Origin of the sequence: Delftia sp. S65 (assembly GCF_016516495.1) — a bacterium.
GTDB classification, from domain to species: Bacteria; Pseudomonadota; Gammaproteobacteria; order Burkholderiales; family Burkholderiaceae_C; genus Comamonas; species Comamonas acidovorans.
The window spans coordinates 55534-113204 of record NZ_JACVUR010000005.1 but is presented as its reverse complement, the minus strand read 5'-3'; the positions used below and the strand labels follow the sequence as shown (position 1 = coordinate 113204).

The following is a 57671-nucleotide window of genomic DNA, read 5'->3' as shown; positions in this document are numbered from 1 at the left end:
GGGCGCGGGCGGCTCCAGCACGAAATCCTGCTCCTGTGCAGGCACGGCGGCAGTGGTGGCCTGGGGGGTGTTGCTCATCGGTTGCTCCTGGGTCCTTGAGTCATTTGAAGCGCTGCTCCATGTCCACGATCATTCGCTCCAGCCACTCCTGGCTGGGCGGATCGATCACCTCCACCAGCTGCGCGGGCGCCTGCACGCCCTGCCCGGCCCAGCGCTCGGGCCCGTGCGTGTCGCCGCCGGTGCGAAAGCCGTATTCCTGCGCCAATGCGCGCAGCTGCGGATCGGATTCGAGCAGCTGGCCCACGCGATCGCCCGCAGGCGTGTAGGGCACGAGCACATGCTTGGAATACAGCGTGGGCTGCGGGTAGAGCATCACCATCTCGCCGCTCCTGCGCTGCGGGTGGCGCAGCAGGAACTCCACCAGTTGCGATTCATAGGCCACCAGCAGCGGCGCCTTGCCCATGCCCAGGGCCAGGTAGTCCTCGAAGGGGCCGGCCGACGAGCTTTCCTGGAAGCCCTGGCGCAAAAACAGCGGCGCCACCTGCGGCATCACGCGCTCCAGGTCGGCCGGGCTTTGCACCACCTGCTGGCCGTTGAGCACATAGCTGGCCAGCGCCAGGTACATGGCCGCGCTGTTGGAGCTGCGCACATCGGTGCTGGCGGGCAGCACGGCCTTGCCGGTGGCAAAGGCGCCGGAGGCCTTCAGGTCACGCCAGCGCGTGCCCTTGCCGGCCATGGCCAGCAGGGCGGGAAGATCGGTCACGTAAAAGAATTCGCCCTGCTTTTGCGCAACGCCGTTGGCGATCAGGATCTCGGCAATGGGCCGCCAGCTGGCGAACACGATGGGCGTGTAGAACGGCGTGTAGACCGTGCCGGCCCTGGCCGCCGCCTTGAGCTGGGCCGCAGCCGGCGCCCCCGAGGGAAAGCCGAAGTCGTACTGCTTGGGGTCGTAGCTGTTGGCAATGCTGCGCGAGCCGGCCTTTTGCACCGTCACCGTCACGCCGTGGCGCGCCAGCACGTCGCGCACGCGCTCGTCCTGGAAGAAGGCTTCCTTCTCGGAGCCGATCAGGCCGCGTGCCGTCACGGACTGCTGCTGCGTCAGCTGCGCCTGACGGTCCTGCACCAGGGCCGTGCGCGAGTACCAGATGCCGCCGCCCACGGCCGCCAGCAGCAGCGCCGCCAGCCCCGCCGCCAAAGCACGGCGGGCGTTCATTGAGAGGCTCCGCCCTGGATGACGGCAAGATGAAATTCGGTCATGAACGCGCGGGCCGTTGTCATGTTCTGTTCAAAAAAACTTCTTATACGGAAGTTTTGTGACACAACGACGACACGCGGCCCGGCCCGCGCCGCGACTACCTCAGCGCGAGTTGCTCAGTGAAGCTGCGCCCACCGGGCGTTTCGCGGTGCTGCTGGGTGCGGTGCTCCACCAGCTGGTCCCACGTCTGCATCTGGCGCTCTTGCGTCTTGCGCAGCGCGCCGGTGACCTGCTTGCCGGCTGTCTCGATCAGCGTGGTGATGGTGCGGCTGTCCTGCACCTTGGTCAGGTCATAGTTGCCCGACTGCAAATCCAGCATGCTGCGGTTGCGCGCCTTTTTGGATTCGGCGTTCAGGGACTCGGTCACCACCTGGGCGATCGACTCGCCCTCCCTGCCGCGGGACTGCCGGGTGGTCTTCTGGCCCACCTGGTACTCGGCGCGGCCGATTTCGGTCACGGCGCCGAATTCGTTGGTGTTCTCGAAGTCACCGCTGAAGCTGGCCTGGAAATCGGCCAGGCCGCTTTGCAGGGACTGCACGGAACGCTCCAGCCCGGAGAGCGCGACGATCGCGCCCGGCGCGGCCGGCGCCTGCGCGTTGTGCAGCTGACTGAAGGCACTCTTGAACATGTCCACCAGCGCCGCATCCGCACGGCCGCGCTGCGCGGCGGCATCAAAGCGCTTCAGATGCTGGTCCAGCGCGGACTGGCGCTGTGAAGCGCTGGCGCCCACGGGGGCATCGGACTCCAGGTTGACGGCCAGCTCGCCCGCCGCGCCCTTCATCGCCACCGATCGGCCATCGGCGCCCACATGCAGGCTGAACGAGGACAGGGGCTGCGAAGGCTTGGGGTTCTTGATGTCCAGGTCCAGGCCGGACAGCACGCTGCGGTCGAAGTCCATCAGCTTGCCCAGTTCCAGCTGGGGCTTGCCCGGCTTTCCCAGGCCTTCCAGCGCTTCGTCCAGCCCGTCGGCCAGTTGGGCAATGGCCGCGCTCTCGGCTTGGCTCAAGGTGCCGGAACTCTTGACCTCGACCCGCAGCCCGCTGCTGCTGCCCGCTTCGCTGCCGTCGTTCGTGGCAATCCGCAGCTCCACGGTCTGGCCCGATTGCGTGCGGATCTTCAGGCTCACGGTGGCAGCGCCCACGGACACATCGCTCAGTGCGGACTTGTCCAGGGCCTGCGCATCCGCGCTGCCTGCGACGGAGTCGGCCGCCGTGGGCGCCTGGTACTCCGCAACCGTCTGTTGGTAGTCCGACGGCGTGGCCGCAAAGCGCGACAGCAGGGCGCCGCCCAGGCCGCGCCAGCGGTCGGCCAGGCTGGCCGACGGGCCCAGGCCCAGGTTGCGCGCCATCAGGGTGCTGATGTCGTCCCTGTCTTGCGAGGCCCAGGCCCGGGTCAGCCTGAACTGCCCCAGTTCCACGGGCTGCGGTTTGGCATAGATGACGCTGGACCCTGGGGACTGGCCCAGCGTGACCTGCGTGCCCGGGTCGGCGGGTGCAGCAGCTGCCGTGGTCGCTGACGACCTCACGGACACCGTGGGCCGCATGCCCGCTGCGCTGGCGGCAAAGCTGGCGCCGGTGGATGAAATGCTGGTCATGGATTGATCGTCTTCCTTCGGTCTTGTCTTGACTGAATGGCGGCCCCAGGCCTTTGCAGGCAGGGGATTTTCTCTGTTCATGGACCATCGGCAGATTTCCGATTTTCTTTACCCCCGTGCACCAATATGGTGTGAAAACCTTGTATTCATTGAAATCCGGCCAATACAGGGAATGTTTGGCTGTTGGCGCAAAAAAGACGCCATTGCTCTACTGGACGCAGCGACCGGCGGCAAGCGGCATCCTCTCAGTGACGCCGCCCTCTTTGACCTGAGTCAAGACTATGGAGTGAACTGCATCGATATAACGAAACGGCATCGCCAAAATCGGTCGCTGCAGTGCAACATAGATAGAATGAAAAAGACCAGGAGACGATATTGGCATACAAACCTTTGATTTGCATGCATCAAAACAAGCTATCAAAAGCTTCGTAGTCACAGGAAATACAAACATTCGCCGTGGCGCATATGTCGGCAATGCCGCGCCATGCCCCGTGATTCCTGACGAAGCCGCCCCCAAGCGGCCTGTTTCCCGGCAGACCTTCTGATCTGGAGCATTCGAGATGACGCTATTGGCTGGCAAAAAGGGCCTGATCGTCGGCATCGCCAACCGCGACAGCATTGCCTGGGCCTGTGCCCGGGCCATGCATGCGGCGGGCGCCGAGATCGGCGCGACCTGGCAGAACGACAAGGCCCGTGTGCATGTGGAGCCCCTGCTCGACGAGATCGGTGCCGAGCTGCGCATGCCGCTGGACGTGGGCGACGACGAGCAGATGCGCGCACTGTTCGATGCCGCCGCCGTGCGCTGGGGCCGGCTGGACTTCGTGCTGCACGCCGTGGCCTACGCCCCGCGCAAGGACCTGCAGGGCCGCGTGGTGGACAGCTCCCGCGAGGGCTTTGCGCTGGCCATGGACATCTCCTGCCACTCCTTCATCCGCATGGCCCACCTGGCCGAGCCGCTGATGGCCGCCAGCGGCGGCAGCCTCATGACGCTGAGCTACCTGGGCGCCAGCGAGGTCATGCCGCACTACGGAATCATGGGCCCGGTCAAGGCCGCGCTGGAGTCCACCACGCGCTATCTGGCGGCCGAACTGGGCCCCTCGCGCATCCGCGTCAATGCCGTCTCGCCCGGGCCCATCGCCACGCGCGCGGCCTCGGGCATTGCCGCGTTCGATGAACTCGTGGCCGACAGCGTGCGCCGCTCGCCCATTGCCGGCGAGCTGCGGCCCGACGACGTGGGGCCGCTGTGCGCCTTCCTGGCCTCGGACGGGGCGCGCGCCATCACGGGCTGCACGCTGTATGTCGATGGCGGCCACCACATCCTCAACTAGCGGCTGCCGCACCGGCGCCCCGCAGCACTGCAGATGACCCTCCCATTCCCCCGAACCGCCGCCGCAGCGCTGGCAGCCGCACTGGCCGCCGCCCTGGCAGGATGTGCCTCCCTGGCGCCGCCGCACGAGCCGCCGCCCCTGCCCACGCCCGAGGCCTGGCCTGCCCATCTGCAGGCGGGCGCCCAGGGTGTCGCCGCCGCCGGCCTGCCCTGGCGCGACTACTTCACCGACCCCGTGCTGCGCCAGCTGATCGCCACCGCGCTGGAGCACAACCGCGACCTGCGCGTGGCCGCGCTGCGCGCCGAAGAGGCGCGCGCGGCCTTCCAGATCCAGCGCTCCGAGCTGTTCCCGGCCATTGGCGTGGGCGGCCAGGCCGCGCGGGCGCGCGTGCCTGGCGACCTCAACCTCTCGGGCCGCTCCGTGGTCAGCGGCGAGTACCGCGCCGAGGTCGGCTTCAGCAGCTGGGAGCTGGACCTGTGGGGCCGCGTGCGCAGCCTCAAGGACGCGGCCCTGCAGACCTGGCTGGCCAGCGATGCGGGCCGCCACGCCGTGCAGACCGCGCTGATCGCCCAGGTGGCCGATGGCTACCTGGGCCTGCGCGAGCTGGACGAGCGCGTGGCCATTGCGCGCGAGACGCTGGCCACGCGCCAGGAATCCTTTCGCATCTTCACGCGCCGCGAGGCCGTGGGCGCCAGCTCGCGCCTGCAGCTGGCCCAGGTCCAGACCCTGCTGACCCAGGCCCAGGCCCTGCTGGCCCAGCTGGAGCTGGCACGCGCGCAGCAGCTGCACGCACTGGCCCAGCTGGTCGGCGCCCACCCGGGCCCGCTGCCCGCCGCCGCACCCTTTGACGACGCCCTGGTGCTGGCCGAGCTGCGGCCGGGCCTGCCCTCGGAACTGCTCACGGCGCGGCCCGACATTGCCGCGGCCGAGCACCAGCTGCGCGCGGCCCGGGCCCAGATCGGCGCGGCGCGCGCCGCCTTCTTCCCGCGCATTGCGCTCACGGCCCGCTGGGGCACGGCCAGCGCCGAACTCGACGGCCTGTTCGACGGCGGCAGCCGCGCCTGGGCCTTCGTGCCCACGGTGTCCCTACCCATCTTCGACGGCGGCCGGCGCCGCGCCAACCTGGAGCTGGGCGAGATCCGCAGCGACATGGCCGTGGCCCAGTACGAGAAAGCCATCCAGACCGCCTTCCGCGAGGTGGCCGACGGCCTGGCCGCGCGCCGCTGGCTGTCCGAACAGATCACCGTGCAGCGCACCGCCGTGCAGGCCCAGGCCGAGCGCGCGCGGCTGGCGCAGCTGCGCTACGACAACGGCTCGGCCGCCTACCTGGAGGTGCTGGACGCCCAGCGCGACCTGCTGGCCGCACGCCAGCAACTGGTGCAGGCGCGGCGCGCCCTGCTGTCCAGCCAGGTGGGCCTGTATGCCGCCCTGGGCGGCGGCAGCGGGGCGGAACCTGCCGCGCTGCCCGCCACCCTGCCGGCCACGCCTGCCGATCCCCCGAATTCCTGAAGCCTCCGGACCCGCCCATGGACAAGAACACCTCTCTGAAGAACAAGATCGTGCCGATCGCCGCCGTGGCGGTCCTGGCCCTCGTGGCCTGGTGGGCCTGGAAGACCTTCACGCCCAAGGGCCCTGGCGAGGGCTTCGTCGGCAGCAACGGCCGGGTCGAGGCCACCGAGATCGACATCTCCACCAAGCTGCCCGGCCGCGTGGAGGAAATCCTGGTGCGCGAGGGCGACTTCGTGCAGGCCGGCCAGCCCGTGGCGCGCATGCAGATCGACACCCTGCGCGCCCAGCGCCAGGAAGCCGACGCCATGCGCCAGCAGGCCGAGCACAGCGTGGCCGCGGCCGAGGCCCAGGTCACCCTGCGCCGCAGCGACCTGGCCGCCGCCCAGGCCCTGATCGTGCAGCGCGAGACCGAGGTGGACGCCGCGCAGCGCCGCTTCAAGCGCTCGGAAACGCTGGCGCGCGAGGGCGCCTCCTCGGTGCAGGAGCTCGATGACGACCGCGCCCGCGTGCGCGGCAGCGAGGCGGCGCTGGCCGCCACGCGCGCCCAGGCCGCCGCTGCCCAGGCCGCCGTGAAGGCAGCCGAGGCCCAGGTGGTGGGCGTGCGCTCCCAGGTGCAGGCGGCCACGGCCACGGTGGCGCGCGTGCAGGCCGACATCGACGACGGCGTGCTCAAGGCCCCGCGCGACGGCCGCGTGCAGCTGCGCGTGGCCCAGCCCGGCGAAGTGCTGGGCGCAGGCGGGCGCGTGCTCAACCTGCTGGACCTGTCCGATGTCTACATGACCTTCTTCGTGCCGGAAACTGCAGCCGGGCGCATCGCACTGGGCAGCGAGGTGCGCCTGGTGCTGGACGCCGCGCCCGAGTACGTGATCCCGGCCCGCGTCTCCTTCGTCGCCAGCCAGGCCCAGTTCACGCCCAAGACCGTGGAGACCGCCAGCGAGCGCCAGAAGCTGATGTTCCGCGTGCGCGCCCAGATCCCGCCGGAGCTGCTGCGCCGCCATCTGGAACAGGTCAAGACCGGCGTGCCCGGCATGGCCTGGCTGCGCACCGATGCCAGCCATGAGTGGCCCGCCAACCTGGCCATCAAGCTGCCAGCCCAGCCCGCGCAATGAGCGAGAGCACGACGCCCCATGCCAGCGGCTGGGTCGTGCGCCTGAAGGGCGTGCACCAGCGCTATGGCCAGGTCCAGGCGCTGGCGGGCATCGACCTGGACATTCCCGAAGGCCGCATGGTCGGCCTGATCGGGCCGGACGGCGTGGGCAAGTCCAGCCTCATGGCGCTGATCTCCGGGGCGCGCAAGATCCAGGAAGGCAGCGTCGAGGTGCTGGGCGGCGACATGGCCCAGCGCCGCCACCGCGAGGCCGTCTGCCCGCGCGTGGCCTACATGCCGCAGGGCCTGGGGCGCAACCTCTATCCCACGCTGTCGGTGGAGGAGAACTTGCAGTTCTTCGCGCGCCTGTTCGGCCATGACGCGGCCGAGCGGCGCCGCCGCATCGACGATCTCACCCAGGCCACGGGCCTGCGCAAATTCCTGGAGCGGCCGGCCGGCAAGCTGTCGGGCGGCATGAAGCAGAAGCTGGGCCTGTGCTGCGCGCTGATCCACGACCCCGACCTGCTCATTCTTGACGAGCCCACCACGGGCGTGGACCCGCTGGCGCGCGCCCAGTTCTGGGACCTGATCGCGCGCATCCGCCGCCAGCGCCCCGGCATGAGCGTGCTGGTGGCCACGGCCTACATGGACGAGGCCCAGCGCTTCGACTGGCTGGTGGCCATGGACGAGGGCCGCGTGCTGGCCACGGGCACGCCGGCCGAGCTGCTGCAGCGCACGGACAGCCGCTCGCTGGAAGAGGCCTTCATCGCCCTGCTGCCCGAAGAGAAAAAGCGCGGCCATGCGCCCGTGACCATCGCCCCCCTGCCCGAGGGCGGCGAGGACGACATCGCCATCGAGGCCAGGGACCTGACCATGCGCTTTGGCGACTTCGTCGCCGTGGACCATGTGTCGTTCCGCATCCGCCGCGGCGAGATCTTCGGCTTCCTGGGCTCCAACGGCTGCGGCAAGAGCACCACCATGAAGATGCTGACCGGCCTGCTGCCGGCCAGCGAGGGCCAGGCCTGGCTGTTCGGCCAGCCCGTGGACCCGCGCGACATCGACACGCGCCGCCGCGTGGGCTACATGACCCAGGCGTTCTCGCTGTATGGCGAGCTGACCGTGCACCAGAACCTGGTGCTGCATGCGCGCCTGTTCGGCGTGCCCGAGGCGGACATTCCCGCGCGCGTGGCCGAGATGCTGCAGCGCTTTGACCTGCAGGCCGCGCAGCACAGCCTGCCGGCCGCCCTGCCGCTGGGCATGCGCCAGCGCCTGTCGCTGGCCGTGGCCATGGTGCACAAGCCCGAGCTGCTCATCCTGGACGAGCCCACCTCGGGCGTGGACCCCGTGGCGCGCGACGGCTTCTGGCGCCTGCTGGTGGAGCTGTCGCGGCGCGACCGCGTGACCATCTTCATCTCCACCCACTTCATGAACGAGGCCGAGCGCTGCGACCGCATGTCCATGATGCATGCGGGCAAGGTGCTGGACAGCGACACGCCCGCGCGCCTGGTGGCCAAGCGCGGCGCGGCCACGCTGGAGGAAGCCTTCATCGGCTACCTGGTCGAGGCCGGTGGCGGCGAGGCCCCGGCCGAGGAACAGCAGGCCGCACCAGCCACCCCCGCTGCCGTGGAAACGCACACTGCGCGCCGCCGCCATTTCAGCGCCCAGCGCATGCTCAGCTATGTCTGGCGCGAAGCGCTGGAGCTGCAGCGCGACCCGGTGCGCGCCACGCTGGCCCTGGTGGGCTCGCTGATCCTGATGTTCGTGATGGGCTACGGCATCAGCCTGGACGTGGAGGACCTGCGCTTTGCCGTGCTGGACCGCGACCAGACCACCATCAGCCGCAGCTATGCGATGAGCCTGTCGGGCTCGCGCTACTTCATCGAGCAGCCGCCGCTGACCGACTACGACGCACTGGACCGCCGCATGCGCAGCGGCGAGCTGACCCTGGCCATCGAGATCCCGCCGGGCTTTGCGCGCGACGTGCTGCGCGGCGGCTCCGTGCAGGTGGGCGCCTGGTTCGACGGCGCCATGCCCACGCGCGCCGAGACCGTGCGCGGCTACCTGCAGGGCATCCACCAGCACTGGCTGACCGAGCAGGCGCGCGAGCGCCTGGGCGTGGCGCCGGCCGGCCTCATCGACATCCAGACGCGCTTTCGCTACAACCCCGACGTGCGCAGCCTGCCGGCCATGGTGCCGGCCGTCATGCCCCTGCTGCTGCTGCTTTTGCCCGCCATGCTGACGGCGCTGGCCGTGGTGCGCGAGAAGGAAAGCGGCTCCATCACCAACCTCTACGTCACGCCGGTCACGCGCACCGAATTCCTGCTGGGCAAGCAACTGCCCTATGTGGTGCTGGCCATGCTGAACTTCCTGCTGATGTGCCTGATGGCCGTCACCCTGTTCGGCGTTCCCGTGACGGGCAGCTTTGCCACGCTGGCCCTGGCGGCGCTGATCTTCAGCGGCGCCTCCACGGGCTTCGGCCTGCTGGCCTCCACGCTGACGCGCAGCCAGATCGCCTCGATGTTCCTGGTGCTGATCGGCACGCTGATCCCCACCACGCAGTTCGCGGGCCTGGTCGATCCCGTGTCCTCGCTGGAGGGGGCGGGCCGCATCATCGGCGAGGTCTATCCGGCCAGCCACATGATCGCCATCAGCCGCGGCGTGTTCAGCAAGGCGCTGGGATTTCGGGAACTGGCCGGCTCGTTCGGGCCGCTGCTGCTGTCCGTGCCGGTGATCCTGGGCCTGGCCATTGCACTGACCAGAAAGCAGGAGAGCTGACATGCGCACCCGCCTTTTCTCCAACATCTACCGGCTGGGCGTCAAGGAGCTGTGGAGCCTGTGGCGCGACCCCGTGCTGCTGGTGCTCATCGCCTATGTGTTCACGGTCTCCATCTACACGGCGGCCACGGCCATGCCCGAGAGCCTGCACAACGCGCCCATCGCCATCGTGGACGAGGACGGCTCGCCGCTGTCGCAGCGCATTGCGGGCGCCTTCTATCCGCCGCAGTTCGCGCCGCCGGCCATGATCGATCGCACGCAGATGGACCCGGGCATGGACTCTGGCACCTACACCTTCGTGCTCAACATCCCGCCCAACTTCCAGCGCGACGTGCTGGCGGGCCGCGCCCCCGAGCTGCAGCTGAACGTGGATGCCACGCGCATGAGCCAGGCCTTCACGGGCAACAGCTATGTGCAGCAGATCGTCACGGCCGAGGTCAGCGAGTTCGTGCGGCGCTTTCGGGGCGCCACTGCCCTGCCGGTGGACCTGGTGGTGCGCGCGCGCTTCAATCCCGCGCTGGACAAGGTCTGGTTCGGCGGGCTGATGCAGATCATCAACAACGTGACCATGCTGTCCATCATCCTCACGGGCGCGGCCCTGATCCGCGAGCGCGAGCACGGCACGGTGGAGCACCTGCTGGTCATGCCGGTGACACCGACCGAGATCATGCTGGCCAAGATATGGTCCATGGGACTGGTCGTGCTGGTCACCGCCTTTGCCTCGCTCAACCTCGTGGTGCGCGGCGCCCTGGGCGTTCCCATCGAAGGCTCGCTGCCGCTGTTCCTGGCGGGGGCCGCGCTGTGCCTGTTCGCCACAACGTCGCTGGGGATCTTCCTTGCCACGCTGGCGCGCAACATGCCACAGTTCGGCATGCTGCTGGTGCTCGTGCTGCTGCCGCTGCAGCTGCTGTCGGGCGCCATGACGCCGCGCGAAAGCATGCCTGAGCTGGTGCAGAACATCATGCTGGCCGCGCCGACCACCCACTTTGTCGAGCTGTCGCAGGCCATCCTCTACCGCGGAGCGGGGCTGGACGTGGTCTGGAAGCCTTTCCTCGCGCTGGCCGCGATCGGCTCCGTGCTGTTCGCCCTCACGCTCACCCGTTTTCGCAAGACCATCAGCCAGATGGCCTGATTTCGTTCCCGCCGCCAAGGCATCTTTCCATCTCAACCAGCAAGGAGTTTCATATGAGCGCACAGACCATTCCCCTCCATCTGCTCAAGGCACAGCTTGAACTGCAGCTGCACCTGAGCCGGCTGCTGCAGGAAAGCGGCCAACAGTGGCTGGAGCATGCCGCACGCAACGGCCCCGAGCGCATCGCCGAGACCGGCAGCGAGATCGAGGGCGTGCAGCAGACCAGCAGCTGGCAGGAGCTGGCCACCCTGCCCGCCCAGGCCTTCTGGCGCCACGCCCACCTGCGCATGGGCCATGCCCAGGCCCTGGCCCAGACCGCCATGGCCAGCCAGATGACCCTGGCCCAGGGCGTGCAGCAGGCCGTGCACGACTGGCAGCAACAGGTGGCAGCCACGCTGGGCAACAGCACCCAGGGCGCAGCCGACACCGCCGTGCCGTGGAGCGACCTGCTCGCCCGCTGGACCTCGGCCGTGCAGTCCGTGGCCCAGCCCGCCCATGCGGCGCAGCAGCCCATTGCGGCAGCCGCTGCCGAAACGGCCCGCGACACCACAGCCCAGGGCTGACGGCTCCCAAGGAAGCCGCCACGCGGTCCCGCAGGTTCGGGGCCGCATGGGCGCGGGGCGGCCATCCGCACCCAGCCACAAGCAATCACACGCAATCTAAGAGCAGGGCATGACATGCCGGTAAAGGAGTGGGCCAGATGAACGAGAACCTGCAGAGCCACGGCACCGTGGACGTGGGAGGGATGTGGGGCGATCCGATGAAGCTGTCGCAGGCAGCCGCGCAATACGCCACCGATGCCTGGCAGCGCTCGCTGCTGTATGCCGACATCCGGCGCCAGCGTGGCAACCAGTACCGCGAGCATCTGGCCGAGGAAGTGCCCAATGTGCTGAGCTTCCGGGCCGAGATCGTGATGTCGGGCCTGGACCTGCCGCGCCCCGTCAACTACGGCCTGGCACGCATCGCGCCCATGGAGGGCACGGTCATCGACCCGGCCAAGCGCCCCTTCATCGTCGTCGATCCGCGCGCGGGCCACGGCCCCGGCATCGGCGGCTTCAAGCCCGACAGCGAGATCGGCGCCGCGCTCAAGGCCGGCCATCCCTGCTACTTCGTGGGCTTCCTGCCCGACCCCGTGCCCGGCCAGACCGTCGAGGACGTGATGCGCGCCGAGGCCCAATTCGTGCGCAAGGTCGCCGAGCTGCACCCCGAGAGCCGGGGCAAGCCCGCCGTCATCGGCAACTGCCAGGCCGGCTGGCAGATCCTCATGACGGCCGCCGTCTGGCCCGAGCTGTTCGGCCCCATCATCGTGGCCGGTGCGCCGCTGTCGTACTGGGCCGGCGACAACCCCATGCGCTACGGCGGCGGCCTCATGGGCGGCAGCTGGATGACGGCGCTGACCAGCGACCTGGGCGCGGGCCGCTTCGACGGCGCATGGCTGGTGCAGAACTTCGAGAACCTCAACCCGGCCAACACGCTGTGGGAAAAGCAGTACCAGGTCTATGCCGACGTGGACACCGAGGGGCCGCGCTACCTGGGCTTCGAGAAGTACTGGGGCGGCTATGTCTTCCTGGAAGGCCGCGAGATGCAGTACATCGTGGACAACCTGTTCATCGGCAACCGGCTGGCCACGGCCGAGCTGACGACCTCGGACGGCGTGCGCATCGACCTGCGCAACATCCGCTCGCCCATCGTGGTGTTCTGCTCGCATGGCGACAACATCACGCCGCCGGGCCAGGCCCTGGGCTGGATCACCGACCTGTACCGCGACGACGAGGACATCGCCGCCCACGACCAGACCATCGTCTTCGCCACGCATGACAGCATCGGCCACCTGGGCATCTTTGTCTCGGGCGCCGTGGGCCGCAAGGAGCACCGCGAGTTCGCGGCGCACATCGACATCATCGACCTGCTGCCCGCCGGCATCTACCGCGCCGAGATCGCCGACCGCCCGGCCGGTGTGCCGGCACAGGACCTGACCGACGACGCCTACCTGATGAAGATCCGCCGCAGCGACCTGGCCGAGGTGCGCTCCATCGTCCGGCCCGACCCCGAAAGCGAGCGCCATTTCGCCGCTGCCGCGCGCGTCTCCGAAATCAACCTGGCCCTGTACCGCAACACCGTGCAGCCCTGGGTGCAGGCGCTGTCCACGCCGCTGTCTGCGCGCTGGCTGCAGGCCATGCACCCGCTGCGCGTGGGCTATGAATGCTGGTCGGACTCGCACCCGCTGGCGCCCGTCGTGGCCCAGGCCGCCGAGCATGCGCGCGAGGACCGCCACCCCGTCGAGCCCGACAACCCCTTCCTGAAGGCGCAGCAGGCCATGTCGCAGGCCGTGGTGCATCTGCTCGACACCTACCGCGACCAGCGCGATGCCATGCAGGCGCGGCTGTTCCACGCCATCTATGGCTCGCCCCTGGTCCAGGCCCTGGCCGGCCAGAGCCGCCAGGACGACGGCCCGCCGCGCCCGCACCCCGGCGAATCGCCCGAGCACTGCCAGTACATGCGCCAGGAGCTGGCGCGGCTGCACGAAAGCGTGGCCCAGGGCGGGCTGTACGAGGCCGTCATCCGCGCCCTGTTCCACGTGCTGCGCGCACGCGGCGAGGCCGATGAGCGCCACTTCCGCCACGCCTGGCGGCTGCTGCAGGACCACCTGGGCGGCTTGCCGCCCGACATGGCGCAGTTCCGCCGCATCGTGCGCCGCCAGGCCCTGCTGATGCAGCGCGAGCCCGACGCCGCCATGGCCGCCATCCCCCGGTTGCTGGCCGCCTCGCCCGCCGCCGACATCCGCTGGGGCATGACCACGGTGGACGAACTGGCCAACCAGGGCGGCAACCTCAGCGATGCCGAGCACCAGCGCCTGCTGCAGGCCATGGGGCATTTCGTGCAGGCGCTGGAGGCCGCCGAGTCCAGACAGGCGAAAGAGCAGACCGAGCGGCACCCGGCCATCGCGCCAGCCTCGGTGGCCGAGCCTGAACCCGCACCTTTGACGGCACCTTTGACGGCGCCTCTGACCGCTCCTGTTGCGGCTCCTGTGGCCGCTCCTGCTGCAGCTCCTGAACCGGCACCCGAGCCCGCACCTGTTCCCGACTCCGCGCCTGCCGCCAAGCGCCCCGCACGCGCCCAGGCCAGCCGCGCACACCCCAGCCCCCGGAAAAAGCGATGAACCTCTCCCCCGATTCCGATGCGGCCCTGCCGCCCGAAGACCTGGCCCTGCTGCGCAACCACAGCTTTGACGAACTGGACGTGGGCGACAGCGCCAGCCTGGAACGCACGCTGAGCACCCAGGACCTGCGCCTGTTCGCCGCCCTGTCGGGCGCGGCCGTGGCCGACGGCGCCGGTGCCGGTGCCGGCACGGTTGCCGGCGCCGACGATGACGACACGGCCCTGATCGCCCATGGCATGTGGGGCAGCATGCTGCTGGCCTCGGTGCTGGGCACGCGCCTGCCCGGCCCGGGCACCACCCTGGTTGGCCAGACGCTGCGCTTTCTGGCGCCGCTGGCCGCAGGCGACCGGCTGACCGTGCGCGTGGAGGTGCTGGCCAAGCAGGCCGAGCAGCGCCAGGTCACGCTGGCCGTGGCCTGCACCAACCAGCATGGCGCCGCCGTGATCGAGGGCCAGGCCACCGTGCATGCGCCTGCGCGCCACATCGAGCGCCAGCGCACCAGCCTGCCCGAGATCCGCCTGGAGGCCGGTGGACGCGACGGCCTGCAGCGCCTGCTGGCCCATGTGGCCGGCCTGCCGCCCATCCGCGTGGCCGTGGTCCATCCCTGCGACGAGCCCAGCCTCTCGGCCGCGCTGGACGCGCGCCGCGAAGGTCTGATCGACCCCGTGCTGGTGGCCCCGCGTGCGCGGCTGGAGGCCGTGGCGGCCGAGCACGGGCTGGACCTGGGCGGCCTGCGCATCGAGGACGTGCCGCACAGCCACGCCGCCGCCACGCGCGGCGCCGAGCTGGCCGCCTGCGGCGAGGTCGAGGCCATCATGAAAGGCAGCCTGCACACGGACGAACTCATGGCCGAGGTGGTGGCCGCCGCCGCCGGCCTGCGCACCAAGCGCCGCGTCAGCCATTGCTTCGTGCTGCAGACGCCGCACTACCCGCGCCCCTTCATCGTCACCGACGCGGCCATCAACCTCGCGCCCGACCTGCAGCAAAAGGCCGACATCGTGCGCAACGCCATCGCCCTGGCCCATGCCATCGGCGTGCCCGAGCCCAAGGTCGCCATCCTGGCCGCCGTGGAGACCGTGAGCCCGCACATGCCGGCCACGCTGGACGCCGCAGCGCTGTGCAAGATGGCCGACCGGGGCCAGATCGAAGGCGGCGTGCTCGACGGGCCGCTGGCCTTCGACAACGCCGTGTCCATGGCCGCCGCGCGCACCAAGGGCATCGATTCGCCCGTGGCGGGCCAGGCCGACATCCTGGTCGTGCCCGACCTGGAAAGCGGCAACATGCTGGCCAAGCAGCTCATGTACATGGGCGAGGCGGCCAGCGCCGGCATCGTCATGGGCGCCAAGGTGCCCGTGATCCTGACCAGCCGCGCCGACAGCCGCGCCTCGCGCATCGCCTCCTGCGCCATCGCCCTGCTGCTGGCCCACCGCTACCGGAACTCCCCGCCATGATCCCTGCCCACACCGCCTCCCCTGCCGCCCACGAACTGGTCGTGGTGCTCAACTGCGGCTCGTCCAGCATCAAGTTCGCCGTCTTCGACGGTGCCCAGCGCCCGCTGCCGCGCAAGCCGCTGTGGAACGGCAAGGTCCAGGGCATAGGCGGGCCCGCGCCCGACTTCGGCGAGAGCGGCGTGCCGCCCTTTGCCATTGCCCTGGATGCCGCCCACCCCTACCGCGCCGCGCTGCAGCTGATCCGCGAGCGCATCACCGCGCGCCTGGCGCAGCTGGACGGCGCCCGCGTGGCCGCCGTCGCCCACCGCGTGGTGCACGGCGGCAGCCGCTACTTCGAGCCCGTGCGCGTCGATGCCGGCGTGCTGGCCGACCTCAAGGCCTTCATCCCGCTGGCGCCGCTGCACCAGCCCTTTGCGCTGGAGGCCATGGACATCCTGCTGCGCGAGCGGCCCGAACTGGTGCAGGTGGCCTGCTTCGACACCGCCTTCCACCACACGCTGCCCAAGGTCGAGCAACTGCTGCCCCTGCCGCATGCGGCCTGGGAGCGCGGGCTGCGCCGCTACGGCTTCCACGGCCTGTCCTACGAATACATGGCCACCGCCCTGCCCGAGCGCCATGGCGACCTGGCGCGCGGGCGCACCCTGGTGGCCCACCTGGGCAGCGGCGCCAGCCTGTGCGCCATGCAGGGCCTGCAAAGCGTGGCCACGACCATGGGGTTCTCTGCGCTGGACGGCCTGATGATGGGCACGCGCACCGGCGCGCTGGACCCTGGTGCCGTGATCTACCTGATGGAAATCGAAAAGCTCAGCCTGCAGGAAGTGGGCCGCATCCTGTACCACGAGTCCGGCCTGCTGGGCGTCTCGGGCACCTCGTCCGAGCCGCGCGTGCTGCTGCCGCTGGAGTCAGGCGCCGATGCCCAGGCCGAGCGTGCGCGCGATGCGCTGGCCCTGTACGTGCGGCGCATCGTGCGCGAGATCGGCGCCCTGGTCGCCGTGCTGGGCGGCCTGGACCTGCTGGTGTTCACCGCAGGCGTGGGCGAGCACAGCGCCGAGATACGGCGGCGCGTGTGCGAGGGCCTGGGCTTTCTGGGCCTGCGGCTGGACGCCGAGGCCAATGCGCGCGATGCGGCCGTGATCTCGGCCACCGGCAGCGCCGTCACCGTGGGCGTGGAGCCCACCAACGAGGAATGGGTGGCAGCGCGCCATGCGCTGCGCTGGCTGCCGGGCTAGGAACGATCGTCCTGCGCACCGCCTTCGCGCAGCCGCGCGAACTCGCGGTGCTCGTAGGCAATGCATTCCTCCATGAGGTGGCGGTACACCGCCTCCATCATGTCGGGCTGGCCGCCCTCGGCGGCCGTGCGCTCGCGCACGCGGCGCACGATGGCCTCGATGCGGCCCTCGTCGCGCACCTGGGCCGCATCGGCCTTGATGCGCGCGGCCTGCTGCATGTAGCCCATGCGCGTGACCAGCAGCGGCACCAGCACATCGTCCAGCGCATCCACATTGCGGCGCACATCCAGCATGTCGGTGCAGTGCTGCACCAGGTCGATGGCCTGCTTGGCGCGGTCCGTGCTCATTCCAGTCCTTCCTCCACCAGCTCGGCCGCGCGCATCAGTGCGCGCGCCTTGTGCTCGGTCTCTTTCCATTCCATCTCGGGCACGGAATCGGCCACCACGCCGGCGGCGGCCTGCACGTAGAGCGTGCCGTCCTTGATCACGCCCGTGCGGATGGCAATGGCCAGGTCCATGTCGCCCGCAAAGCTCAGGTAGCCGCAGGCGCCGCCGTAGATGCCGCGCTTGGTGGGCTCCAGCTGGTCGATGACCTCCATGGCATGCACCTTGGGCGCGCCCGTCAGCGTGCCGGCCGGGAAGGTGGCCTTGAACACGTCCATGTTGTCCATGCCGTCGCGCAGGATGCCCTCCACGTTGCTGACGATGTGCATCACGTGGCTGTAGCGTTCCACGGCAAAGGCCTCGGTCACCTTCACGCTGCCCGTCTTGGCGATGCGGCCGATGTCGTTGCGCGCCAGGTCGATCAGCATCACGTGCTCGGCGCGTTCCTTGGGGTCGGCCACCAGTTCCTTTTCGGTGGCCTTGTCGGCCTCGGGCGTGGCGCCGCGCGGGCGCGTGCCGGCCAGCGGACGGATGGTGACCTTCTGGCCCTCGTCCGTGTTCTCCTGGCGCACCAGGATCTCGGGGCTGGCACCCACCACATGGAAATCGCCCAGGTGGTAGTAGTACATGTAGGGGCTGGGATTGAGCGATCGCAGCGCGCGGTACAGGCTCAAGGGGCTGGCCGTGAAGCGCTTGTGGATGCGCTGGCCCACCTGCACCTGCATGAAGTCGCCCGCGGCGATCAGCTCCTTGGCCTTCTCCACGGCCGCCAGGTAGTCCTCCTTGGCAAAGCTGCGCTGGGCCGGGTGGCTCTCGCCGGCCTTGATCTGCGGCGCGCTGACCGAGTAGCGCAGCAAATCCTTCAGCTGGCGCAGCCGCTTCTTGGCGCGCGTATAGGCCTCGCTCTCGCCGGGGTTGGCATAGACGATCAGGTACAGCTTGCCCGACAGGTTGTCGATCACCGCCACTTCCTCGCACTGCAGCAGCAGGATGTCGGGGCAGTTGAGCGTATCGGGCGGGCAGGAATCTTCCAGCTTCTTCTCGATGTAGCGCACGGCGTCGTAGCCGAAGTAGCCGGCCAGCCCGCCGCAAAAACGCGGCAGCCCCGGGCGCAGCGCCACCTTGAAGCGCTTTTGGTAGGCAGCGATGAAGTCCAGCGGATTGCCCTTGGCCGTCTCCACCACCTGGCCATCGGTCACCACCTCGGTGCATGCGGCCTCGCCGAAGCCGCTGGCGCGCAGCAGCGTGCGTGCAGGCAGGCCGATGAAGCTGTAGCGCCCGAAGCGCTCGCCGCCCACCACGGACTCCAGCAAAAAGCTGTGCTTGCCGTCACCGCCCGCATGGGCCAGCTTGAGGTAGAGGGACAGGGGGGTTTCGAGATCCGCAAACGCCTCGACCATCAGAGGGATGCGGTTGTAGCCCTGCGCAGCAAGGCTCTTGAATTCGAGTTCGGTGATCACGGGGGAAGGCTCCGGATTGCGTGGCGCTGGCAGACCTGGTGTGGGTGCGGGCTGCGTATGGATTGCGCCGATTCATTCGATTGGCCCGTAGGGCCTCGGGTGCACGCCGGGTCGCGCCCCGGGTGCTTCAGCTGTTCAGTTGGACAGGCTTGCGCCAGGGCCAGGCTCCCCGGTCTCCACAACCTGCAATGAACATGCGATGAATGAACATAGCGGGCAAGTGTAGCGCAGACGCGGCTGGGTACAAGTGCGGACCGGCGCCTTGCGGGGGCGCCGCAGGGGCCTGCCATGGCCACAATTGACACCCTGGTCAGCCTGACCAACAATGGCAGCACAACCTGACCAGAAAGGTCGACCATGCCGTCCCATTTCTCCGCCCGCACCGACGCTGCCTTGCCCGAGGGCGAACGCGACCCGCTGAACCGCGCCCTGCGGGACCTGAGCCATCAGGTCGGATCGGCCATGCCGCGCAACACCACGCCCATGCCGATCTCGGTCTTCAAGGCGCAGTACGGCGCGGTGCTCAAACAGGCCGATCACGACGGGGTGGCCCTCATCTCCCAGGGCCGCAAGCGCTACGTGATCGTCAGCGAGGAGCACATGGTGGCCCTGTCCGCCAACGAACGCGCCCCCCGCACGGTGGCCGACATCTGCCGGTCCCTGCCACTGCCGCGCCAAGCCGTGGATCTGTCCGCTGCGCAAATGTCCGGGGCGCGCGGCGATATCGACGTACCCGCCCGGCGCGCGCGATGAGCCGCTACCTGCTGGGCCCCCGCTGCCTGCTGTGGATGGCGAACCAGGAGCCCGCGACCCTGGAGTGGTTCTCCACCATCCGGCCTCTGGACTGCATCGTCAGCGACCTGTCCATGGCCATCGCCAAGGCGGCCGTGGCCGAGGCATTCCATGACCTGCGTGACCGCAACGAATGGTTCTCCCTGCTCGATGCGCTGTATGCCAACCTGCGCGCCGAAGGCGCCTCCATGCTGACCAGCGTGGACAACAAGGTGCTGGAGCGCTTCATCGAATGGCGCAACTTCGCGCCGCTGGACAGCCAGGGCCCGCGGGGCACGGCGCCCCTGGCGCAGGACCTGCGGCTGCTCATCGCCACGGCCGACCTGCTCAAGGTCTGCTACACCGAACCCGCCAACCTCTACCTGACGCAGGCCGCCGCCCGGGGCGTCACCGTGCACGCGCTGTGATGGACTTCGACGTACCGCCCCTGTCCAGCGCGGTGCGCCAGGGCCTGCGCCGGCGCCGGGTCATCCTGAGCCTGTCGGGCGGCGGCTATCGCGGCCTGTTCAGCGCCCATGTGCTGGAGCGCATCCACCGCGAATTCGGCAACGGCGACCTGCTGGAGAAAGTGGACCTGTTCGCCGGCACCTCCATCGGCGCCATCATCGCCACCGCCCTGGCCAGCGGCTGCCAGCCCGCGCGCATCAAGCAACTGCTGCTGGACCACGGCCCCGCCATCTTTCCCTCCAAATGGCTGCCCGGCCTGCGCCAGGCCATGGGCAAGGCGCTCTATGACAGCGCCCCGCTGCGCGCAGCGATCAAGGAGGCCATGCCGCAAGCGGAGCAGTCCGCCCTGGGGCAACTGCAGGTGCCGCTGCTGCTGCCCGCCGTGAACTGGAATTCATCGCAGCTGCACGTGCTGGCCAGCGGCGCCCTGCCCGATAGGGACCGGCTGGGCCTGACGCTGATGGACGCCATGCTGGCCTCATCGGCCGCCCCCACCTACTTTCCCGCGCACGCCGCAGCAGGCCATGTCTTCGTGGACGGCGGACTCGCCGCCAACGCGCCCGACCTGCTGGCCCTGCAGGCCGCCCGCCAGCTCTGGGGGCCGGCCGCCGACATCGTGATGATCAGCATAGGCACCGCCAACCCCCAGCAGGGCCAGGACCCCGTGGCCATGCCCCGGCGCGGGCTGACCCTGGTCAAGCCCCTGCTGGACCTGGTCATGGCCGCCCAGGAGGTCCAGGCCGTCAAGGCGGCCCGCCAGGAACTGGGCACCAGCAGCTACCTGCGCCTGAACTTCACGCAGCCCGCAGCCCAGCAAAAGCGCCTGGGCCTGGACATCGCCAACGCCGACAGCACCCGGCTGCTGCAGGCCCTGGGCGACGAATGCATCGCCGCCCTCATGGACCAGGAAAAGACGCTGCTGAAGAACGTCCTGGGCTGAAACGCCCAAGGCTTCTCGCCCACCCGGCCGAGCGCAGCGAAGGCCCGGGCCAACTCCCCGTATGTCAGCGCCTGCGCCGTGGTGGTTGCGGGGTTGCAGTCCTGCCGCAGGACAGGACTGCTTCGTCATCTGACTCGCCGTGATTGTTTGAACGTAGCGCGCAGCGCGAAGTGAGTTTCACGGCGAACCCCGCAACCGCCACGGCGCAGGTTGCCCCGCAGCGCAGCGAAGGGGACGCGGACATTCGGGCGCTTTTCTTTGCTCACTTTCTTGTAGCGAGACAAGAAAGTGAGTCGGCTGCCGGGCCGAAACCCGGCCTCGAAAAGAAACGCCCCGACAGGGGCTTGCAAAGAGAACCAGCGGTGCAACGCACAGACAAGGTGGACGGGACGTTAAGAACACGTGCAAAGCCGTGCGGACGCCCTTGCGGGTAGCCCCATCCCGTCCATAACCGCAGGAACGTGGGCATACACCCACGACAAGAAAGCGGACCGAGCAGGATGATAGCCACCCTCCATCGGCCCGCGAAAACCCTGTTGCCACCCCCACCCGATCCCCACAACATGTCGCCCGGACGTAACAAACCGCAACCGGGCCACAGCCCGCCCCCCGCAGGAGACACCATGACCGCCTTGCCCCGCTGGATGAAGACAGCCGCCCTGGCCATGGCGCTGGCGATGCCGCTGGCCGCCACTGCCCAGGAGCCTGCGCGCACCGTCGCGGGCGTGGCCTATCCCGCCCAGGCCGGGGTGGGCGGCCAGACGCTGCAGCTCAATGGCGCGGGCATTCGCTACAAGGCCATCTTCAAGGTCTACACGGCGGGCCTGTACCTGGAAAAGCCGGCCGCCAGCCTGCAGGAGATCGCGGCCCTGCCCGGCCCCAAGCGCGTGAGCGTGACCATGCTGCGCGAGATCGATTCGGCCGAGCTGGGCAAGCTGTTCGCGCGCGGCATCGAGGACAACATGGAGCGCGCGCGCTTCTCGCGCCTGGTGCCCGGCGTGCTGCGCATGAGCGACATCTTCACGCAGCACAAGAAGCTGCTGCCGGGCGAGAACTTCTCGGTGGACTGGGTGCCGGGCCAGGGTGCCCAGGTCTTCGTCAAGGGACAGGCCCAGGGCGCGCCCTTCCAGGAGCCCGAGTTCTTCCAGGCGCTGCTGGGCATCTGGCTGGGCCCGCACCCGGCCGACGAGCAGCTCAAGAAGGCATTGCTGGGCGGTTGAACGGCTGCGCGGGCTCCTGCACCGGCCCGGCAAAGCGCGCCTGGATCTCCAGCCCCGTGGCACCGGGCAGGGCCGTGAGCGTCCAGCCATGGGCGCGCGCAATCTCCAGGCAGATGGGCAGGCCCAGGCCCGCACCCAGGTCGCGCCGCTCGCTGCTGCGCCAAAAGCGCTCGAAGATGCGCGGCAGGTCCTCGGGCGGCACGCCACGGCCCTGGTCCAGCACCGAAAAGCCCAGGCCGCAGGCCTTCACGGTGACGGTGGCGCCCTGCGGGCTGTGCTGCACGGCGTTCTCGATCAGGTTCTTGAGCAGCACGAACAGCGCGCCCCGGTCGGCACGCCAGGCAGGCGAGCCGTCCTTGACCTCGCAGTGGATGTGGACGCCGCATTTTTCGGAGGCGCGGGCCATGAAGTCGCAGACCTCGCCAATGATGTCGGCCGGCGCAATGTCTTCCATGCGGTAGCGCTGGTGTTCGCAGACCTCGGCCAGGTGCAGCAGCTGCTGGACCTGGCGCGCCATGTGGTCCACGTCCTTGAGCAGCTCGGGACTGCGCCGGTCCTCGGGCTCCAGCTCGATCTGCACGCGCATCAGGGCCAGCGGCGTCTTGAGCTCATGCGCGGCCATGGACAGGAATTCCTGCTGGTTCCTGAAGCCGGCCTGCAGCCGGTCCAGCACGTGGTTGAAGGCCTCGACCAGGGGCGCGAACTCGCGCGGCAGGTCCTTGGGCTGCAGGCGCGTGCCCAGGGTCTGCGGCGTGATGCGCTGGGCATCCTGCGCGGCCACGCCCAGCGGCCTGAGCATGCGCTGCAGCGTGCGGTGCGTGGAGAACAGGAACACGACCAGGAAGACCACGCCGATGGCCACCATGCCGCGCCACAGCGCGGGCAGGCCCACCGATTCGCGCAGCCAGTCCACCATGCGGTCGCTGACGGCTATCTGCACGTGCCACGTCGTGCCATCGTGGACCAGCGTGGCCGTGCCCGCGCGCATGACCACGCCGCCGCGCTCATAGGCAAAGGCCTTGAGCTCGGGGTCGAAGCCCTGGCCGGTCTGCGTCAGCGGCTGCATTTCGCCGTTGGGGGCGAAGACCACGCGGCCGCGGGCGTCGGTGATGCGCAGCTGCATTTCCTCGCCCAGGCTGGTCAGCATCCAGGCCTTGAGTTCACGCTCGCTGAACCCCTGGGGCACGCCCTTGGCGTCGAAGCTCACCCACTCGGCCAGCTTCTCGGCCGCATGCCCCATGCCGCGCTGCAGCGCGTAGCTGTCGAAGGGCTTGGCGACGAGGATCACCAGCGCGCCGACCAGCAGCGCGCTGAACACCATGCTCAACCCATAGACGGCCAGCAGCCGCGAGCGCAGGCTACCGGGCCAGCAAAGGTTCGCGAAGCGCATAGCCCTGACCCCGGATGTTGACGATTTCCATGCACGAGCCGGCCGCGGCCAGCTTGCGGCGCAGCCGGTGCAGGGCCACATCGAGGGCGTTGGGCGTGACCACGCCGCTCATGCCCCAGGCCGCCGCCTCCAGCGTGGAGCGGCGCACCGTGGCGCCGGCCTTGCGCACCAGGCTGAGCATGATCTGCAGCTCCGCCGGCGGCAGCGCGATGGCCGAGCCCGCGCAGTGCATGCAGGCCTGCTGCGGGCTGATGCTGATGTCGCCCAGCTGCGGCGCCAGCTCCTGCACCAGGGCCGGGCGGCGCAGCAGGGCGCGCACGCGGGCAATCAGTTCTTCCATGGGAAAGGGCTTGGTCAGGTAGTCGTCGGCCCCGGCTTCCAGGCCGCCCACGCGGTCGCTGAGCGCGTCACGGGCCGTGAGCATCAGGCAGGGCGTGGAGCGGCCTGCGGCGCGCAGGCGCTGCACCAGTTGCAGGCCGTCGCCATCGGGCAGGCCGCGGTCGATGACGATGACGCCGTAGTCGATGTCCTGCAGGGCCAGCCAGGCCGTGGAGATCTGGTGGAAGACGTCGGTCTCTATGCCGGAGTTGGCCAGCGAGCGGCTGACCAGCGTGGCCAGCCTGGCATGGTCCTCAATTAATGCGATGCGATTCATGGTTTCCGTCGTTGCCGCACAGGGACAGCAAATGCTCCCTGATCCCGGTGATGCGCTGCGGCGCCATGGGCTCGACCAGCACATGGATGACCCACAGGTCCTCGACCATGGCGCGGCATTGCAGGGCAATGTCCTCGGACACCAGATCGTCGGCGCATGCCGCGTCCACGAAATCAAACCATATGTTCTGGAATCTTGCGCGGGTCAGCAACTGTGCGGCCGTCTTCTGGCCGCGCTGGCGGGACAGGGCATGCTCGCAGACGCAGCGCACGTAGGCGCGCAGGTGGCGTGCGGGGCCTGGCGGCTCCTCGGCCAGCGCCTGCAGCAGGTCCTCGCGGAACTTGAGGATGACCAGCTCGAAGATCGTCTCCAGCCGCACGGCACGGTGCTGGCTGCATTCTTGGAAGCGCGAACCCAGGGAATACGCCTGGCCCGCCGCCTGGATACCTATCACGTCCTGGTAGATGGAGGCTTGCATTGCGATGGCACGTTCTGTCGTTTCAGGCTCCGTCGGTCCGCCGCGAGAGCGGCAAACCTTCGGGGAAAACGGCCATGCTCCCCGATTGCGTCTTACTGGCGACTTACCGGCCCCTGAATCTGGCCCATTACACCGGGAATATGCAGGCGGCCGGTTTGATCAATATTGGCTCAAATATCTTCCTGCCAGCCAGCAACATACCTGACCAGCGCCCACTGCGCCAGCCACAGCGCCATATAGCCAAAGGTCTCCACCAGCTCCTCCAGCACGATCACCTGATAATCAAACCATTGCTGCAGGACAATGAAGCCATGACCTTCCGCATTGGTGGATATCACCATGGCCGCGACAAATGTCGCCAGGCTGAATATCGGCAGCGCCTTCTCGCGCACCAGGCGCTTGATGACCTTGTTCCAGACACCGTGGCGCACAAACCAATAGCAGCAAAGCAGCAGCATGGCACCCACCACCCATTTGACGGCGGGCCGGTACCACAGCACCTGGGAGCTGATCACCGGCCCCCACTTGCCAGCCTCCAGGCTGGGCAGGAAAGCCGCGCCCCAGGCCAGTTCACGCCCCAGAAAGGCCAGCCAGAACAGGGAGGCGATCCACCACAGTGGCGCTGCAAAGGAGCCCTTTTGCCGCCGCGCCGCAACCAGGGCCGCCACCATGCCCAGCAGCAGGGTCACGGCCTGGATATTCTCCAGGAATCCATTTTCCCAGCTCAGGCTTTGCGGCAATACAAAGCTCAGGGGAAAACTCAATACCAGTCCCGCCAACAAAGCCCAATTCCAAAGCCGCAGCAAGGAATCATCGTGGTATTTGGACGTGGATATTCTTGTTTTTGAAAGGGAAGCAGTCATTTTGATACAGGGCGTCTGGCGCTTTATCTGTTGATATGGTTTTTGCAAGCACGCAATATCCCGGAATACTTACCAGGAAGCCGGAAAAATGGCGGGCGCACGGGCCTTCCCACCGTTTTTCATTACAGCAGACTTGCCACCAGATTGCAGCACTGTGTCAAATTTGCCCTGCCGGGCGCGCAGTTGCCACCGCAGCCCGGCCAGGGCGGGCCGGGCTCAGGCGACGCGGACCGCGCGCGGGGGCAGCGCCGCCAGGGGCGCGGGCTGCACCAGGTCGCGGTAATAGTTGGGCAGCGCGAACAGTGCGGGGTGCACTTCGGCGTTGTAGTAGCGCAGGTCGGGCAGGCGGCGCTCGGCCAGGCGCTGGCGCAGCTGGGCGGGGGGCAGCGCCGCCGCATCCAGCGTGTCGGAGGCCACGGCCAGGCCCCAGTAGGCGCCGTACAGGGGGATGTAGAGGCCGTAGCAGCGCACGATGGCAAAGCGCTCGCGCAGGCTGGCCACCAGCCGCGCCACCTGCTCGCCATGGAAGACGGGGCTGCCCAGGTGCAGCACCAGGGCGCCGCCCGGCGCCAGCACGCGCTTCATGCGCGCCAGGGCCTGGTCGGAGTACAGCGCGCTGGCAGGCGTGTCGGGGTCGGTGAGGTCCATGAGCGCGAGGTCGAAACGCTCTTCGGTGTGCTCCACCATGGCCATGCCGTCGCCTATGCGCAGCTGCAGGCGCGGGTCATCGAACACGCCCCGGTGCACCTGCTGCAGGTGCGTGCGCGCGGCCTGGACCACGGCCTCGTCCAGCTCGGCCACCACCACCTGCTCCATGGACGGGTGCTTGAGCAGCTCCTCGGCCGCGCCGCCATCACCACCGCCCAGGATCAGCGCCTTGCGCGGCGCCGGGTGGGCCAGGGCAGCGGGGTGGACCAGGGCCTCGTGGTAGAAGAATTCCTCGCCTTCGGAGGTCATGAAGCGACCGTCCAGGCGCAGCACCTTGCCGAACTGCGGCGTATGCAGCAGCTCCAGTTCCTGATGGGGCGTCTGCACGGTTTCGCGCCGCGTGGCGCGCCAGCCAAAGCGCGCATGGGGCGTGAGCGCCTCCAGCGCCCAATCGCCCTCATCGGCCGCCGCCTCGTCCTTGGCGCCGGGGCCGATGTCGCCGCGCATGAGCTGCTGGCGCACCACGCGGCCCGGCGCGTAGGCGGCGATCACGCCCTCCATCAGCGCGCGTGCCTTGCCCGAGTTGTCGGCGGAGAAGTTGCAGACGTAGACATCGACGGTGACGCAGCCGGTCTCGGGCCAGGTGTGTATGGCCAGGTGCGATTCGGCCAGCAGCACGGTGCCGGTGACGCCGCCGGGCTGGCCCTGGTAGTCCGGGAACTTGACCCAGCGGTCCTCCACCAGGGTCAGGCCGGCCTGCGCGGTCTGTGCGCGGCACAGGGCGGCGATGGCATCGGCGTCGAGCATGTGGCGCGCGTCGCCCTGGCATTGGTAGAGATCGGCGGTCAGGTGCAGTCCGTGCATGTCGCGTGCTTCCTCCTTGTCTGTGGCCGGATTACGGCCAGGATGGCAAAGCAGACGACTCTAGCAAAAACATAAATCGCACCGTCAAAGTGCGTTAACCATCGCCAAATCCCATTCTTTTTCCAAAAAACCTGGAACTGTGCGAATCAGGCCAGTTCGGTCAGCGCATCGACAAAGCCGTCGGCATCGACCTGGCGCACGGGCTGGCCGTGGTTGTAGCCGTAGCTGACCAGCACCACGGGGCAGCCCGCGGCGCGCGCGGCCTGGGCGTCGTTGCTGGAGTCACCCAGCATCAGCGTGCGCGCGGGGGAGGTGCCCAGGGCCTCGCAGGTCTTGAGCAGGGGCAGAGGGTCGGGCTTCTTGCGCTCGAAGGAATCGCCGCCGAAGACCTGCTCGAACAGCGGCGCCAGGCCTTTTTGTGCCAGCAGCGGCTGTGCGAAGGACAGCGGCTTGTTGGTCAGGCAGGCCAGCCGCAGGCCGCGCGCGCGCAGGGCCTGCAGGCCTTCGAGCACGCCCGGATAGACCTCGGCGAACTGGCCGTTGAGCTGCAGGTAGTGGTGCTCGTAGCGCTGCCAGGCCTGGCCGTAGATGGCATCCACATCGGCCGCGCCCACATGGGCCAGCACCGAGCGGATCAGGTGCTCCGAGCCCTTGCCCACCATGTTCTCGATGGCCTGCGGGGCGATGGCCGGCAGCTGCAGATCCGCCAGCATGCGGTTGAGGGCTTCGGCGAAGTCGCCCAGGGTGTTGACCATGGTGCCGTCGAGATCAACGATGGCGGCGTCCAGCTGCTGTGGGTTCAACGGAATGAAGTTTGAAATCATGAAATGGGGGTGTCGAAAGCCGGGGGCTGCCTGCGCAGGAACAGCGTTGAAAATATCAGAACTTGCGCGGGCCCTGGGACTAGGGCCTTGCGTCCCCTGGCAGACCCCGCATGGCCGTGGCCCCGTATCCCGGTGTACCGCGATGCGGTCCGACGAATGCCAGGGCCGCACGCAAGGGGGAGGTTGATCAGAACGACACCCAGTCGTCCTGCTCCTGCGCTTGCTTGTGCACGGGCTGCATAGGCTGTACGGCGCGGGCAGCCTGGCGTGCGGGGAGTGCCGCTGTCGCGGGTGCCGGCTTGCGCGCCCGCACCGTCGGTTGCGGGAGCGGCGGGGTGGGGGAAAGCTGCGCCGCATGGCCTCCCAGCTGGAAGATCGACACGGCCTGCACCAGCTGCTGTGCCTGCGTTCTGAGGCTGGCCGCTGCCGCCGCACTTTCCTCCACCAGCGCCGCATTTTGCTGCGTTACCTGGTCCATCTGGCTGACGGCCTTGCCGACCTGCGCTACCCCCGCGCTTTGCTCATCACTGGCGCTGCTGATCTCACCCATGAGATCTGTCACGCGCTGGATGGAATGCAGCACTTCCGCCATGGTGGCTCCGGCTTGGTCAGCCAGCTCGGTACCCTGTTTGACGCGTGTGGCGCTGGTGGCGATGAGCTGCTTGATTTCCCGAGCTGCCTGCGCGCTGCGCTGCGCCAGGTTGCGCACCTCACCGGCCACCACGGCAAAGCCTTTTCCCTGCTCGCCCGCGCGGGCCGCCTCGACCGCGGCGTTGAGCGCCAGGATGTTGGTCTGGAACGCGATGCCGTCGATCACGCCCACGATTTCGCCGATCTGGCGCGAGCTTTCGCTGATGTCCTGCATCGCATTGACGACCTCCTGCACGGAGCCACCGCCCTTGGTGGCCACCTGGCTTGCTCCCAAGGCGAGTTGATTGACCTGCCTGGCGTTGTCCGCGTTTTGCTTGACGGTGGTCGACAGCTGCTCCATCGACGCTGCAGTCTCCTGCAAGGCACTGGCCTGCTGTTCGGTGCGCTGGCTCAAGTCGGCATTGCCATTGGCGATTTCCGTGCTGCCGCCGGCGACCCCGTCGGCATTGTTGCGAACTTCATGGACGACAGAGACCAGACTCTTGAGCATGGCATTGAGCGATGCCTGGACGCTGCCTTCAGGGGCTTGGTGGCGAAGCAATTCAGGGCTGAGATTGCCCTGGGCAATCTGTTGCGCAACGTCACCCAGTTGTGCCGGCTCCGCACCCAGGGCGCGCGTCAGGCCGCGTGCTATCAGTTGCCCCATCAGCACAGCCAGGACAAAGGCCATGACGCTGGCGGCGATCAGTATGTTTCTGCGGTGCGCGTAGGCCTGCGCGGCCTCCTCGATCATCTGCTGTGAACGCAGGCGGGTCAGTTCACTGTACTGGCGGGTGGCCTCGATCAGCTGCGCCAACAAGGGCCGGCACTCTTCGTTCATCTTGCGGATCGCTGCCTCCTTCTGGTTTTGCAGAGCCAGGGACACGATGTCGGTAGCGACCGGTCCATAGCGTTGCTCCACGCCCGCAATTTTGGCAACCAGATCACGTGCATCGGCCGCAACATCCTTCGAAGCCATTTTGGCCTGGAGTTCGGCCAGCGAGGCGTTGACGTCGGTGTGCGCGGAGGTCACGGCATCCTTCTCCGCCGCCAGGTCTGCAGGCGAGGTCACCAGCACCAGGTTGCGCGCCGCGATCGCCCGGCGGTCCACGGCTGTGCGAACCCTCTCTGCCAGGTGTGCACGGGCGTTGACGCCTTCGACGAAGCGCACAAGATTCTGATTTGCCTCGCTCAACGCCTGAAGGGCCAGCAGGGACACCACCATGGTGACAAGCGCCAGGCAAGTGAAGGCCGCGGAAAGTTTGGTCTTGACAGTCCAGAAGCGAGGATTCATGACACGTCTCCAGTGGGATGGGCAAATTGCGGTGTACGGGCGGGGAAAAGGGGCGTGCCGGAGCACATGGCTCAGCTCGCAGCGCAGTCGGGCAGGGCTGCCGTGGCCGTCGCCAGGAGCTTGTCGGCATCGATCAGCAGCAGCGAGCGCTCATTGAGCACGCCCAGGGCGAGAAGGCAGTCATTGACGAGGCCCCCGCCCATGGCGGGCACGGCGCGCAGGTCCTGCGGCATGAGCGTCACCACGTCGGTGACCCCCTCCACCACCATGCCCGTCACTCCGCCGGGCAGGCGCAGCATGATGGTCACGGTGCAAGCGTCGTACGGCTTGGGCGCAAGGCCCAGCCTGAGCCGCAGATCGATGACGGGAATGACCTCTCCGCGCAGTTCCAGCACGCCGTTGAAGTAGGCGGGGCCGTTGGCAATGCGCATGGGCGACTCGTAGGACCGGATCTCCTGCACTTGCAGCAGGTCGATGCCGAACTCCTCATCGTCCACGCGGAAGGAGAGCCATTGCTTGGTGGTGTCGGTCTTCAGTGCATGCGGCATCTTTATCACTCCAATCAAATTTATTTGATGAATTTGATAAAAATTTAACAGAGAGCAAAGAGCAGCACAACTGGTTGTTACATTTCTGGTGGGGCCGATGCCTCGCCGCGCGGGCCAGGCGGAACGCGTCACCAAGCGCTGTTGCACTGTGGCGACGGCTCATCCAGAGAGGTAGAGGACTGGGTGATGGCTCGGGCGCAGCGCATCCCGGAGCAATGGCCCAGTGAAACTGAATTGATAAATTCAATCACTCAAGATGGGCGCAAGCTTGGTAAATTATCAAATAAATCATATTGATCAAAATTACCAACCGCATCCCGGGAGCCCCCACCATGTTCCTCCGCCTTCTGTCCATCCGCACACGGCTCATCGTTGCCTTCACCCTGCTCCTGCTGCTGCTCAGCACGGTGGCGGCCATCGGCTCCCTGCAGATCGCCCGGGTCCAGTTCAATGCCAACGACCTGGGCACCAACTGGCTGCCTTCCACCAATGTGCTGGCCTCGATCCGGGCCACGGCCAACGCGGCACGCCGCGCGGGGCTGCGCCACGTGATCGAGGAGGACGCGCAAAGGAAGCGCGCCCAGGAGGACCTGCTGCTGCAGGCCCAAAAAACCCTGGAGTCGGAGCTGGCCGTCTATGAAAAGCTGGTGTCCTCGCCTGAGGAGCGGCAGCTGTATGACAGGATGCTGGTGCTGTGGAACGCGGCCCGCGCCGCTGACCGCAAGATGGTGGAGCTGTCCAGCGCAGGGCCCGAGCAGGCAGCCCAGGCACGCGCCCTGGCCACGGGAGCGACCGCTCAGGCATTCGCCCAACTCATGGACGTCGTCGGCCAGGACATCGCGCTGAATCAGGAGGGCGGGCGCAAGGCCACCGAGCAGGCCGAGAAGGACTACCACCTGGCGCTGTACCTGCTCGGCGGCCTGGCCGCCCTGGCCGTGGTCTTGGGCGCCGTGCTGGCCTGGGCGATCACGCGTTCGATCACCGAGCCCCTGCGCATGGCGGTCTCGGTGGTGGACACCGTGGCGCACGGCGACCTCACGGCCAACATCGTGGTGCAGGGCAGGGACGAGCCAGCCCAGTTGCTCTCCGCCATGAGCAGCATGAACGACAAGCTGCGCGAAATCATGGGCCGTGTACGCCAGAGCAGCGACTCCATTGCCACGGGATCGAGCGAGATCGCCTCTGGCAGCCTGGACCTGAGCCAGCGCACCGAGCAGCAGGCCAGCAACCTTGAGGAAACGGCTGCCTCGATGGAGGAACTCACGGCCACGGTGCGCACGAATGCAGACACGGCCCAGCAGGCCAACAAGGTGGCCTCGGCCGCCTCGGCCTCCGCTGTCGAGGGGGGCAAGTCCGTGGCCCTGGTGGTGCATACCATGCAGGACATCTCGGAGGCCTCGCGCAAGATTGCCGAGATCACGAACGTCATCGACGCCATTGCCTTCCAGACCAATATCCTGGCGCTCAACGCAGCCGTGGAGGCCGCGCGGGCCGGCGAGCAGGGCCGGGGCTTCGCGGTGGTCGCCAGCGAGGTGCGCGCGCTGGCCCAGCGCTCGGGCACGGCGGCCAAGGAGATCAAGGAGCTGATCGGCGCCAACCTGCAAAAGGTCGAGCAGGGCACCGAGGTGGCGACCCGGGCCGGCGAGCAGATGGGTCGCATCGTGGAGCAGGTGCGCAGCGTGGACACCATGATCAGCGAGATCTCCAGCGCATCGGCCGAGCAGGCGGTGGGCATCCGTCAGGTCGGCGAGGCGGTGAGCCAGCTCGACCAGATGACGCAGCAAAACGCGGCGCTGGTCGAGCAAAGCTCGGCCGCTGCAGGCAGCCTGGAGCAGCAGGCCGCCGCCCTGGCGCAGATCGTCTCCACCTTCAAGATGCATCCCGAGCACGGCGCAAGCCAGCCTGGCGGGCCGCGCGCCGCGACTGCCCAGGCCATGGCCCCCAGGCAAGCGCAGCCCTCCAGGCCGCCACGCCTGTCGCCTGCCCGTGCGCAGCCGCAGATCAAGGATGAGGAATGGGCGGCCTTCTGACCTGGATTCGTACAGAAGCAGGCAAAAGGCGGCAAGATGGTGCATCCATGTGAACCGTTGCGGGGTCCGAGTTCATGATCAAGCGCATCAGCGTGCGCCAGTTGCGGCTGGGCATGTTTCTGGAAAGCCTCTGCGGCAGCTGGATGGAACACCCGTTCTGGCGCAGCCGCTTCAAGCTGGAAGACCCTGCCGACCTGGCGAGGATCCTGCAGTCCCCCATCCAGGAAGTGTGGATCGATACCGCCAAGGGCCTGGATGTTGCGCAAGGCGGGCCGTCTTTCACCCGCGAGCAGGTGGACACCGTGATCGACGCCCAACTGTCCGAGATCTCGCAGCTGGCCGAGTTGGAATGCGAGCTGCGGCCCGTTGCCTTCGAGGAGGAGGTGAAGCGGGCCGCCCGCATCTGCCACCAGTCCAGGCAGGCGATCACCGCCATGTTCCGCGAGGTGCGCATGGGCAGGGAGATCAACCAGGACGAGGCCCGCTCCGTGGTCGCCGAGGTGTCCGATTCGATCATCCGCAATCCCAGCGCCATGATCAGCATCGTCAGGCTCAAGACCAGCGACGACTACACCTACATGCACTCGGTGGCGGTCTGCGCCTTGATGATCGTGCTGGCACGCCAACTCGACCTGCCACCGCAGCAGGTGCGCGAGGCGGGCTATGCGGGCCTGCTGCACGATATCGGAAAGATGGCGATCCCCGCCCCCATCCTGAACAAGCCGGGGCGCCTGACCGACAGGGAGTTTGCCGAGGTCCGTGAGCATCCGGCGCGAGGCCTGGAGTTGCTCAAGGCCGGTGGCGTCGATGACCCGGTCGTGCTGGACGTCTGCCTTCACCACCACGAGAAGGTGGATGGCACGGGCTACCCCCACAGGCTGCGCGGCGAGGACATCAGCCTGTTCGCGAAGATGGGCGCGGTCTGCGATGTCTACGACGCCATCACCTCGGACCGCCCCTACAAGCGCGGCTGGGATCCTGCGGAGGCGGTGCACAAGATGGCCGAATGGAGTGCCGGCCACTTCGACAAGACCGTTTTCCAGGCCTTCGTCAAAAGCATAGGCATCTATCCGGTGGGCTCCCTGGTGCGGCTGACCACGGGCAGGCTGGGGGTGGTGGTCGACCCTGGCCGCCAGTCCCTGACCTGTCCGCAGGTCAAGGTGTTCTATTCCACGGCCAGCGGCATGCGGATGGCACCGGAGACGGTTGACCTGGCCCGGCCTGGGTGCACGGAGAAGATCGTCAGCCGGGAAGACCCTGCGAAATGGGGCTTCACCGACCTCGATGCACTGTGGAAGGACGAGGCCTAGGAACGGGCCCTTCGCACAGGCGCAGCGGCAGGTCTGCGACGAACCTGCCCCAGGGCTGCCACCTGCCCGGCTGGCGGCTCAGTTGCGCCTTCTGCCGCCCCAAGCGTTTTGCCTGCCTGCGACTTGTCGCGATCGTGCATGGGTCGCGCCCATCGGAGCACCTTGCCCGGCACGGATCTGATAGAAAAATTCAATAAAATTTGATGAAATTGATATTTATGATTCACATGTCGGATCAAATTTCCGTTTCGGCATGAAAGATCTCCCCATGCAAAAAATACTCATCGTCGAAGACCATGCAGACATCCGCAAGCTGCTGCGCATGACGCTGGAACTCCGTGACTTCGAAGTCGTAGAGGCTTGTGACGGCGATGAAGCCTGGACGATGGCCCAGAGGCTCAGGCCCGACATCGTCCTGCTCGACATCATGATGCCGGGCACCATCAATGGCCTGGAGGTTTGCAGCCGCATCAAGAGCTCCTACGAGCTGCTGCATACGCTGGTCATCCTGCTGACGGCCCGGGGCAGCGCCGAAGACCGCAAGGCGGGCATCCTCGCCGGAGCCGACGAATACCTGGTCAAGCCCTTCAGCACATTGAAGCTGCTGGAGACGATCGAAAGCCTGCAGAGGATCGCCTGATGGCCCAGTACCAGACCGGCACCCCGAGGGAGCCATCGCGACGTTTCGATCCTGCGGCCGTGGAGCAGATGGAGCTGCTCATCCAGGACTTCGGCCGCATGTACCGCGAGCGCAACGACCTTCTCAAGGAAGTGACACGTGCCCACCACGAGACCCTGCTGCGCCTGGCCATGGCCGCAGAGCTCAAGGATGACGATACCGGCTCGCACATCGTCCGCATCGGCTACCTGTCGGAGGCCCTGGCCCTGCGCCTGGGCTGCCGCATCGAATTCGCCAGCCTGCTGCGCAAGGCGGCCCCGATGCATGACATAGGCAAGGTCGGCATTCCGGACACCATCCTCAAGAAGGAGGGCCCGCTGGGTCCCGAGGAGCGCCTCGTCATGAACCGGCATGCCGAGATCGGCGCACGCCTGCTGGGCCAGTCACGCATCCCCGTGTTCCAGATGGCCGCCGAGATCGCCGCAAGCCACCATGAACGCTTCGACGGCAAGGGCTATCCGCAGGGATTGGCAGGCGAAGAAATCCCGCTGTCGGCTCGTATCACGTCCATCGTCGATATCTTCGACGCGCTCACCATGGACCGGGTGTACCGGCCGGCGTTCGGGCGGGAGCAGGCCCTGGAGATGATCGCGGCGGAACGGGGAAAGGCCCTGGATCCCGGAATCGTCGACGCTTTCATGGACAACATCGAAGAGCTCGATGCGCTGCGCCTGGCGCTGACCCGGCAGGCTCCGTCCTTCACCGAACTGATCGACACACCCTGAAAGCCCGCCATGCGCCCATCATCGACCTGTTTCGGCGCACCGCCTCAGCGGCGCGTGCTGGCCCGTCTGGCAGCCGCTGCCGGATTGCTGCTGTGTCTGGTGCCATGGTCCGGCTCTGCCGCAGCTGGCGAGGTGCTGGAGCGGATTGCATCCACGGGCGCCCTGCGTGTGTGCATATGGCCAGACTACTACGGCATCACGTTCCGTGACGCGCGCACAGGCAGGCTGACGGGCATCGATGCGGAGCTCTCGGTGGAGCTGGCCAAGGACCTGGGCGTGCGGGTGCAGTATGTGGACTCCTCCTTTCCCAGGCTGATACCTGACCTGCTGGAGTCGCGCTGCGATGTCGCCATGTTCGCCGTGGGCATTCTTGCCCAGCGCCAAAAGCAGCTGCGCTTCACGCAGCCGTATCTGAGCAGCGACATCTACGGTGTGACCACCAAGAGCAATCAGACCGTGCAATCCTGGGCGGACATCGACCAGCCTGGCGTGCAGGTCGCCGTACAGCGCGGCACCTTCATGGAGCCCGTGATGCGCGAGACGCTCAGGCATGCGCGCCTCGTGCCCACCGAGCCACCCCAGAGCCGGGAAAAAGAACTCATGGCGGGGCGCGTGGACGTGTTCATGACCGACTACCCCTACAGCCGCAGGCTGCTCGACAGCTCCGACTGGGCCCGGCTGATCGCCCCGCCCAAGCCGTTTCATGTAATTCCCTACGGCTACGCGACCAGTCCGGCCGACACCCAGTGGCTCGCTCGCCTGGACCAGTTCGTCTCCGACATCAAGCGCGACGGGCGCCTGACCCGTGCCGCGCGCAACAATGGGTTGAGCGCAATCGTCGCGCCTTGAATACGACCGATGGAGCATTTTCATCATGTCCAAACAAACGGCCGCACATCATTTTCTGGAGGCCAGGCGTAGCGCCCACCTCAAGGTATTGATTCTGACATTTGCTCTGTGCGTGCTGTCAGGTTTGGTGCTCTTTGTCTGGAGTCAGCTGCACGCCGCGGCCGACAAGAGCAAGGCCCAGGCAGCGTTGCTGGCTCGGGTGCTTGAAGATCAGACCGGCAAGACCTTCGAGACCGGCGATGTCGCCCTGGCGAGCCTGGCCCACAATCCGGTCATCCTGTCCGCCGACAGCCCGCGCGCCGCGCGCGAGGCGGCCATGGCGCAAGTGGTCGCCCAACTGCCGGTTCTGCGCAGCATGGCGCTGCTCGATGGCCAGGGCCACATCCTGGCGAGCACGCAGGCGGGCGAAGCCGGCCTGCAGATCGAGGTGCAGCAGTTGCTGCCGGCCAATGCATCGGCTCCGGTCCTGGGCAAGGTGCAACTGGGACGCCTTGTCAGCGGCCGCAGCCTCTCTTCCCTGACATTGGCCCCACATGCAATACCGCGGGGCGTCCACTACCTGCCCCAGATCCTGGCCTTCGAAAACGACAGCGGCGCACCCGCCGTGCTGGTCGGCCTGATCAATCCCGATGCCGTGGCCAACTTCTACCAGGCCACGCTGGAAACCCTCAGCTACGAGGCGGTGCTGCTGAGCTACGACGGCCAACCGCTGGCCAGCACGAACGCAGGCGGGGGCGTACAAGCGGCCTCTGCGCGCAAGACCCCCATCTTCCAGAAATGGCTGCCAGGCAGCGAATTCGGCTCCTACATTGGCGCCGGCCTGCTAGGCCCCCATGAGATCGTGTCCTTTCGCACGGTCCGCAACTGGCCCCTGCTGCTGGTGGTGGAGGAGCCCTACGCGGCGGTGATCGCGCGCTGGCGTGACGATGCCTTCGCCTTCTTCGTTGCCGGACTTGCGCTTCTTGCCCTGGTGCTCGGCCTGAGCGCGTCGGTGCTCAAGACCCGCAGGGTGCAGAAGTCGGCACAGCAGGCCATGGAAAAGGCCCAGGCGCGCATAGCCCGCAGCGAGCATGAGATGGCCGTGCTCATGCGCAGCGTGCAGGAGCTGATCTTCCGCACCGACAGCCACGGCCGGCTGACCTTCGTGAACGCCCGCTGGGAGCAGTGGACCGGGCAACCCAGCGCCGAGGCGGTAGGGCAGCCGCTGGAGGGCATCGTGCATGAAGCCTGCAGGTCCCAGATCCAGGCACTGCTCGACCCCCAGGCCAAGCTGGCCCTGCGCAACTGCCAGGCGCGCTTTCGCCTTCCCGACGAAAGGGAAATACTCTGCGACATCGCCGTGGTTCCCCTGCTGCGCGACGGCCGGCTGGTGGGCTTTGCCGGCAGCGCCGTGGACGTGACCGCCCGCTGGAAGGCCCAGCAGGAACTGCAGACCCAGCTGGCCTTCCAGCACCTGCTGTTCGAGACCACGCCCCTGCCCATGCTGGTCACGAACGCGGGCCAGCGCGTGGCCCTGGTGAACAAGGCCTGGGAAGACTTCTTTGGTAGGTGCCGCTACGCCGTGCTTGGCCATGAGGTCGAGGGCCTGCACTCTGGCGACCATGACCTGCTGCAGATGCACGGCAATGAGGATGTGATGCGTTCAGGCCAGCCCATGGTGCTGGAGGCCCGGCTGCCCCATGTGGACGGCAGCTACCGCGACGTGCAGATCTCCAAGGCGGCAGTCAAGGATGCCCAAGGCCGGATCACCGGCGTGCTCAGCATTTTTGTGGACGTGAGCGAATTCCGCGCGGCCGAGCATGCCATCCACGAAGCCCGCGACGCGGCCGAAGAGGCCTTCCGCGTGAAATCGGAATTCGTGGCCAACATGAGCCACGAGCTGCGCACCCCGCTGCAGTCCATCATGGGCTTTGCCGAGCTGGGCGGCCTGCGCTCTCTCGGCAATGCCGCGATGGCAGACATGTTCAACGACATCCATGCAGCCGGCCAGCGCATGCTGGCCCTGGTCAACGACCTGCTGGACGTGGCCAAGCTGGAAAGCGCCGTGGGAACCATCCACCTGGAACGCACCGACCTCAGAAGCCTGATACGGCCCGTGGTCCGCGAGCTGGAGCCGCAGCAGCAGCACAAGCTCATCGACCTGCGGCTGGAGCTCGACGACACGCCGCTGATCGCCAAGGCCGACCCCGTGCGCTTTCAGCAGGTGGTGCGCAATGTGCTGGCCAATGCCATCAAGTTCTCGCCCATCGGCGGGCGCATCGATGTGCAGGGCCGCATCGACGGACAGGGCGATATCTGCATTGCCATCTCCGACCAGGGACCGGGCATTCCGCCGCAGGAACTGGACAAGATCTTCCAGCCCTTCGTGCAGTCCAGCAAGACCAAGGACGGCTCGGGCGGCACGGGCCTGGGCCTGGCCATCTGCCGCAAGATCATCGACACCATGGATGGCACCGTCGTCGCCAGCAACGGCCCCGCGGGAGGCGCCATGTTCTGCATCACCTTGCCCACCCGCAATGCCATGGAAACCCGTCCAGCCGAGTTGACATAGCCGGCACCGGCACTGGCACCGGGACGCGAAGCTCAGGCCTCGGACGGCATATGCCGCCCATGCGCCAGCCAGTTGTCCCCGGCCTGCCAGCGCGCGGCCCAGGCGGGCAGCTGGTCGGCGGGCATGGGCCGGGCGATGCCGTAGCCCTGGGCCACGTGGCAGCCCATGTCGCGCAGGCGGCGCGCATGCTTGGGCGTTTCCACGCCTTCGGCCACCGATTCGAGCTGGAAGGTGCTGGCCAGCTGGATGACGCCTTCGACGATGCCCAGGTCGTCCGGGTCGGCCAGCATGTCGCGCACGAAGCTCTGGTCGATCTTGAGCGACTGCACGGGCAGCTTGCGCAGGTAGGTGAGCGAGGAGTAGCCGGTGCCGAAGTCGTCCAGCGCAAAGCGTATGCCCAGCTGCCGGCACTGGCCCATCACCTGGATGGCCTGCTCCATGTCGGCAATGGCGGCGCTTTCCAGGATTTCCAGCTCGATCAGGTGCGGCGGCAGGTCCGGGTGGCGGGCCAGCACCTGGGCCATCTTGGCGTGGAAACCGCCGTCCAGCAGCTGGTTGGCGCTGACGTTGATGCTCACGCACAGGTCCAGGCCCTGGCCGAACCAGCGCGCCGCCTGGGCCACGGCCTCGCCGATGACCCAGTCGCCCAGCGGCCGCTCCAGGTCGCTGCCCGCGATGAAGGGCAGGAACTCGCCCGGCGCGCGCAGGCCCTGGCGCGGGTCGTGCCAGCGCAGCAGGGCCTCGGCACCCACCAGCTTGCCGCCGCCCAGCTCCACCTTGGGCTGGTAGTGCAGCAGGAATTCACCCTTCTCCAGCGCCTGGCGCAGCCAGCCCAGCTGCAGGCGGCGCGCATGGGCCTTGCGGTCGTTTTCCGGATCGAACAGCTGGTAGCGGTTGCGCCCGGCCTGCTTGGCCACGCACATGGCCTGGTCGGCATGGCGCAGCAGCAGGTCGGGGTCGGCCTGGTCGTCGGGATAGAGGCTGACGCCCACGCTGGCGGTCACGGACAGCACCCGGTCCTGCACGGGCACGGGGCGGCTGGCAGCCTCCAGCACCCGGTCGAGGATGGTGGAGCAGTGCTCGGCCGAGCCGATGTGCGACAGCAGCAGCACGAACTCGTCGCCGCCGAGCCGGGCCAGCGTGTCCTCGGAGCGCAGCACGCTCTTGAGGTGGGCGGCCACGCCCACCAGCAGCGCATCGCCTGCGGCCGCGCCGTGCAGGTCGTTGATTTCCTTGAAGCCGTCCAGGTCCAGGAAGCACACGGCCAGGGAGCGGCCCTCGCGCGCCGTGCGCAGCATGGCCTGGTTGAGCCGGTCGATCAGCAGGCGGCGGTTGGGCAGGCCGGTGAGCAGGTCGTAGTGGGTGACGCGCTCGAGCTCGGCCTCGTGGGCCTTGATGTGGCTGATGTCGGTGAAGACGCCGATGTAGTGCTCGATCTCGCCACCGGCGCCCTGCGCGGCGGATATGGACAGCATCTCGGCGAAGATCTCGCCCGTCTTGCGGCGGTTCCAGATCTCGCCGTGCCAGAAGCCGTCGCGCGCGATGCAGGCCCAGATCTGCCGGTAGAACTCCGGGCCGTGCAGGCCCGAGGACAGCACGCGCGGCGTCTTGCCGATCACGTCCTCGGGCGCATAGCCGGTGATGCGGGTGAAGGCCGGGTTGACGCGCGTGATGCGCCGCCCCGGATCGACCACCATGATGCCCTGGTGGCTGCTGTCGAACACCACGGCGGCCTGGGCCAGTTCGCGCTCGAAGCGCTTGCGCTCGGTGATGTCCCGGGAGATGCCGAACAGGCCCGCGATGTGGCCTGCGGTGTTGCGCACCGGGCCCTTGGTGACCAGGAGGTCCAGCGTCCTGCCCGGCTCCACCGTCAACTGCTCCTCATGCGTGGCCACCTCCTGGCGCAGCACAGCCTGGTCCTTCCTGCGGATGGCGCTGGCGATGCCGAAGGGAAAGAGCGCGAAGTCGTCCTTGCCCACGATGTCCTCGGCCTGGCGGCCCACCAGGCTGGCGGCGGCCCGGTTGACCAGCAGGTAGCGCCCGCGCAGGTCCTTCACGAAGACGGCGTCCGAGGTGCCCGAGATCACCGAGTCCAGCAATTGCCGCTGCATGTTGGCCTTGCGCAGCGAGCGCTGCAGCGTCTCGGCCAGCACGCTCACGGCCAGGCCGTTGACGGCCACCACGCCCCACTGCGCCCAGTCGCGCACGGCGACGCCGTCGGTCTGGTCCAGGCTGTAGGCGGCAAAGGCCGTGGCCAGCAGGCCCGGCCCCAGGCCGCCGATCAGCGCACTGACCAGCACGGGCAGCATGAACAGCAGCAGCAGCGAGCGTTCACCGAAATGGCTGGCCAGCGTGCTGCTGGCGGCCAGCACGGCCAGGCTCATGGCCAGGGCAAACAGATAGGAGGCCCAGACCGGAAAACGGCGCGGCCCCATTTCCTGGGTGATGGCGGAGGCGCCGCCGCTGTGCGCGGCCGGCACCGAGCACAGCGCGAAGAACAGCAGGAAGTCCGTGGCCAGCACAAAGAACAGCCCTTTGACGACGGAAAGCCAGCCGATATCCGCACTCCCTGCCAATGCGAACAACAGCTTGTCGGACAGAAGGATCCAGCCGAATGCGAACAATCCGTAGCTCACCGTGATCAGTCCGATAAATCGGCGTCTTGCTGATTTGGCCATTTCAGCGTGGCACTCCCTGTGTGTATGGCTGTCCCGAATTATTGCCAATCCCTGCTGGCAATCACGTCGTCATTCACCGAAAACAGGGGCAATAAAACCATTTGCCGCACACTGGCTCATTCATAGAGAAATTGCATCGCAGGTTTTTCGCAATGGGTGCAGGAATATCCGTTCTGCCATTTTTCGGGGCTGGCGGCCAACTCAATCCGGGCTCTGGCGGCAGGGCTGCTGCTCGGTGCGGGCAGCCTCGGCATGCAGCCAGGCCAGGAAGGCCGCCACGGCGGGCCGCCTGGCGTTGCGCGCGGGGTAGACGGCAAAGTGGGCCTTGACGCGCAGGGCCCGGTCCAAGCCGAAGGGGGCCACCAGCCGGCCGTCGGCAATGTGGCCGCCCGCATTCATGGCGCTTTCCAGCGCCACGCCCAGGCCCTGCGTGGCCGCGTCCAGCGACATCTGGGCGCGGTCGAAACGCACGGCAAAGCGCTCTGGCGCGCGCAGCTGCGAGAACGACTGGAACCAGTCCGACCACTGGACGATGCTGACGTTGCTCTGGATCAGCGGCACATGCAGCAACTGCTGCACGCGCTGCAGCCCATGCTCGGCCACGAACGCGGGGCTGGCCAGCGGCAGGATGTGCTCCTCGAACAGGGGCTCCACCTCCAGCTCCGGCCACTGCGCAATGCCGTAGCGGATGTCGATATCGGCCTGGCCTAGCGCGAAGTCGCTGTGCGAATGCGCAGCCGACAGGTTCAGCGCAATGTGCGGGCAGGCCCGTGCGAAGTCCCGCAGCCGGGGCATGAGCCAGAGGCTGGCGATGCTGGGCGCGCAGTGCACGTAGAGGCTGTTGCTCATGCTGTGGCGCAGGTCCTCGGTGGCCGAGACGATGGCCGCCAGCGCCCCGCCCACCCGCTCCAGGTAGGCCTGCCCCGGGCGGCTCAGGCGCACGCCATGCGCGCTGCGCTCGAACAGGCGCACGCCCAGCTGCGCCTCCAGCTTGGCCACCTGGTGGCTGACGGCCGAGGCCGTCAGGTGCAGCTCGGAGGCCGCCAGCGCGAAGCTGCGCCGGCGCGCCACGGCCTCGAAGGCCTGCAGGTGGGCACTGCTGGGAATGGATGCCATGGCAAGTTCCTCGAGGACGCGGGCAGCTCACGGGCAGACCCCGGGAGACCCCGTACGTGAGCTGAAGAACCGTCATCTTAGGCTGATGAAACATCGTTTGTCTTCATGCTCGTGACAGCCCAAGATGGCTGCATCCACCACCACTACAGCGGAGACAGGCACATGCTGCTCAAGGACAGGGTCGCCATCATCACCGGCGGCGCAGGGATCAACGGACTCGGTTTTGCCACGGCGCGCCAGATGGCCGCCCAGGGGGCCCGCGTGGCCATCCTCGACCTGGAGCGGGCCGATCCGGCCGGCGCGGCCGCGCGGCTGGGCGACGGGCACCTGGGGCTGGTGGCCGACGTGACGGACAAGCCCTCGTGCGAGGCGGCGGCCGCCGCCGTGCTGCGCGCCTTCGGGCGCATCGACGCGCTGGTCAACAACGCGGGCATCACGCAGGCCGTGGGCACGCTGGAGATCGGCGGGGCCGACTACGACCGCGTGCTCGACGTGAGCCTGCGCGGCACGCTGTACATGTCCCAGGCCGTGCTGCCGGCCATGCGCAGGCAGCAAGCGGGCGCCATTGTCTGCATCTCTTCCGTCTCGGCCCAGCGCGGCGGCGGCATCTTCGGCGGTCCGCACTACTCGGCCGCCAAGGCCGGCGTGCTGGGCCTGGCCCGCGCCATGGCGCGCGAGTTCGGCGGCGATGGCATACGCATCAACTGCGTCACGCCGGGCCTGATCGAGACGGACATCACGCAGGGCAAGCTCGGCCCCGAACGCAAGCGCGAGATCTCCGCCACGATTCCGCTGGCACGCCTGGGCCGCGCCGACGATGTGGCCGGCGCCTGCGTGTTCCTGGCCAGCGACCTGGCCGGCTATTGCACGGGCATCACGCTCGATGTGAACGGCGGGATGCTCATCCACTGACTGCATCCTCACCCGCACCCACCGGCCTGGCCATGGCGCGCATGGCCCCCCAAAAAGCAAAGGAGACAAGACCATGCAGAACAAGCATTTCCAACGCGCTGCCCTGGCCGCAAGGGCCTTGGCAGCCTGCGCCCTGCTGCTGCCGGCACTGGCCGGCGCCCAGGCCGTGAAGCTCACGCTGGGCCACGGCGCGGCGCCCGACAATCCGCGCCACCTGGCCTCGCTGAAGTTCGCTGAACTGGTGAAGGCGCGCAGCGCGGGCCGTATCGAGGTGCAGGTCGCGCCCTCGGCCCAGCTGGGCGACGACGCGGCCATGGTGACGGCCCTGCGCACGGGCGCGCTGGACCTGTCGGCCAATTCCCAGGGCGCGGTGGCAGCGGCCGTGCCCGAGTACGCGGCCTATGGCATGCCGTTTCTCTTCGCCACGCCGGCCCGTGCCTTCCAGGTGCTGGACGGGCCGCTGGGCCGGGAGCTGGCCGACAAATCGGCCGCCAAGGGCATGGTGGTGCTGGGCTACTGGGACAACGGCATACGCCACATGACCAACAGCAAGCGGCCCCTGCGCAGCGTGGACGATCTCAAGGGCCTGAAGATGCGCACGCCGCCCGACGCGGTGCTGGTGGACATCATCCAGGCCCTGGGCGCCGAGGCCCAGCAGATCAAGTTCGCCGAGCTGTACGTGGCCCTGCAGCAGGGCGTGGTCGATGGCCAGGAGAACCCGCTGGCCAACTTCCACGCCAGCAAGCTGTACGAGGTGCAAAAGCACCTGACGCTGACGGGCCACATGTTCCAGATGACGCCGCTGGTCATGGGCAAGCGCAGCTGGGACCGGCTGCCGGCCGCCGACCGCACGCTGCTGGCCGAGGCCGCGCAGGAGGCCACGGCCTACCAGCGCCGGCTGGCGCGCGAGGCCGACGACAAGCTGCTGGACGACATCCGCGCCAAGGGCGTGGAGGTCAGCACCATCGACGCGCGGGCCTTCGCCCAGGCCACGGCCAAGGTGCAGGACAAGTGGCTGGCCAGCCCTGCGGGCCCCTATATCGCCAAGGTCGTCAAGGCCGCAGGCGCGCAGTGAAGCGCAGGGAGCCGTCCATGAATCTCATCGAACGCCTGGTCACGGGCCTGTGCCGCGCCGTGCTGTGGACCAGCACCCTGGTGATCTTCGTGATCCTGGTGTGCAACACCGCCCTGCGCTATGCCAGCGGCGCCAGCCTGCAATGGGCCAACGAGGTGCCCGAGCTGCTGTTTCCCTGGCTGGTGATGTCGGGCGTGGTGCTGGCCGCCGCCCATGGTGCCCACATCACCACCAGCTTTCTGGTCGAGGCCCTGCCGGCCCGCGTGCAGCGCGCCACGGCCGTGCTGGGCTGGCTGGCCGTGGCCGCCCTGTACGCCACGCTGGCCTGGTCCACGCTGAACATGCTGGAGATCGTGCATGACGAGCGCAGCCAGATCCTGGGCATTCCCGGCTCGCTGACCTATGGCTGCGTGATGGTGGGCATGGCGCTGCTGGCCTTGCTGGCCCTGCAGTCGGCCTGGCGCGCCTGCGTGGCGGGCGGGGGCCGGGCATCCGCAGGGGCTGCAGATGCGGCCGATGCCGAACCCGTGCGGCCCGTGGCCGCCGCGCACTGGTGAAGGGGGCAGGTCCATGTCCTTCATCATGCTTTTCGTCTTCATGGCGGGCGCCGTGATCGCCATGCCCATTGCCCACGCGCTGCTCATGGGCGCCATGGCGGCGGCGGCCACCTCGGACCGCGTGCCGCTGGACCTGCTGGTGCAGCAGATGGTGGCCCAGGTGCAGAGCTTTCCGTTGATCGCCATTCCGTTCTTCATGCTCACCGGCTCGCTGATGATGGGCGGGCGCCTGGGCGAGGCCCTGGTGGGCGTGCTGTCGGCGCTGATAGGGCGCTTTCACGGCGGGCCGGCCCAGGTGGGGGTGATGTCGTCCACGCTGTTCGACGGGGTGTCGGGCTCGGCCGTGGCCGATGCCTCGGCCATCGGCTCGCTGATGATCCCGTGGCACAAACGGCTGGGCTACCCGCCCGCGTTCTCGGCGGCCACGCTGGCGGCGGCGGCCACCATCGACATCCTGATCCCGCCGTCGATCCCCATGATCCTGTTCGCGCTCAGCGCCAATGCATCGATTGCGGCGCTGTTCGTGGCGGGCATCGTGCCGGGGCTGCTGATGTGCGCAGGCTTCATGGGCGTGTGCTGGTGGGTGGGCCGCAGGCGCGGCTTTCCGCGTGACACCACGCCCTTTGCCTGGCCCGCCTTCCGGCGCCACCTGCTGTACGCCAGCCCGGCCCTGCTGCTGCCGGTGCTGATCATCGTGTTCCTGCGCTTCGGCATCGCCACGCCCACCGAGGTGGCCGTGCTGTCCACGCTGTATGCGGGCCTGGTGTCGGCCGCCATCTACCGCGACCTGGGCTGGCGCCGGCTCAACGATGCGGTGGTGCATGCGGGCCTGGCCACGGGCGTGGTGCTGCTGGTGATCATGGCCTCGTCGGCCATCGGCTGGCTGCTGACCTTCGACCGCATGCCCGACGGCATCGTGCAGTGGGTGCAGTCGCATGTGCATTCGGCCTGGCTGGTGATCGTGCTGATGAACCTGCTGATGCTCTTCATCGGCATGTTCATCGACCTGCCGGCCGCCGTGCTGCTGCTCACGCCGGTGTTCGTGCCGCTGGCCCAGAGCATCGGCATGGACATGACCCAGCTGGGAATCATGATGGTCGTGAACCTGGCCCTGGGGCTGTACACGCCGCCCGTGGGCACGACGCTGTTCATCACGAGTTCGCTGGCCCGGGTCAAGGTGGGCCAGACCGTGCGCGAGCTGATTCCCTTCTACCTGGTGGCGCTGGCGGTGCTGGCGCTGGTGTCCTATGTGCCGGCCAGCATCCTGCGCTGAGCCGCGCGCCCTTCCATCCCGAGGAGACGATGCATGAACCAAGAACTGCAACAGCGCCTGGACCGGCTCGCGGCCTGTGCCTGGCGCATACGCCGCCGCGCCCTGCAAATGGGCGAGGTTCAGGGCCAGGGCTACATAGGCCAGGCCCTGGGCTGGGCCGATGTGCTGGCCGTGGCCTATGGCGACGCGCTGCGGCTGCGGCCCGATGAGCCCGGGTGGGAGGGCCGCGACCGCTTCCTGCTCTCGCACGGCCACTACGCCATCGCCTTCTACGCGGCCCTGGCCGAGGCGGGCATCCTGTCCGACGAGGAGCTCCAGACCTATGGCAGCGATGACAGCCGCCTGCCCATGTCGGGCATGGCCAGCTACACGCCGGGCATGGAGATTTCGGGCGGCTCGCTGGGCCAGGGCCTGCCGATCGCCGTGGGCATGGCGCTGGCGCTGCGCCACAAGGGCAGCGATGCCTTTGTCTACAACTCCATGTCCGACGGCGAGCTGGACGAGGGCTCGACCTGGGAGGCCGCGCTGTCCGGCGCCCACCACGGGCTGGGCCGGCTGATCTGCCTGGTGGACGTGAACAACCAGCAGGCCGATGGCCCCTCCACGCGCATGCTGGGCTTCGAGCCGCTGGCCGACAAATGGGCCGCCTTCGGCTGGCATGTGCAGCGCGTGGACGGCAACGACCTGGCCCAGGTGGTCCAGGCCTTCGACGCGGCGCGGTCGCTGGCCGAGGACCGGCCCCGCGTCATCCTCTGCGACACGCTGATGGGCAAGGGCGTGCCCTTCCTGGAGCAGCGCGAGAAGAACCATTTCATCCGCGTCGATCCGCCCGAGTGGCAGCAGGCCCTAGCCATCCTGGACGCATCGCAACCCCTGGAGCCCGCCCTGCCATGAACATGCCTCTTGCCACCCCCAAGCCCCGGCCGACCACCTCGGCCATGATTGCCTCCATCGCCGCCGAGGGCCAGCGCGTGCAGGCCGCGCCCTTCGGCAAGGCCCTGGTGGAGCTGGCCGCCAGCCGGCCCGATGTGGTGGGCATGACGGCCGACCTGGCCAAGTACACCGACCTGCACCTGTTCGCCCAGGCCCACCCCGAGCGCTTCTTCCAGATGGGCATGGCCGAGCAGTTGCTCATGGCCGCCGCCGGCGGCATGGCCAAGGAGGGGCTCACGCCCTTTGCCACCACCTATGCCGTCTTCGGCACGCGCCGGGCCTATGACTTCATCCACCAGGTGATTGCCGAGGAAAACCTGGACGTCAAGATCTGCTGCGCCCTGCCCGGCCTGACCACGGGCTACGGCCCCAGCCATCAGGCCACGGACGATCTGGCCATGATGCGGGCCGTGCCGGGGCTGACCATCGTCGACCCCTGCGATGCGCTGGACATCACCCAGGCCGTGCCCCAGATCGCGGCGCACCGCGGCCCCGTCTACATGCGGCTGCTGCGCGGCAACGTGCCGCTGGTGCTGGACGAGTACGACTACCGTTTCGAGCTGGGCAAGGCGAAGATGCTGCGCGAGGGCCGCGAGGTGCTCATCATCTCCAGCGGCTTCATGACCATGCGCGCGCTGGAGGCCGCCCAGCTGCTGGCCGCCGACAACGTGGGCACCGCCGTGCTGCATTGCGCCACCATCAAGCCGCTGGATGTGCAGGCCATCGTGCAGGCCGTGGCCAGCGGGCCGCGGCTGGTGGTGGTGGCGGAGAACCATTCGGTGGTGGGCGGCCTGGGCGAGGCCGTGGCCGGCGCCCTGCTGGAGCGCGATGTGCGGCCCGCGCGCTTTCGGCTGGCGGGCCTGCCGGACGCCTTCCTCGATGCGGGCGCCCTGCCCACGCTGCATGAGCGCTACGGCATCAGCGCCCAGGCGCTGGCGGGGCGCATCCGGCGGTGGCTGGGCTGAACGCCCGGCGTTGTGGCAGCGGGCGCTCCAGAGCAAAGCAGGGCAGTGCAGATGAGGGCTACTTGGCGGGATCCCCGTCGCGCAACGCCAGCAAGTAGCCCATGCCGCGCACCGTGTGCAGCAGCTTGACCGCATAGGGATCATCGAGCTTGCTGCGCAGCCTGCACACCGCCACATCCACCACGTTGTTCAGCGCATCGACGGGCAGGCTCCAGACCTGCTGCACCAGTTCGGCGCGCGTGACCACATCGCCCTGGCGCTGCAGCAGCAGCCACAGCACGGCGAATTCCTGGCGAGTCAGGTCCAGTCGCCGGCCGGCACGCTCGGCCCGCTTTTTCGACAGGTCCAGCACCAGATCCGCCAATGTCAGGCGCAGGCCCTCCTGGCCGGCAGAGCCTCGCATCCGCAGCCGTGCACGGGCCAGGAACACCGGCAACCTGACGGGTTTGACCAGGTAGTCATCGGCGCCGTTCTGCAGGCAGAACACCTGGTCCTCCAGACTGTCGTTTGCGGTGACCACGATGGTGGGCGTGTCGCCCGCCTGGAGCAGGGTCTGCAGGACCGCACGCCCGCTCTGGCCAGGCAGTTCCAGATCCAGCACGAGCAGGCTGTAGGCGCGGCTCAGTGCCAGGTTGCGGCCCTGCAGACCGTCATGCACGACATCGACGTTGAATCCGTCCTGGCACAGGCCCTGGCACAGGTACTGCGCCGACGGCGGGTGGGCATCCACGATCAGGATCTTCATGTCTTTTCCTTCGCACGCGGGCACAGGCGAGGCTCAGGCCAGCACCTGCCGGAGGATCTGCTGCTGCCGCCTGGCCCATTTCGTGCCAATGCGAATGGCATCGCGCTGCTGTGAGGAGGCAGAAGCGAAGAAGACCGTTTCACTGATCTGCAGGCGGTGAAACAGCCGCCGCATCTGCAGGGATCGGGCCCTCAGCGAGCCTTCCGGCGCCAGGGATTCCCCGTGCTGCGCCGAGAACATGGACGCGGCCTGCTCCAGGCAGCGCTGGGCATCGGGCGTGGTCGCGGGCACGGCACGGGGCTCGCACAGCCGGGCCTTGGCCACCAGGGGGTTGTGGCCCACCACCAGCCCCCAGGGACGCATGGCGGTCGAGGGATTGACCGACAGCGCCTCCAGCTTGGTGAGCCCGAACACGCGCGCCAGGCGCAGGCGCATGGCCAGCAGCGGGGCATCTGGCTGTACGGCCTCGATGGCCGCGAGGGCCTCCTCCTCGTTGTCACCGCCCACGGGCAGCAGCAAGGAACGCAGCAGCAGCCCGGCCAGCACGTCCCCCTTGGCCGCTGCAGCATGGAGCAGGGCCACGCCCTGTTCCATGGGTTCGATGTGCGTGGCATCACGCAGCACCAGTGCACCCAGACGGCGCTCGGCCTCGGGCAGCCCGTGACGTGCCGCCTTCTCCAGGCAAAAGCGTGCCAGGGTGGGATTGGCCACCGAGCTGCGGTAGTCGGAGCAGATGCGGAACAGGTGCAGCCAGGCGGTGACGATGCCGCCATCGGCAGCGCGCAGCAGCAGGGCTGCGGCCTTGCGCAGGTTCTGCGCATTCACGAGGTTTTCGGGAGCCAGGTGTGCACAGGGCAGCCCCGAAAGCGCCCGTCCAAGCACGTGGCAGGCGCGCACGTCTCCATTGGCGGCGCACCGGTCCAGGCTGGCTTCGATACAGCCCACGGTCAGCCGTCCCAGGTCATGGCCCGCCACCTCCGCCTGGTGGACCAGGTCGGCAATCAGCTGCTGCATGACCGGGCCATGAGCGGCATGAGGCAGGTCGCGCAGGAGCTCCAGCATCCGCACGGCGCGGTGCGACTGGCCCTTGGCCATGGCCTGCCGGGCCTCGCAGGCCATGACTTCGGCAATGTCCAGCGGCTGTATGGCGCGCAGGATCTGCAACGCCTGCAGCAGCTCACCGGATGTGTGCGCAGACACGCTGCTTGCCAGATGGCTTGGCAGTGCGGCGCTGCACTTGCCAAGGCACTCCAGCGCCAGATCGAGCTCCCCCCGGATGAGATGCCAGGCGGCAAGCTTCTGGCGCCCGACATCCTCGTACTCCGCCGCGATCCTCAGGGTCTCCAGCAGCCCGTGCTCCAGCAACTCCCTGAGCGGCAGATGCAAGGCTATGCAGACCGAGGCCTGGCGCCTGGCCTGCGGCAGTGCGGCCTGCAGATACTCCAACCCCACCGGGATGCTCCTGGAAACGCCGGGGCCCCCGGTCAGATACGCCTCCCCGAGCTGAAGCCTGGCACCCGTGTCCCCTCGCCTGGCCAGCATCCTCAGCTTGACATCCTCGCGCCGCATTTTTCTGTCCCCTCCTATCTTGCGATACCCGCTCACAGCCGTATCAACAACCCGATACGAGTTGATTTTTTCTTCTTTACCGGATTCAACCCCCGGGATGCTAGCAATCTCCAGAATCCATCTACCCAACAGAAAAGTGACATTCAAGACATATTGAAGAAAGATAACTGCCATGAATGGTATTGCAATCCATTGGTGTTGGCCGGACGGAACATGTTGAGCCCTAAAAACCTGTGATTGGCTTGCCACCCCCCGTCGATTCCTTTTCAAGGCTCCTGGCGCCGCCCTGTGAATTCTAGTATTTACAACAGCATCCGTTTTGAAATGGATGCGCATGGAATCCACATTCAATACAAGGACCAGGCATGAAATTCAATCGTATATTGGCGGCCGCACTGCCCGTCATTTCGCTGGCGGCCAGCGCGCAGTCATCCATCACCCTGTTCGGCATCGTTGACGTCAATGGGCGCTACGTGAAGAACAGCGATCTGCCCAGCAACATGACCATGAACAACAGCGGGCTGTCATCGGGCCGGTTTGGCTTTCGCGGCACCGAGGATCTGGGCGGCGGATTGAGGGCCGAGTTCTGGCTGGAGTCAGACCTCTATGCCGACACCGGCACGACAAACGCCAATGGCAAGTTCTTCCAGCGCCGCTCCACGGTGAGCTTGGCGGGCGGCTTCGGCGAGCTGCGCCTGGGCCGCGATTTCACGCCGGCCGCGCAAAATCCCACCAAGTTCGACCCGTTCAACGTGATCGGCCTGGCAAACTCCAACATCATCAGCCGCCTGCCCGGCACCTTCTCGAACTACTACCGCAGCGACAACGCCATCCAGTACTTCACTCCCAAATGGAGCGGTTTCCAGGCAGAAGTGATGTATGCCCTGGACGAAGACCCCGTGAGCAGCGCCGGCCGCCATTTCGGCAGCCGCCTGACCTACGACAACGGTCCTCTGAACCTGGCGCTCACCTATGGCTCGACCGATGTGAACGCTGCGGGCACCAAGCTCAAGCAATACGGCGCAGGCGCCTCCTACGATTTCGGCTTTGCCAAGCTGATGGGGTATTTCCAGCGCGAGGACCTGCCCTATGGCACCTATGGAACCCGCATCGCGGGCTCCGAGGACCGCTGGCAGGTCGGCCTTACCGTGCCCGTGGGTGCGAACTACATCCGCGCCTCCTATGTGCGCACCGATTCGCGCCGTGGACCGGTTGCCTTCAATGGCAGCGATGCCAACAGGTATGCGATCGGCTATGTGCACAACCTGTCGCGGCGCACAGCGCTGTACGGAACCCTTGCACGCGTGACCAACAAGGGCGGGGCCAATTTCAGCCTCAATGGCGGCACCACCGGATTGGCTGCGGGCGGCAGCTCCACAGGCGCTGAACTCGGCATGCGCCACAGTTTCTGAAGATTTCCACGCATTTGCGGCAATATGGCTGAAATGTCATCCGGCTGCCCGGATATATAGAAGCCGATGACTCTACAGTCTCCGCCATGGACTGAATACAGTTCATGGCGGATTTCATGAATCCGCCCATGTATCCGCCCTATTTCGGAGGCATATTCAATGAAATCCATATTCATATTGGGCACCGCAGCAATCGTCATGGCTGCATTGCCGGCCCATGCGGAACGCTTTGCAAACGGCAAATCCTATTACGGATCGCCCGCGCCTGCGGGCGTCTACCGTACTGTCGATCTATCGCAGAAAGCGCCCATCAATATCGCCTGCGGCGAAACCGTGAATTTCACCAGCCAGGGCCGCACATTCGCGTGGAAGGTCAGCTCCATCCAGCACAACCATGTCCCGGTGGCGCGCTTTGCGCCGCCCGGTTTCGACACGCAGGGCAAGAGCATCTTCGTCATGCCCGGAGAGCATGAGCTGGGCGGCTGAAAGCGCCGTTGGCAACAAAAAGGGCCCGCAATTCGCGGGCCCTTTTTTGCTGGAGGCAGGCCGAAGCTCAGGCCGCCAGGGCGCCGCGCATGGCGTCGATCACGGCCTTGTAGTCAGGCTTGCCGAAGATGGCGCTGCCCGCCACGAAGGTGTCGGCACCGGCATCGGCCACGCGGCGGATGTTGGTTTCCTTGATGCCGCCGTCCACTTCCAGGCGGATGTCGCGGCCGCTGGCCTCGATGCGCTTGCGCGCGGCCTCGATCTTGCGCAGCGTGCTGTCGATGAAGCTCTGGCCGCCGAAGCCGGGGTTCACACTCATCAGCAAGATGAGGTCGATGTCGTCGATGACCCAGTCCAGCACGTCCAGCGGGGCGGCGGGGTTGAACACCAGGCCGGGCTTGGCGCCCTGGGCGCGGATGTTCTGGATGCTGCGGTGCACGTGGGCCGTGGCATCGGGGTGGAAGCTGATGTAGTCGGCGCCGGCCTTGGCGAAGGCCGTGGCCAGTTCGTCCACGGGCGAGACCATCAGGTGCACGTCGATGGGCACGGGCTGGCCGTCGGGCGTCTTCGCATGGGGCTTCAGGGCCTCGCAGATCATGGGACCGAACGTGAGGTTGGGCACGTAGTGGTTGTCCATCACGTCGAAGTGGATCCAGTCGGCGCCGGAGGCGATCACATTCTTGACCTCGTCACCCAGACGGGCGAAGTCGGCAGACAGGATGGAGGGGGCGATGCGGTAGGTGGGGCTCATGGCCTGCGATTGTCGCAGCTAGCCCATGCCGGCACCAGCGACGGCACAAAGCCATGGGCGGCGGCGCGTGGGGACGTTCGCAAGCCGGTACATTGCGGGCAGTTACCATTGCCGCCATGCCCATGAACGAGTTCCAGGTCCAGGTCCGCCCCGCCTTTTTGCCAGAGCAATCCGCTCCAGCGGCGGGCGTATACGCCTTCTCCTACACGATCACCGTGACCAATACCGGCCAGGTGCCGGGCCAGTTGATCGCGCGCCACTGGATCATCACCAACGAACTGGGCCATGTCGAAGAGGTCAAGGGCCTGGGGGTGATCGGCCGCCAGCCGCTGCTGCAGCCCGGCGAGACCTTCGAGTACACCAGCGGCTGCCAGCTGCGCACGCCCAACGGCAGCATGCAGGGCAGCTATCTGTGCATCAGCCACGAGGGCGAGGTCTTCGAGTGCCCCATCCCGCGCTTTCATCTGCAGTCGGGCGCTGGCGGCGACAGCTTTCCAGACCCTGACAACCGCGTGCTGCACTGAGCGCGTTCCTCGGGGGAGGCGCTAGTCTTCCGCCCTGCCGCAAGACCCCTACATGAAGCGAATCACCCAAGACCTGCCCGGCCTTCTGGCCGCACTCGACCCCGAGGCCGACCTCGCGCACCGCCATATCTGGCTGATCCACCTGCTGGAGTGGGTGCGCGCGCCCAAGCCGTCGGTGGACGGCGCCGTGCAGCGTGTGCAGTTGCTGGTGGAGGCCGTGGAGGCCGACCCGGCCGTGCGCCAGCGCCTGCATGCCTGGTGGCTGCGCTTCATCGACACCGTGGACATCACGGCGCTGCTGGCCGATTTCGGCTTTGCGCCGCGCACCAACATGTTCAGCGAGCTGTCCGAGCGCGCACGCTACAAGCTGCTGCCCAGCACGCCGGAGACGGTGGATGCCTCCGAGCTGTTCATGCTGGCCATGCCCGACGAATTCGACGCGCGCTGGCTGCACGCGCTGGAGGCGCCGCTGCTCGAACGCATCGCACTGCTGCTGACCGACGGCAGCGAGGGCCAGGGCAGCAGCTTCTGGCAGAACAGCCTGCTGGGCTCCATCACCTATTGCACGGGGCAGATCCTGTCCACGGGCTTCTCGCCCGAACTGCGCCTGCGCATGGACGAGCAGGCGCGCGACGACCAGCCCTTCCACGCCCTGATCCACGACGCCGAGAGCCTGCGCGTGGAGGTGATGCACGCGCTGCGCACCAATGACCGGCGCGATGCGGCCGAGGCCCGGCTGCGCGAGCGCCTGGATGCCTGCCGCGCGGCCGTGACATCGGTCTACACCCATTTCGAGTCCGAAGGGATTTCGGTGGGCCTGGTGTTCCGCCTGCGCCAGCTGCGCGCGCGCATTTTGCGCGTGCGCCGCCTGCTGGACTGCCTTGTGGCCGACAACCGCGCCACCGAGACGGCCGACCTGTTGGCCAACCTGGTGTCCGTGGGCATCGAGCGGCGCAGCCTGCGCGCGCTGCTGTCCACCAACACCTCGCTGCTGGCGGCCAAGGTGGCCGAGCGCAGCGCCGAGACGGGCGAGCACTACATCACGCGCACCGGCCGCGAATACCTGTCCATGGCAACCAAGGCCGCCGGCGGCGGCTTCGTGATGGCCTTCACCACGCTGCTGAAATTCGCGCTCTACGCGCTGGGGCTGTCGGCATTCTGGGGCGGGCTGGCGGCGGGCATCAACTACTCCATCAGCTTTGTGCTGATCCAGCTGCTGCACTTCACGGTGGCGACCAAGCAGCCGGCCATGACGGCACCGGCCATGGCCGCCAAGCTCAAGGACCTGCGCGCCAGCGAGGCCATCGAGGAGTTCGTGGACGAGGTCGCCCACCTGGTGCGCTCGCAGGTGGCGGCGGTGCTGGGCAACGTGCTGGTGGTGCTGCCCATGGTGCTGCTGCTGTCGCTGGGCTATGCCCAGCTGTTCGGCCACACGCCGATTGACGGGCCGCATGCGATTGCCGTGCTCGACTCGCTGAGCCTGCTTGGCATGTCGCCGCTGTTCGCGGCCTTCACGGGCGTGCTGCTGTTCGCCAGCAGCCTGATCGCGGGCTGGGCCGAGAACTGGTTCGTGCTGCGCCGGCTGGACTCGGTGATCCGCTACAACCCCGGCATCACGCGCTGGCTGGGTGCCAAGCGCGCCGACCGCTGGGCGCATTTCTGGCGCAAGAACATTTCGGGCTTTGCAGCCAACGTCTCGCTGGGCATGATGCTGGGCTTGGTGCCCGCGTTCGCGGCCTTCTTCGGCCTGGGGCTGGAGGTGCGCCACGTCACGCTGTCGGCAGGCCAGATCGGTGCCGCCATGGCGGCCCTGGGCTGGCAGGTGCTGCACTCCGACATGTTCTGGTGGGCGGTTGCCCTACTGCCGGTCAATGGCGCGTTGAATGTCACTGTCAGCTTTTATCTGGCATTCCGCGTTGCGATGAGGGCACACAATGTCAGCGGAGTCGACCGCTCGCGCATCTATTCGGCCATCCGCCGCCGTCTGCGCACAGCGCCGCTGAGTTTCTTCCGCCCCTGAGCCTGCGGGACCTCGGGAACCACGCGGAACCCACGTGCTGGCGTGCCCGCCCGGCCTTGCAGCCCGGCAGTCACGCCAGTGGATCGCCAACGAAGTGTCCCCGTGCCATGCGCACGGGACGCGGGCTTGCCCGCGCCGCAGGGAAGGCCTTGCGGAGCTTCGCTTGCGGGCCACTGGCTCGCGCAAAGGACCTCGCTTATGAATGACATGCTGAGCTTCTGGGAACCGTGGCTGCGGCCATCGGCCGGGTTGGCCACGGTGCAATGGTCCCTGCTGCTGGCCGTGGCCACCATGGTGGGTTACGCCTGCCAGCGCCATGCGGCCCTGCCCAAGGTGGTCGGCTATTCGCTGGTCGGCGGCATTGCCGGGCTGATCGGCTTTGGCGCCAATACCGCCTGGCCGCTGCAGGGCACGGGATTGTTCCTGCTGGAGCTGGGCGTGGCCATCGTGCTGTTCGAATGCGGCGGGCGCATCACGCTGCGCTGGTTCCGCCACAACCCCATGGTGCTGGTGCAAAGCGTGGCCGAATCCGCGTTGACCTATGTGCTGGTCTCCCTGGTGCTGGGCTGGCTGGGCGTGGCCCCCGAAGTGGCCGGGCCGCTGGCCCTGGTGGCCATGGCGGCCTCGCCCCTGGTGCTGACGCGCGTGGTGGCCGACATGCGTGCCGCAGGTGCCGTGACCGATCGCGGCCTGGTGCTGGCCACCCTGTCCACGCTGTATGCGCTGGCCCTGGGCAGCGCCAAGGCGGGCATGCTGACGCAGCCCAAGGCGGGCTTCGTGGCCTCGATCATGCCGGTGCTGGTGGTGCTGGGCGTCTCGGTGGCCGTGGCCCTGGTGCTGGCCGTGCTGATGCGCCTGGCGCTGCGCTTCATGAGCCCGGCCAGCGAGAACACCTCCATCCTCTTTCTCACCCTGATCTCGGCCAGCGTGCCCGTGGCCTCGTACCTGGGCGGCTCGGCGCCGCTGGCGGCGCTGCTGGGCGGCATCCTGCTCAAGCAGTTCAACCCGCGCCCCTGGGCCTGGCCCCGCCAGCTGGGCACGGCGGCCTCGCTGCTGACCATGCTGATGTTCGTGCTGGTCTCCACCGTGGCCGCGCAGGCCGACTGGAGCGCGCCGGTGGCCGGCGTGGTGGGCGCCGTGATCCTGGCACGCCTGGTCGCCAAGACCATGGGTGTGGCCGTGGGCAATGTGGGCACGGGCGCCAACTGGCGCCAGGCCTTCTGGGTGGGCTGCGCCATGGCGCCCATGTCGTCGGTGGCGCTGCTGATTGCATCGCAGTTCGTGGCCGCCGCGCCCGAGCTGGGCGCGCAGATCGCGGGCGTGGCCCTGCCCACCATTTTGGTGATGGAGGTGCTGGGCGCCGCCCTGGCCACCGTGGCCATCTACCGCTCCGGCGAAAGCTCCCGTCCCTGGAAGCCGCTGAGCCGCACGAATACCGCAGGAGATGAACGTGAGTCTTGAAGCCTTCAACTCGTCCGAACCGCTGACCCTGGGCGTGGAGCTGGAACTGCAGCTGGTCAACACCCACGACTACGACCTGGCCCCCTACGCCGAGGACATGCTGCGCCTCATGCTCAAGAACCCGCTGCCCGGCAGCGTGGTGCCCGAGATGACGAACAGCATGATCGAGATCTCCACCAGCGTCTGCCATTCGGCCTCGGAGGTGCTGGGCCAGCTCAGCCAGATCCGCGATGCGCTGGTCAAAAGCGCCGACAAGCTCAACATCGCCGTGGTGGGCGGCGGCACCCACCCCTTCCAGCAGTGGCATGAGCGGCGCATCTACGACAAGCCGCGCTTCCAGGAGCTGTCGCAGCTGTACGGCTACCTGTCCAAGCAGTTCACCATCTTCGGCCAGCACGTGCACATCGGCTGCCCCGACGCCGACGCGGCCCTGCTGATGCTGCACCGCATGTCGCGCTACATCCCGCACTTCATTGCGCTGTCGGCCTCCAGCCCCTATGTTCAGGGCCACGACACGGCCTTCGACTCGGCGCGGCTGAACTCGGTGTTCGCCTTTCCGCTGTCGGGCCGCGCGCCCTGCGTGCTGCACTGGAGCGAGTTCGAGCAGTACTTCGACAAGATGACGCGCACGGGCGTGGTCAAGAGCATGAAGGACTTCTACTGGGACATCCGGCCCAAGCCCGAGTTCGGCACCATCGAGATCCGCGTGTTCGACACGCCGCTGACCATCGAGCGGGCAGCCGCCCTGTCCGGCTACGTGCAGGCGCTGGCCGCCTGGTTCATGGACACCCAGCCCTTCACGCCCGTGGAAGACGACTACCTGGTCTACACCTACAACCGCTTCCAGGCCTGCCGCTTCGGCCTGGAGGCCGTGTACGTGGACCCGGCCACGGGCGAGCACATGCCGCTGGCCGACCACATCCTCAAGACCATGGATGCCGTGGCCGACTACGCGGCCCGCCATGGCGCCGCGCCCGCCCTGCATCTGCTGCGCAGCGACGTGGCCGCCGGCAGCAACGATGCCCGCTGGCTGCGCGAACGCCAGCGCAGCGAGCAGCTGCTGGCCGAGGTCTCGCGCCAGGCGGCCATGCGCT

General features: G+C 67.8%; 49 protein-coding genes (2 of these 49 only partly in view). 31 read left to right on the top strand and 18 right to left on the bottom strand.

The window, feature by feature from the left end:
- From IAE24_RS06805 to IAE24_RS06795, 3 genes are all read right to left on the bottom strand, one after another.
- Window positions 1–78, bottom strand: the 5' portion of a protein-coding gene (locus IAE24_RS06805; protein ID WP_199960443.1) for a toxic anion resistance protein. Its footprint begins 1155 nt before the window's first position; the window shows 78 of its 1233 coding nt (coding positions 1–78); its start codon is at window positions 76–78; its stop codon lies off the left edge, out of view.
- A 22-nt stretch (window positions 79–100) separates the two neighbouring features.
- Window positions 101–1213: a hypothetical protein gene (locus tag IAE24_RS06800; RefSeq protein WP_199960444.1), complete on the bottom strand. Its 1113-nt coding sequence runs from the start codon at window positions 1211–1213 to the stop codon at window positions 101–103.
- Between the two features lie 139 nt (window positions 1214–1352).
- Window positions 1353–2849: a hypothetical protein gene (locus IAE24_RS06795; protein ID WP_199960445.1), complete on the bottom strand. Its 1497-nt coding sequence runs from the start codon at window positions 2847–2849 to the stop codon at window positions 1353–1355.
- Window positions 2850–3409: 560 nt separating this feature from the next.
- Here IAE24_RS06795 and fabI point away from each other — a divergent pair.
- From fabI to IAE24_RS06750, 9 genes are all read left to right on the top strand, one after another.
- A complete protein-coding gene (gene fabI / locus IAE24_RS06790) occupies window positions 3410–4177 on the top strand; it encodes an enoyl-ACP reductase FabI (protein WP_012202694.1) in 768 nt (255 codons plus the stop codon).
- Between the two features lie 33 nt (window positions 4178–4210).
- Complete coding sequence (locus IAE24_RS06785) at window positions 4211–5686, top strand: efflux transporter outer membrane subunit (protein ID WP_043791350.1); 1476 nt, start codon at window positions 4211–4213, stop codon at window positions 5684–5686.
- 17 nt (window positions 5687–5703) lie between these two features.
- On the top strand, window positions 5704–6795 hold the full coding sequence (locus tag IAE24_RS06780; RefSeq protein WP_012202692.1) for an HlyD family secretion protein: 1092 nt from the start codon (window positions 5704–5706) through the stop codon (window positions 6793–6795).
- The gene (gene rbbA, locus IAE24_RS06775) at window positions 6792–9548 is read left to right on the top strand and encodes a ribosome-associated ATPase/putative transporter RbbA (RefSeq protein WP_199960446.1); all 2757 of its coding nucleotides are present in this window, start codon (window positions 6792–6794) and stop codon (window positions 9546–9548) included. Before IAE24_RS06780 ends, rbbA begins: the two co-directional genes overlap by 4 nt.
- Before the next feature lies 1 nt (window position 9549).
- A complete protein-coding gene (locus IAE24_RS06770; RefSeq protein WP_012202690.1) occupies window positions 9550–10680 on the top strand; it encodes an ABC transporter permease in 1131 nt (376 codons plus the stop codon).
- A gap of 53 nt (window positions 10681–10733) precedes the next feature.
- Complete coding sequence (locus IAE24_RS06765; RefSeq protein ID WP_034389636.1) at window positions 10734–11243, top strand: hypothetical protein; 510 nt, start codon at window positions 10734–10736, stop codon at window positions 11241–11243.
- Window positions 11244–11380: 137 nt separating this feature from the next.
- Entirely contained in the window at window positions 11381–13840 is a 2460-nt protein-coding gene (locus IAE24_RS06760; RefSeq protein ID WP_199960447.1) for a DUF3141 domain-containing protein, read from the top strand.
- Window positions 13837–15291: a bifunctional enoyl-CoA hydratase/phosphate acetyltransferase gene (locus tag IAE24_RS06755; RefSeq protein ID WP_198820625.1), complete on the top strand. Its 1455-nt coding sequence runs from the start codon at window positions 13837–13839 to the stop codon at window positions 15289–15291. Before IAE24_RS06760 ends, IAE24_RS06755 begins: the two co-directional genes overlap by 4 nt.
- On the top strand, window positions 15288–16520 hold the full coding sequence (locus IAE24_RS06750) for an acetate/propionate family kinase (protein ID WP_199960448.1): 1233 nt from the start codon (window positions 15288–15290) through the stop codon (window positions 16518–16520). The genes IAE24_RS06755 and IAE24_RS06750 overlap by 4 nt, the downstream gene beginning before the upstream one ends.
- On the opposite strand, the gene IAE24_RS06745 is transcribed toward IAE24_RS06750, so the two are convergent.
- Together IAE24_RS06745 and trpE are read right to left on the bottom strand one after the other, a co-directional pair.
- Window positions 16517–16867: a chorismate mutase gene (locus tag IAE24_RS06745; protein ID WP_016449526.1), complete on the bottom strand. Its 351-nt coding sequence runs from the start codon at window positions 16865–16867 to the stop codon at window positions 16517–16519. The two genes, IAE24_RS06750 and IAE24_RS06745, sit on opposite strands and share 4 nt — an antisense overlap.
- Window positions 16864–18363: an anthranilate synthase component I gene (gene trpE, locus IAE24_RS06740; protein ID WP_199960449.1), complete on the bottom strand. Its 1500-nt coding sequence runs from the start codon at window positions 18361–18363 to the stop codon at window positions 16864–16866. The genes IAE24_RS06745 and trpE overlap by 4 nt, the downstream gene beginning before the upstream one ends.
- A 357-nt stretch (window positions 18364–18720) precedes the next feature.
- Here trpE and IAE24_RS06735 point away from each other — a divergent pair, with 357 nt between their 5' ends.
- The 4 genes from IAE24_RS06735 (at window position 18721) to IAE24_RS06720 (ending at window position 21762) form a co-directional block, all read left to right on the top strand.
- Window positions 18721–19116, top strand: coding sequence for a hypothetical protein (locus IAE24_RS06735; RefSeq protein ID WP_012202683.1), 396 nt, complete (start codon window positions 18721–18723; stop codon window positions 19114–19116).
- Window positions 19113–19562, top strand: coding sequence for a hypothetical protein (locus IAE24_RS06730; RefSeq protein ID WP_199960450.1), 450 nt, complete (start codon window positions 19113–19115; stop codon window positions 19560–19562). Before IAE24_RS06735 ends, IAE24_RS06730 begins: the two co-directional genes overlap by 4 nt.
- Window positions 19562–20542 (top strand): CBASS cGAMP-activated phospholipase, encoded by a 981-nt coding sequence (locus IAE24_RS06725; RefSeq protein ID WP_199960451.1) that lies wholly within the window; start codon window positions 19562–19564, stop codon window positions 20540–20542. The genes IAE24_RS06730 and IAE24_RS06725 overlap by 1 nt, the downstream gene beginning before the upstream one ends.
- Window positions 20543–21165: 623 nt before the next feature.
- Window positions 21166–21762, top strand: a complete 597-nt coding sequence (locus IAE24_RS06720; protein ID WP_047473840.1) for a chalcone isomerase family protein — start codon at window positions 21166–21168, stop codon at window positions 21760–21762.
- Here IAE24_RS06720 and IAE24_RS06715 read toward each other — a convergent pair.
- The 8 genes from IAE24_RS06715 to IAE24_RS06680 all read right to left on the bottom strand — a co-directional run bounded on the left by IAE24_RS06715 (window position 21737) and on the right by IAE24_RS06680 (window position 29956).
- Entirely contained in the window at window positions 21737–23152 is a 1416-nt protein-coding gene (locus IAE24_RS06715) for a sensor histidine kinase (protein ID WP_013804691.1), read from the bottom strand. The two genes, IAE24_RS06720 and IAE24_RS06715, sit on opposite strands and share 26 nt — an antisense overlap.
- Window positions 23121–23807, bottom strand: coding sequence for a response regulator transcription factor (locus tag IAE24_RS06710; protein WP_199960452.1), 687 nt, complete (start codon window positions 23805–23807; stop codon window positions 23121–23123). The genes IAE24_RS06715 and IAE24_RS06710 overlap by 32 nt, the downstream gene beginning before the upstream one ends.
- On the bottom strand, window positions 23785–24285 hold the full coding sequence (locus IAE24_RS06705; protein WP_043820125.1) for a hypothetical protein: 501 nt from the start codon (window positions 24283–24285) through the stop codon (window positions 23785–23787). The genes IAE24_RS06710 and IAE24_RS06705 overlap by 23 nt, the downstream gene beginning before the upstream one ends.
- 170 nt (window positions 24286–24455) lie before the next feature.
- On the bottom strand, window positions 24456–25148 hold the full coding sequence (locus IAE24_RS06700; protein ID WP_192367512.1) for a hypothetical protein: 693 nt from the start codon (window positions 25146–25148) through the stop codon (window positions 24456–24458).
- 216 nt (window positions 25149–25364) lie between these two features.
- Entirely contained in the window at window positions 25365–26660 is a 1296-nt protein-coding gene (gene speE, locus IAE24_RS06695) for a polyamine aminopropyltransferase (RefSeq protein ID WP_199960453.1), read from the bottom strand.
- Between the two features lie 146 nt (window positions 26661–26806).
- Window positions 26807–27484: a phosphoglycolate phosphatase gene (locus tag IAE24_RS06690; protein WP_043820118.1), complete on the bottom strand. Its 678-nt coding sequence runs from the start codon at window positions 27482–27484 to the stop codon at window positions 26807–26809.
- A gap of 187 nt (window positions 27485–27671) precedes the next feature.
- Complete coding sequence (locus tag IAE24_RS06685; protein ID WP_199960454.1) at window positions 27672–29408, bottom strand: methyl-accepting chemotaxis protein; 1737 nt, start codon at window positions 29406–29408, stop codon at window positions 27672–27674.
- A gap of 71 nt (window positions 29409–29479) precedes the next feature.
- The gene (locus IAE24_RS06680; RefSeq protein ID WP_099734960.1) at window positions 29480–29956 is read right to left on the bottom strand and encodes a chemotaxis protein CheW; all 477 of its coding nucleotides are present in this window, start codon (window positions 29954–29956) and stop codon (window positions 29480–29482) included.
- 332 nt (window positions 29957–30288) lie between these two features.
- Here IAE24_RS06680 and IAE24_RS06675 point away from each other — a divergent pair, with 332 nt between their 5' ends.
- The 6 genes from IAE24_RS06675 (at window position 30289) to IAE24_RS06650 (ending at window position 38100) form a co-directional block, all read left to right on the top strand.
- Window positions 30289–31986 carry a methyl-accepting chemotaxis protein gene (locus IAE24_RS06675; RefSeq protein ID WP_199960455.1) on the top strand — a complete coding sequence of 566 codons (1698 nt, stop codon included), beginning with the start codon at window positions 30289–30291 and terminating at the stop codon, window positions 31984–31986.
- Between the two features lie 74 nt (window positions 31987–32060).
- A complete protein-coding gene (locus tag IAE24_RS06670) occupies window positions 32061–33296 on the top strand; it encodes an HD-GYP domain-containing protein (protein WP_199960456.1) in 1236 nt (411 codons plus the stop codon).
- 268 nt (window positions 33297–33564) lie between these two features.
- Complete coding sequence (locus IAE24_RS06665; protein ID WP_199960457.1) at window positions 33565–33936, top strand: response regulator transcription factor; 372 nt, start codon at window positions 33565–33567, stop codon at window positions 33934–33936.
- Window positions 33936–34700: an HD-GYP domain-containing protein gene (locus IAE24_RS06660; RefSeq protein ID WP_096914588.1), complete on the top strand. Its 765-nt coding sequence runs from the start codon at window positions 33936–33938 to the stop codon at window positions 34698–34700. Before IAE24_RS06665 ends, IAE24_RS06660 begins: the two co-directional genes overlap by 1 nt.
- 9 nt (window positions 34701–34709) lie before the next feature.
- A complete protein-coding gene (locus tag IAE24_RS06655) occupies window positions 34710–35549 on the top strand; it encodes a substrate-binding periplasmic protein (RefSeq protein WP_199960458.1) in 840 nt (279 codons plus the stop codon).
- Between the two features lie 25 nt (window positions 35550–35574).
- Complete coding sequence (locus IAE24_RS06650; RefSeq protein WP_199960459.1) at window positions 35575–38100, top strand: sensor histidine kinase; 2526 nt, start codon at window positions 35575–35577, stop codon at window positions 38098–38100.
- A 32-nt stretch (window positions 38101–38132) separates the two neighbouring features.
- On the opposite strand, the gene IAE24_RS06645 is transcribed toward IAE24_RS06650, so the two are convergent.
- Window positions 38133–40736: a putative bifunctional diguanylate cyclase/phosphodiesterase gene (locus tag IAE24_RS06645; RefSeq protein WP_043820100.1), complete on the bottom strand. Its 2604-nt coding sequence runs from the start codon at window positions 40734–40736 to the stop codon at window positions 38133–38135.
- Between the two features lie 243 nt (window positions 40737–40979).
- Window positions 40980–41894, bottom strand: a complete 915-nt coding sequence (locus tag IAE24_RS06640; RefSeq protein WP_199960460.1) for a LysR substrate-binding domain-containing protein — start codon at window positions 41892–41894, stop codon at window positions 40980–40982.
- 162 nt (window positions 41895–42056) lie between these two features.
- Here IAE24_RS06640 and IAE24_RS06635 point away from each other — a divergent pair, with 162 nt between their 5' ends.
- From IAE24_RS06635 to IAE24_RS06610, 6 genes are all read left to right on the top strand, one after another.
- Entirely contained in the window at window positions 42057–42806 is a 750-nt protein-coding gene (locus IAE24_RS06635) for an SDR family NAD(P)-dependent oxidoreductase (RefSeq protein WP_013804706.1), read from the top strand.
- A 73-nt stretch (window positions 42807–42879) separates the two neighbouring features.
- Window positions 42880–43881 (top strand): TRAP transporter substrate-binding protein, encoded by a 1002-nt coding sequence (locus tag IAE24_RS06630; RefSeq protein ID WP_199960461.1) that lies wholly within the window; start codon window positions 42880–42882, stop codon window positions 43879–43881.
- A gap of 17 nt (window positions 43882–43898) precedes the next feature.
- Window positions 43899–44438: a TRAP transporter small permease gene (locus IAE24_RS06625; RefSeq protein WP_199960462.1), complete on the top strand. Its 540-nt coding sequence runs from the start codon at window positions 43899–43901 to the stop codon at window positions 44436–44438.
- A 13-nt stretch (window positions 44439–44451) separates the two neighbouring features.
- A complete protein-coding gene (locus tag IAE24_RS06620) occupies window positions 44452–45711 on the top strand; it encodes a TRAP transporter large permease (protein ID WP_199960463.1) in 1260 nt (419 codons plus the stop codon).
- A 33-nt stretch (window positions 45712–45744) separates the two neighbouring features.
- Window positions 45745–46605, top strand: a complete 861-nt coding sequence (locus IAE24_RS06615; RefSeq protein WP_199960464.1) for a transketolase — start codon at window positions 45745–45747, stop codon at window positions 46603–46605.
- The gene (locus tag IAE24_RS06610; protein ID WP_199960465.1) at window positions 46602–47609 is read left to right on the top strand and encodes a transketolase family protein; all 1008 of its coding nucleotides are present in this window, start codon (window positions 46602–46604) and stop codon (window positions 47607–47609) included. The genes IAE24_RS06615 and IAE24_RS06610 overlap by 4 nt, the downstream gene beginning before the upstream one ends.
- A gap of 58 nt (window positions 47610–47667) precedes the next feature.
- Here the strand turns inward: IAE24_RS06610 and IAE24_RS06605 are convergent, their stop codons facing one another.
- Window positions 47668–48354: a winged helix-turn-helix domain-containing protein gene (locus tag IAE24_RS06605; RefSeq protein WP_180318378.1), complete on the bottom strand. Its 687-nt coding sequence runs from the start codon at window positions 48352–48354 to the stop codon at window positions 47668–47670.
- 33 nt (window positions 48355–48387) lie between these two features.
- Complete coding sequence (locus IAE24_RS06600) at window positions 48388–49806, bottom strand: hypothetical protein (protein ID WP_325100515.1); 1419 nt, start codon at window positions 49804–49806, stop codon at window positions 48388–48390.
- Between the two features lie 482 nt (window positions 49807–50288).
- On the opposite strand from IAE24_RS06600, the gene IAE24_RS06595 reads away from it, so the two are divergent.
- Both IAE24_RS06595 and IAE24_RS06590 read left to right on the top strand, forming a co-directional pair.
- A complete protein-coding gene (locus IAE24_RS06595; RefSeq protein WP_013804713.1) occupies window positions 50289–51335 on the top strand; it encodes a porin in 1047 nt (348 codons plus the stop codon).
- A gap of 159 nt (window positions 51336–51494) precedes the next feature.
- Window positions 51495–51821: a CzcE family metal-binding protein gene (locus IAE24_RS06590; protein ID WP_013804714.1), complete on the top strand. Its 327-nt coding sequence runs from the start codon at window positions 51495–51497 to the stop codon at window positions 51819–51821.
- 67 nt (window positions 51822–51888) lie between these two features.
- Here the strand turns inward: IAE24_RS06590 and rpe are convergent, their stop codons facing one another.
- On the bottom strand, window positions 51889–52572 hold the full coding sequence (gene rpe / locus IAE24_RS06585; RefSeq protein ID WP_012202654.1) for a ribulose-phosphate 3-epimerase: 684 nt from the start codon (window positions 52570–52572) through the stop codon (window positions 51889–51891).
- A gap of 116 nt (window positions 52573–52688) precedes the next feature.
- Between rpe and apaG the strand changes: the two genes are divergently transcribed.
- The 4 genes from apaG to IAE24_RS06565 all read left to right on the top strand — a co-directional run.
- The gene (gene apaG, locus IAE24_RS06580; RefSeq protein ID WP_034367895.1) at window positions 52689–53096 is read left to right on the top strand and encodes a Co2+/Mg2+ efflux protein ApaG; all 408 of its coding nucleotides are present in this window, start codon (window positions 52689–52691) and stop codon (window positions 53094–53096) included.
- 52 nt (window positions 53097–53148) lie between these two features.
- Window positions 53149–55116: a site-specific recombinase gene (locus tag IAE24_RS06575; protein ID WP_012202652.1), complete on the top strand. Its 1968-nt coding sequence runs from the start codon at window positions 53149–53151 to the stop codon at window positions 55114–55116.
- 198 nt (window positions 55117–55314) lie between these two features.
- The gene (locus IAE24_RS06570; protein ID WP_043820084.1) at window positions 55315–56577 is read left to right on the top strand and encodes a cation:proton antiporter; all 1263 of its coding nucleotides are present in this window, start codon (window positions 55315–55317) and stop codon (window positions 56575–56577) included.
- Window positions 56567–57671: the 5' portion of a YbdK family carboxylate-amine ligase gene (locus IAE24_RS06565; protein ID WP_013804717.1), read on the top strand. The gene runs 20 nt beyond the window's last position; 1105 of the gene's 1125 nt are visible here — the first part of the coding sequence; it begins with the start codon at window positions 56567–56569; its stop codon lies beyond the right edge, outside the window. Before IAE24_RS06570 ends, IAE24_RS06565 begins: the two co-directional genes overlap by 11 nt.

Bases quoted from the DNA above. Each gene is read 5' to 3' on its own strand.
- IAE24_RS06800 (WP_199960444.1), bottom strand. From the start codon at position 1,213: ATGAACGCCCGCCGTGCTTTGGCGGCGGGGCTGGCGGCGCTGCTGCTG.
- IAE24_RS06795 (WP_199960445.1), bottom strand. From the start codon at position 2,849: ATGACCAGCATTTCATCCACCGGCGCCAGCTTTGCCGCCAGCGCAGCG.
- fabI (WP_012202694.1), top strand. From the start codon at position 3,410: ATGACGCTATTGGCTGGCAAAAAGGGCCTGATCGTCGGCATCGCCAAC.
- IAE24_RS06785 (WP_043791350.1), top strand. From the start codon at position 4,211: ATGACCCTCCCATTCCCCCGAACCGCCGCCGCAGCGCTGGCAGCCGCA.
- IAE24_RS06780 (WP_012202692.1), top strand. From the start codon at position 5,704: ATGGACAAGAACACCTCTCTGAAGAACAAGATCGTGCCGATCGCCGCC.
- rbbA (WP_199960446.1), top strand. From the start codon at position 6,792: ATGAGCGAGAGCACGACGCCCCATGCCAGCGGCTGGGTCGTGCGCCTG.
- IAE24_RS06770 (WP_012202690.1), top strand. From the start codon at position 9,550: ATGCGCACCCGCCTTTTCTCCAACATCTACCGGCTGGGCGTCAAGGAG.
- IAE24_RS06765 (WP_034389636.1), top strand. From the start codon at position 10,734: ATGAGCGCACAGACCATTCCCCTCCATCTGCTCAAGGCACAGCTTGAA.
- IAE24_RS06760 (WP_199960447.1), top strand. From the start codon at position 11,381: ATGAACGAGAACCTGCAGAGCCACGGCACCGTGGACGTGGGAGGGATG.
- IAE24_RS06755 (WP_198820625.1), top strand. From the start codon at position 13,837: ATGAACCTCTCCCCCGATTCCGATGCGGCCCTGCCGCCCGAAGACCTG.
- IAE24_RS06750 (WP_199960448.1), top strand. From the start codon at position 15,288: ATGATCCCTGCCCACACCGCCTCCCCTGCCGCCCACGAACTGGTCGTG.
- IAE24_RS06745 (WP_016449526.1), bottom strand. From the start codon at position 16,867: ATGAGCACGGACCGCGCCAAGCAGGCCATCGACCTGGTGCAGCACTGC.
- IAE24_RS06735 (WP_012202683.1), top strand. From the start codon at position 18,721: ATGCCGTCCCATTTCTCCGCCCGCACCGACGCTGCCTTGCCCGAGGGC.
- IAE24_RS06730 (WP_199960450.1), top strand. From the start codon at position 19,113: ATGAGCCGCTACCTGCTGGGCCCCCGCTGCCTGCTGTGGATGGCGAAC.
- IAE24_RS06725 (WP_199960451.1), top strand. From the start codon at position 19,562: ATGGACTTCGACGTACCGCCCCTGTCCAGCGCGGTGCGCCAGGGCCTG.
- IAE24_RS06720 (WP_047473840.1), top strand. From the start codon at position 21,166: ATGACCGCCTTGCCCCGCTGGATGAAGACAGCCGCCCTGGCCATGGCG.
- IAE24_RS06715 (WP_013804691.1), bottom strand. From the start codon at position 23,152: ATGCGCTTCGCGAACCTTTGCTGGCCCGGTAGCCTGCGCTCGCGGCTG.
- IAE24_RS06710 (WP_199960452.1), bottom strand. From the start codon at position 23,807: ATGAATCGCATCGCATTAATTGAGGACCATGCCAGGCTGGCCACGCTG.
- IAE24_RS06705 (WP_043820125.1), bottom strand. From the start codon at position 24,285: ATGCAAGCCTCCATCTACCAGGACGTGATAGGTATCCAGGCGGCGGGC.
- IAE24_RS06700 (WP_192367512.1), bottom strand. From the start codon at position 25,148: ATGACTGCTTCCCTTTCAAAAACAAGAATATCCACGTCCAAATACCAC.
- speE (WP_199960453.1), bottom strand. From the start codon at position 26,660: ATGCACGGACTGCACCTGACCGCCGATCTCTACCAATGCCAGGGCGAC.
- IAE24_RS06690 (WP_043820118.1), bottom strand. From the start codon at position 27,484: ATGATTTCAAACTTCATTCCGTTGAACCCACAGCAGCTGGACGCCGCC.
- IAE24_RS06685 (WP_199960454.1), bottom strand. From the start codon at position 29,408: ATGAATCCTCGCTTCTGGACTGTCAAGACCAAACTTTCCGCGGCCTTC.
- IAE24_RS06680 (WP_099734960.1), bottom strand. From the start codon at position 29,956: ATGCCGCATGCACTGAAGACCGACACCACCAAGCAATGGCTCTCCTTC.
- IAE24_RS06675 (WP_199960455.1), top strand. From the start codon at position 30,289: ATGTTCCTCCGCCTTCTGTCCATCCGCACACGGCTCATCGTTGCCTTC.
- IAE24_RS06670 (WP_199960456.1), top strand. From the start codon at position 32,061: ATGATCAAGCGCATCAGCGTGCGCCAGTTGCGGCTGGGCATGTTTCTG.
- IAE24_RS06665 (WP_199960457.1), top strand. From the start codon at position 33,565: ATGCAAAAAATACTCATCGTCGAAGACCATGCAGACATCCGCAAGCTG.
- IAE24_RS06660 (WP_096914588.1), top strand. From the start codon at position 33,936: ATGGCCCAGTACCAGACCGGCACCCCGAGGGAGCCATCGCGACGTTTC.
- IAE24_RS06655 (WP_199960458.1), top strand. From the start codon at position 34,710: ATGCGCCCATCATCGACCTGTTTCGGCGCACCGCCTCAGCGGCGCGTG.
- IAE24_RS06650 (WP_199960459.1), top strand. From the start codon at position 35,575: ATGTCCAAACAAACGGCCGCACATCATTTTCTGGAGGCCAGGCGTAGC.
- IAE24_RS06640 (WP_199960460.1), bottom strand. From the start codon at position 41,894: ATGGCATCCATTCCCAGCAGTGCCCACCTGCAGGCCTTCGAGGCCGTG.
- IAE24_RS06635 (WP_013804706.1), top strand. From the start codon at position 42,057: ATGCTGCTCAAGGACAGGGTCGCCATCATCACCGGCGGCGCAGGGATC.
- IAE24_RS06630 (WP_199960461.1), top strand. From the start codon at position 42,880: ATGCAGAACAAGCATTTCCAACGCGCTGCCCTGGCCGCAAGGGCCTTG.
- IAE24_RS06625 (WP_199960462.1), top strand. From the start codon at position 43,899: ATGAATCTCATCGAACGCCTGGTCACGGGCCTGTGCCGCGCCGTGCTG.
- IAE24_RS06620 (WP_199960463.1), top strand. From the start codon at position 44,452: ATGTCCTTCATCATGCTTTTCGTCTTCATGGCGGGCGCCGTGATCGCC.
- IAE24_RS06615 (WP_199960464.1), top strand. From the start codon at position 45,745: ATGAACCAAGAACTGCAACAGCGCCTGGACCGGCTCGCGGCCTGTGCC.
- IAE24_RS06610 (WP_199960465.1), top strand. From the start codon at position 46,602: ATGAACATGCCTCTTGCCACCCCCAAGCCCCGGCCGACCACCTCGGCC.
- IAE24_RS06605 (WP_180318378.1), bottom strand. From the start codon at position 48,354: ATGAAGATCCTGATCGTGGATGCCCACCCGCCGTCGGCGCAGTACCTG.
- IAE24_RS06595 (WP_013804713.1), top strand. From the start codon at position 50,289: ATGAAATTCAATCGTATATTGGCGGCCGCACTGCCCGTCATTTCGCTG.
- IAE24_RS06590 (WP_013804714.1), top strand. From the start codon at position 51,495: ATGAAATCCATATTCATATTGGGCACCGCAGCAATCGTCATGGCTGCA.
- rpe (WP_012202654.1), bottom strand. From the start codon at position 52,572: ATGAGCCCCACCTACCGCATCGCCCCCTCCATCCTGTCTGCCGACTTC.
- apaG (WP_034367895.1), top strand. From the start codon at position 52,689: ATGCCCATGAACGAGTTCCAGGTCCAGGTCCGCCCCGCCTTTTTGCCA.
- IAE24_RS06575 (WP_012202652.1), top strand. From the start codon at position 53,149: ATGAAGCGAATCACCCAAGACCTGCCCGGCCTTCTGGCCGCACTCGAC.
- IAE24_RS06570 (WP_043820084.1), top strand. From the start codon at position 55,315: ATGAATGACATGCTGAGCTTCTGGGAACCGTGGCTGCGGCCATCGGCC.